The following is a 56,556-nucleotide window of genomic DNA, read 5'->3' as shown; positions in this document are numbered from 1 at the left end:
GTAGATGCCGCGGCGGTCGGTCGGGCACAGGTACCTCGACAGCAGGCCGCGGTCCTCCAGGCGGGTGACCAGGCGCGTCGTGGCGCTCTGACTGAGGACGACCGCGTCGGCGACCTGCTTCATCTGCAGGTGGCCGCCTTCGCCGTCGTGCTGCCTGCTGAGCACGTCGAGCAGGGAGTACTCCCGGACGCTCAGGCCGTGGCCCGACTGCAGGGCCCGCTCGACGTGCGACTCGATCCGGCCGTGCAGCAGGGCGAGGTGCCGAAAGGGAGGAATCAGGAAGAATTGTCGTCGACGCCCTCGCGGGAGGGCGGAAAAGAGGAGGGCTCATGGTCGTCGCCGACACTCCGATGCACCTCACCCGGAGTGCCCACGTCGGGATCTCCGTCTCCGACCTGGACGCCTCGGTCGCGTTCTACACCGCGCTCACCGGTCGCGGGCCCGTCGCGGAGGGGGCCATGCACAGCGTGCCGTTCGGTCGGTCGCAGGGGCTCCCGGTCGCGAAGCTGCGCTACGCGACGATCAACCTCGACGGGCTCGGCATCGACCTGATCCAGTTCCAGGACCCGGTGGGCGAGCGGACGAACGGCAAGGCGAACCGCCCCGGCTCCATGCACCTGTGCTTCAAGGCCGACGACTTCGACGCCGTGTACCGGCGGATGAAGGAGGCCGGGTACGACTTCCTCGGCGACGACTACACCTTCGCCGCCGGAGAAGTCACCCCGGACGCGGCGCTCGGCACCAGGGTCGCCTACTTCAACGACCCGGACGGCACCAACCTGGAGATCATCGAACCCCAGGGCGGGTTCGCGAACTGACCTCCTCCGCGCGGGCGAGGGCGTCGCGGGCCGCCTCCTCCGCGAGGGCGCGGTCCTCCGGGACGACGCCGACGCGGGTGCGGCGGTCGAGGAGGTCGGAGGTGTCGAGGGCGCCCTCGTGGCGGGCCGCCCACACGAGTTCGGCGCCGGTGACGGGGTGGCCGGGCACGACCGGCTCGGCCAGGGCCGGGTCCTCGGTCCCGAGGGCGTGGACGGCCGGGGCCTCGGAGCCGTACCGCTGGACGAGGCGGGGCGGCACGTCGAGTCCGGCGAGGACCGCCGGGCGGGCCGCGCCGACGAGCGGGACCGAGGCGGTGCGGCAGGGACCGGCGGCCAGGCCGCGGACGGCGACGGCCGCGTCGACGGCGTCCTCGGCCATGCGGCGGTAAGTGGTCAGCTTGCCGCCGACGACGGTGACGACGCCGTCGGGCGAGGTCAGCACGGCGTGCTTGCGCGAGATGTCGGCGGTGCGGCCGTCCGGGCCCCGGGAGTCGAGCAGCGGCCGCAGTCCGGCGAACGCCCCGACCACGTCGGAACGGCCGACGGTGACGTCGAGGGCGGAGCCGAGGACGTCGAGGAGGAAGCCGATGTCGGTCTCCGGGACCTCCGGCACGTCGGGGACGTCGCCGTCGACGGGCTCGTCGGTGAGGCCGACGTACACCCGCCCGTCGCCCTGCGGCAGCACCAGGACGAAGCGGTTCGTCTCGCCGGGGATCGGGATGTGCAGTCCCGCGGAGAGCCGGCCCAGGGTCTCGGAGCGGAGGACGAGGTGGGTGCCGCGCGAGGGCCGGAGCCGTACGTCGTCCACGAGGCCGCCCGCCCAGACGCCGGTCGCGTTGACGATGGCGCGGGCACGGATCCGCAGCTCCTGGCCGGTGGTCTCGTCCCGTACCGGCGCGCCGTCGCCGTGCAGCTCCAGGGCCCGGACGCGGGTGAGGATCCGGGCGCCGTGGGCGGCGGCGGTGCGGGCGATCGCGGTCACGAGGCGGGCGTCGTCGGAGAGCTTGCCGTCCCAGGAGAGCAGTCCGCCGCGCAGGCCGACCGGGCGCAGCGCGGGGGCGAGGTGGCGGGTCTCGACGGCGGACAGCGTCCGCGGCCTCGGCAGGGTGAGCCGCGAGGTGCGGGCGCCGACCCGCAGCAGGTCGCCCGCGGCGAACCCGGCGCGGGCGAGGGCCGCCTGGCCGCGGCTCACGAGCGGGGTGAGGGGGAGCACGAAGGGCTGGGCGCGGACGAGGTGCGGGGCGGTGCGTTCCATCAGGACGCCGCGCTCGACGGCGCTCTCGTGGGCGACGTCGAGCTGCCCGGTGGCGAGGTAGCGCAGTCCGCCGTGGATCAGCTTGGAGCTCCAGCGGGAGGTGCCGAACGCCAGGTCGTGGGCGTCGATCGCGGCGACGCTCAGCCCCCGGGTGGCGGCGTCGAGCGCGGCCCCGGCGCCGGTGGCGCCGAGCCCGACGACGAGGACGTCGACGGTCTCGCCGTCGGCGAGCCGGTCCAGTTCGCGCCGGCGCCGCCCGGCGTCGAGCGAGGAGCCGGGCAGGGCGGTGCCGTTCGGGGGAGTGCTCGTGGGGTTCACGGGGCGAGGGTCCTCTCCAGCAGGGTGCGCAGCTCTTCGAGGAAGGCCGCTTCGCTCAGTTCGGGATCGCTCGCGTCGGCCATGGTGCCGAGCGAGAGCGTGAAGGACTGGACGACGAGCAGCACGGAACGGGCCTGCAGATCGGCGGGGGCGCGACGGACGGAACCGTCCTCGTGCCCCTCCTCCAGTGCCGTGACCAGCAGCCCGAGCAGGGCGTCCTGGCTGGCGCCCCGCCGGTCGAGCACGTAGGGCAGCAGCAGCTCGGGGTCGACGTCGAGGATCTTCCGGAACAGCGGGTGGGACCGGAAGGCGGCGACGCCGGCCACGAGCCCTTCGACGATCCGGTGCCGCTCCGGGCGGTCCTCGTCGACGGGCGGCATGGCGTCGGCGGCGACGGCGATCCACTCGCGGGTCATCAGGTCGCCGACGAGGGTCCGGACGTCGGGCCAGCGCCGGTAGATGGTCATCCGGGAGACGCCGGCCCGCCGGGCGACGTCGGTGAGGGTGGTCCGCCGTACGCCGACGGCGAGCACGCAGTCCCGTGCCGCGTCGAGGACGGGATCTGCGTCCGCATGGTTGTGACGAATGGGCGTCATCTGTCACAGTGTAATGCCAGTGCGGGCCGAGCGGCAGCGCCGTCCCTGAAACAGACCGTGAGGAACCTCTCGAAGTGGACATGTTGTGGAGCGGCTGGGGCGACCCGGCCAAGGCGGCGCCCCTGCCCGAATCGGTGACCGGACTGCTGCGGGACCTGCTCGGCGTCACGCCCCGCGAGAGCGGCCCCTCCGCCCTCGCCGACATCGACGTGCCCGCCCCGGCGCTCACCGAGGAGGCGAGCGGAGCCCTGCGCGCCGCCGTCGCCGCCCCCGACGGCGTACGGCACGACGCCGAGAGCCGCGTCCGGCACACCCGCGGCAAGTCCACCCCCGACCTCCTGCGCATCCGCGCCGGCGAGGTCGACGACCTCCCCGCCGCCGTCGTCCTCCCCGGCAGCCACGACGAGGTCCTCGCCGTCCTGCGCGCCTGCGCGGACCACGGCCTCTCCGCCGTCCCCTTCGGCGGCGGCACCTCCGTGGTCGGCGGCCTCGCCCCCACCACGAAGCGCCCCTTCGTCGCCCTCGACCTGCGGCGCCTCGACCAGTTGCTCGCCCTCGACGAGGTCTCCCGCACCGCCACCCTCCACCCCGGCCTGCGCGGTCCGCGGGCCGAGGCGCTGCTCAACGAGCGGGGCTGGACCCTCGGCCACTTCCCCCAGTCCTTCGAATGGGCCACCCTCGGCGGATTCGCCGCGGCCCGCTCCAGCGGCCAGGCCTCGGCCGGCTACGGCCGCTTCGACGAGATGGTCCTCGGCCTGGAGGTCGCCACCCCCGAGGGCACCCTGTCCACCGGCCGCGCCCCCCGCTCCGCCGCCGGCCCCGACCTGCGCCAGCTGATCCTCGGCTCCGAGGGCGCCCTCGGCGTCATCACCTCGGTGACCGTGCGCGTCCGCCCGCTCCCGGAGAAGCGGATCTACGAAGGCTGGCGCTTCGCCTCCTTCGAGGCCGGCACGGCCGCCCTGCGCCGGCTCGCCCAGGACGGCCCCCGGCCCACGGTCCTGCGGCTCTCCGACGAGTCCGAGACCTTCGTCGGCCTGGCCCAGCCCGACGCCATCGGCACCACCGCACTCCCCGAGAACCCCGGCTGCATGGCCATCGTCGGCTTCGAGGGCACCGAGGCCGACACTGCCGCCCGCCGCGCCGCCGCGCGCGAGGTCCTCCTCGCCTGCGACGGCGAGTTCACCGGCGAGGAGGCGGGCGACAGGTGGGAGCACGGCCGCTACGACGCCCCGTACCTGCGCGACGCGCTCCTCGACGCCGGAGCGTTCGCCGAGACGCTGGAGACGGCCGCCTTCTGGTCCGCGATCCCCGGCCTGTACACCGCCGTGCGCGACGCGCTCACCGGCACCCTCACCGAGGCCGGCACCCCGCCCCTCGTCATGTGCCACATCTCGCACACGTACGAGAACGGCGCCTCGCTGTACTTCACGGTCGTCTCCGCGCAGGGCGAGGACGCCGTCGCGCACTGGGCGCCGGCGAAGCGGGCGGCGAACGACGCCATCCTGGCGGCGGGCGGCACCATCAGCCACCACCACGGCGTCGGCACCGACCACCGCGACTGGTACGCCCGCGAGATCGGCCCGCTCGGCATCCGCATGCTCCAGGCGGTCAAGGCCGAGGTCGACCCGACCGGCGTGCTCAGCCCCGGGGTCCTGATCCCCGTCCGCTGAGCCCCGCCCCGTCCCTTCCCGCCCCACTCACCGCGCCGCCCGGAGGCCAGTTCCATGCGACAGTTCACCGCCGTCGTCAACCCCACCGCAGGGGGATCCAGCGGCACGGCGAGCCTGCTCCCGGTGGCCCGGCTGCTGCGGGGGGCGGGCGCGCGGCTCGACACCGTCTACAGCCGCAGCCTGGAGCACGCGCGGGACGTCGCCCGGGAGGCGGGGGAGAAGGGCCACGTCGTGCTCGCCGTCGGCGGAGACGGCATGGCCGGCACCGTCGGCGGCGCGCTCAGCGGCACGGACACGGTCTTCGGCCTGGTCCCCGCCGGCCGCGGCAACGACTTCGCCCGCGCCCTGGGCCTCCCCACCGACGCCCCGGGCCTCGCCGAGGTCCTCCTCCACGGCGAACCGCGGGCCGTCGACACCATCGAGGTGGAGTCGGCCCGGCACCCCGGCGTCCGCGTCCTCGGCAGCGTGTACGCGGGCGTCGACGCGGTGGCCAACCACCACGCCAACGCCTCCCGCCTCCTGCGCGGCGCCGCCTCCTACTACGCGGGCGGCCTCCGGGCCGTCCTCACCTGGAAGCCCGCCGCCTACCGCATCACCATCGACGGGACCCGGCACGAGCGCACCGGCTACACCGTGGTCGCCGCCAACTCCGGCTTCTACGGATTCGGCCGGAACATCGCGCCCGGCGCCCGCGTCGACGACGGCCTCCTCGACGTCGTCGTCATCAAGGAGGCTCCCAAGCGCCTCTTCTTCGCCATGATGAACGAACTCAAGACAGGCGCCCACGTGAACCGCCCCCAGATCGAGATCCTCCGCGGCGAGGAGGTCCGCATCGAGGCCGACCGCCCCCTCCCGTACGGCGCCGACGGGGAGGTCGACGCCACCCTGCCGGTCACCCTCAGGGCGATGCCCGCCGCCCTCCGGGTCCTGGCCTGACCCGGACGCGGGACCCGGGGTCCTCTATGCTTCTGGGCGGCACCCGCGCAGCGGCTTGTGAGGCCCGGGCGGGGACCGCGTGACACCGATCGTGAAGACCCTGGGAACCGAGTACCGCCGCGGCGTGTCCGGGCGGTGGGGGGCACCCGGCTCTCGCCGTGAACAGGAATCCCAGGGAGAAGTGAGGTATGTCGGTGATCTGCGTCGGAGGCATGATCGGGATCGGCAAGACGAGCGTGGCCGAGCTTCTGGCGAAGGAGCTGGGCAGCGAGGTCTTCTACGAGAGCGTCGACGACAACCCGATCCTGCCGCTCTTCTACACGGCGAGCCCCGAGGAGATCCAGGCCAAGCGGTACCCCTTCCTGCTCCAGCTCTACTTCCTCCAGACGCGCTTCGCGTCGATCAAGGAGGCGTACAAGCAGGGCGACAACGTCCTCGACCGGTCCATCTACGAGGACTGGTACTTCGCCAAGGTCAACCACGAGCTCGGCCGCATCAGCTCCCTGGAGATGCGGGTGTACGAGGGCCTGCTGGACGAGATGATGCGCGAGATCGACGGCCTGCCGTACCGCAAGGCACCCGACCTCATGGTCTACCTGAAGGCGGACTTCGAGACGGTGCTCAAGCGCATCGGGCTCCGCGGCCGCGACTTCGAGCAGGACGAGGCCCTCGTGGAGTACTACCGCACGCTCTGGTCCGGCTACGACGACTGGGTGCACGAGCACTACTCGGCCAGCGAGGTCCTCGTCATCGACATGAACCGCACCGACGTCGTCCACGACCCCGACGACGCGGCCCGCGTGGTGCGGCAGGTCAAGGACGCCCTGGCCGCCGCCAGGTCCCGCGCCTGACCCGCGGGCACGCCCGGCGGGCGCGTGCGCGGGACGGGACCGGGTAGGCGCAGGCCCCCGGGCCGTCACACGGCCCCGGACCCCGGGGCCGTCACGGCCCCCTGACGCCCCACGGCGAAGGGAGTCGGACCATGCGCCTGTCCCACCCCGACGGCTCGGACCCCGCGAACGAAGCGGTGCGCTCCGGCATCGACCGGACGGTCCCCCTGCTGCTGAAGGGGTACGCGTGGCTGCCAGGGCTCCGACGGGACCGGCTGGGCGACGGCCCGGTGGCCACCCGGCTGCTCGGGCGCCCGACGCGGGTGCTGCGCGGCCCCGACGCGGTCGCCTTCTTCTACGACGAACACCACGCGCGGCGGTCCGGCGCACTGCCCGGCCCCGTCCTCGACACGCTCTTCGGCCGGGGCGCGGTGCACACCCTCGACGGCCCGGAGCACCAGGTCCGCAAGGCGATGTTCCTGTCCCTGCTGACCGGCCCCGAAGCGGTCGGCGAGCTGGCCGGGCGCGTCGCCGAGGGACTGCGCGAGCGGCTCGCCGGACGGGACGGCCGGGAAGAGGTCACCCTCTTCGACGAGGGGGCGCTCGTCCTGGCCCGTGCCGTGTCCGACTGGGTGGGGCTCCCCGGCCACGACGACGCGGCCACCGCCCGCCTGGGCCGGGACTGCGTGGCGATGGTCGACGGCTTCGCCACCCCCGGCCCGCGCCACCTGCGGGCCCGCAGGGCCCGCAGGCGGCAGGAGGAGGCGCTGGCCGCCGAGGTCGTACGCGCCCGGGCGACACCGCCGGCCGCACCCCCGCGCACGCCCTTCGAAGCGGTGGTGGCCCACCGCGACGCCGACGGGACGCCGCTCGCCCCGAAGACCGCCGCCGTGGAGCTGCTGAACATCCTGCGGCCCACGGTGGCGATCACCTGGTTCCTGACCTTCGCCGCCCACGCCATGAGCCCCCGCCCCCGGCTGCGGCAGCGGCTCGCGCAGGAGGAACCCGCCGGGCTCGCCAGGTCCTTCGCGCACGAGGTGCGCCGCTTCTATCCGTTCGTCCCGTTCCTCGGCGCCCTCGCGCCCGACGGGCTCGTCCTGGACGGGGAACGGGTGCCGCACGGCACGCTGCTGCTGCTCGACGTGTACGGGCGCGCTCACGACCCCGCGCTGTGGGAGGAGCCGTACCGCTTCGTACCGGACCGGTTCCTGACCGCCTCGCCGCACACCCACGCCCTGATCCCCCAGGGCGGCGGCCCCCGCGACGGGCACCGCTGCCCGGGCGAGGACATCACCGTCGCGGTGCTCGCCGCGGCGGCCCCGGTGCTCGCCCGGCTCGACTTCACCGTGCCGGAGCAGGACCTGCGCATCCCGCTCCACCGGGTCCCGACCCGACCGCGGGACGGCTTCCGGATCGTCGTCGGGAACGGCGCCGGGACGGAGGCGGCCGGATCCGGGACAGGGGCCGCGCCGCCCCGGTCCCTCGCGGGAGGCGGGCGACCGTGACGGCGGCGGTTCCCGGGCCACGGCCGCCCGGGACCCCCACGACGACGACAAGCGGTACGACGCGACGCCGTTCCTGCCGGAGCGCGGGGGCCTCCCCGCGCACCGCAGGGCCGCCGCCGTCCGCCGCGGCTGCCCGCTGCACCGCCACGCGACCGGCACGGTCTTCGGCCGCGGCCCCGCCCACGCACGGCTGATGCCGGTGGGCGAACAGCCCGCCGACCGCGAGGACCAGGAGGGGAAGGCCTTCGTCGGCCCCGCGGGCCGGCTGCCGGCGAAGGCGCTGAGCGAGGCCGGGACCGACGAGGAGGAGGCGTACCTCACGAACGCGGTCCAGCACTTCGAGTTCACCGAGGAGGCGACCCGCACGCGCCGGATCCACGAGACGCCGAGCCCGCGCGAGACGCTCGCCCGCCACCCCTGGCTGCTCGCCGAGCTCCGGCCGGTCTCCCCCGCGGTGGTCGTCACCCTCGGCGCCACCACCGGCCGGGCGCTGCCCGGCCCGTCCTTCCGGGTCGGGCAGCGCCCGGCCGGGGCGTGCCGCGTCCGCTGCCCGCCCAGGAGCCCGACGGCCGCCCGGCGGGCGGGGCCCGGGTGCTCCCGACCGCGCACCCCTCGGCGGTGCTCCGCGCACGGGACCGGAAGGAGAGGTACGAGGGCCTCGTCGCCGACCTGCGGACCGCGGCCGGCGTCCTGGAGGACGCCGCCGGACAGTGACCGCCGGATGAGGCGCGCGGCCCCCGGCGGTCACCCCGGAGGCCGGGACAGGGGGCTGGTGTCGAGCGTCCGCAGCAGGGTCATGGCGTCCTCGCGGACGAGGACCGCGCCCGCCTCCTCCAGCTCGGCGCGCGTCGTGCCGCCCGTCAGCAGGCCGACGCACGGCACCCCGGCCCGCCCGGCCGCCTCGACGTCCCAGACGGTGTCGCCGACGAAGACGGCGTCCCCGGGCTCGGCTCCCACCGCCGCCAGGGCCGCTTCCACGAGGTCGGGCGCCGGTTTGGTGGTGTCCACGTCCCCGCCCGAGGTGACAGCGTCGATCACGTCGTCGGCGTCGAGCAGCCCGCGGACGGCGGCGACCTCCTCCTCGGAGGCCGAGCTGGCGAGCACGACCCGCCATCCGCGCGCGGCCACCGCGCGCAGCAGCTCCGTCGCCCCCTCGAAGGGGCGGAGGTTCTCGTACCAGGCGGAGTAGAGGGCCCCGTGCGCGTCGGAGATCGCACCGTCCTCACCGCGTCGGCGCCGCTCTCCGAGGACCGCGTCGAGCAGCCGGTCGGAGCCCATGCCGACGGCGTGGTGGATGCGGGACATCGGAACGTCGTGGCCGTGCCGTCGCAGGGCCTGCCACCAGGTGACGGTGTGCAGGTAGTTGGTGTCCACCAGGGTCCCGTCGACGTCGAACAGGGCGGCGCCCCGGGACGCTCGTGCCGTACGCGCGGTCATCGTGTCCTCCTCACACCGAGCCCGTCGCCTCGGTCCGGTCACGCGACTACCCGACCGCGTCCCTTCCATCCGTCCCCGTATCCGTTCCGCACGTGCACGCGCACCCGTACCCGCGCATCGGGCGTGCTCCGCCCGCGGCCGCCTCGCCGGCGCTCCCCTGCCCGCCGGGAGCGCTCCCGGACCATCGGGACTCCGGTTCACGCTCCCGGCGGCTTCAGGCGGCTTCGCGGGCGGGGACGGGCAACTCGTAGAGCGCGAACGCGCGGTCGATGACCGGCTGGGCGACGTTGCGGACGCGGACCCCGCCCGCCGTCGTGCCGTGCTCCGTCCCGAGGTGGGCATGGCCGTGGACGGCGAGGTCCGCGCCCACGGAGTCGATCGCCTCGGCCAGCAGGTAGCTGCCGAGGAACGGATAGATCTCGACGGGTTCACCGGCCAGGGTGTCGGGGACCGGCGAGAAGTGGGTCAGCGCCACGCGGACGTCGCAGCGCTCCGAGGCCAACTCCTCAAGCGCGGAGCCCAGGCGCTCGGCGCCGACGTGCGCCACGCGCACCCAGGCCCTCATCTCGGGCTCGCCGAAGGCGCCCGCGCTCCGGCCCGCGAACCCTCCGCAGAACCCCTTCGCGCCGGCCACGCCGACCCGGTGGTCCCCGACGGAGAAGACGGCCGACTGCCCCTCCAGGACGTTGACGCCCGCGGAGCCGAGCGTCCGCGTGACCTCGTCGGCCTGGTCCGAGTGGTAGTCGTGGTTGCCGAGCACGGCGACGACCGGCACGCCGATGTCCCGGACCTCCTCCGCGACCACCCTGGCCTCGTCGACGGTGCCGTGCCGCGTCAGGTCACCGGCGAGCAGGAGCACGTCCGCGCACTCGGGGAGTTTCGTGAACGCGGGGCGGAGCAGTCCCTCGCAGCCCGGAGCGAGGTGGATGTCACCGACCGCCGCCACCCTGACCACGTGGTCCCCGCCGCCCGGGGACATCGGTGTCGACGGCCTCATGACAGCTGCTCCCCGTGGTCGGGCGCGTCGGCGGAGGGCGTGGTGAGATCGGCCCGTACGACGATCCCGTCCAGCTCCTCCCGCGCCAGCCGCAGGATCTCGTCCCGCCGGTCGGCCGTGGCCAGCGAACCGGTCAGCAGGACCGTGGCGCCGCGGAGCTCGATCCGGACACCGAGTTCGGCGACGTCGTCGCCGGCCAGGCGTTCCCGCAGCCGGGCGATCCGGTACTCCACCTCTGGGGAGGCGTGTTCGGTCATGCGGCCGGCTCCTCTCCGCCGCCGGGGCGGGGCTCGATGACGTCGAGCCGTTCCAGCAGGTACAGGAAGGCCGCGGCCATCGGCTTGTCCTCGGTCTCCTCGCGCACCCGGTCCCAGTCGACGCGCTCCCGCAGTCCGCGGGCGACGGGAAGCAGACGCCCGAAGTCGCAGTGGTGCTCGGAGAACGCGGCCAGCCGCCCGATCATGAGGTCGGTCGGGTGGAGCACCGGCATGTGCACCGAGTCGACGGGCAGGGTCTCGGCGCGGTCGAGCAGTTCGGTGGTGACGGGGCGGCCCGCGAGGGAGAAGATCAGATCGATGTGCTCCCCGCTCCTGCGGCCCTTGATCAGCCAGTCCTCGGGCGGTTCGACGATCTCGATGCCCTGCTCGGCGAGCAGGGGCGTCACCTGGTCGGCGTCCTCCCGGCGCACGGCGAAGTCCACGTCGTGCTGGAGGCGCACGGGGATGCCGTGGGCGTAGGCGGCGACGCTGCCGACCAGGGCGAACGCGCACCCCGAGGACTTGAGGACGGCCGCGACCTCCTTCGTGACCTCCAGGATCGCCTGGGTGTGGTCCGGCGGGAGATCCTGCCCCCGCGGATCGCCGGCCGTGCGCGCCGCGGACCCTCCGGAGGCGAGGCCGGGGTCCGCGGGCCGTCGGCCGTCGGCGGCGGTGCCACCGGGCGCGGGGGCTCCTTCGACGAGGTTCATCTCGATCCCTCCTGCCGAACGCACCGCTGTGGACTCCGATCCCCGAGGGTCTGCCAGTACCCCGTCCGCCCCGAAGAATGCACCGGCCGGCCCTGACGGTTCCGGCCCGTGTCCCGGCCCCCTCACGAGTCCGCGCTGGGGACGTCGAGGGGGCTGCCGGGCGCGTTCCCGCGCTCCTCGGCCATCCGCTCCCCGAGCTCGACCAGGCGCTTGCGGCCCATGGCCTTGCGCACGTCGGGGAACCAGTCGCTCTCCTCCTCCTCGACGTGGTGCCGGACGTTCTCCATGAGCACCGTCATCTTGGCGTCGAAGCGCTCGTCCTCCGGGTCGAGTCCGTCCAGCTCCGACAGCATCCACAACACGGCGTGGTGCTCCTCGACGCTCTCCAGGACGTGGTCCGTGGTGTCGGGCGCGGCCTCCCGCGCCGCCGGGTAGAACACCCGCTCCTCGATCCAGGCGTGGGCGGTGAGCTCCCGGATCACCTCGTCGGCGATCTCCCGCTTGCGCCCGTGGGCGTCGTCTCCCGCCCGCTCGAACTCCTTGAACAGCTTCTCCACCTTCTTGTGGTCTTCGCGGAGCAGCACGATGCCGTCCATGGGTACTCCTCTTCGCAGGGGTCGGGCGACGGCCGTACGGCCGCCGCCGCGGTGGGGGTGACGGACCGGGCGGCGGAGCCCGGTCGTCCCGGCGGGCCTCAGTGGGCCCCCGCGCCGAACTCGGCGTGCTGCGTGCGCAGCGCGAAGTCGGCCTCCGCCGCCGGTGGTCCGCCGAGCGACCGACGTCGGGCCTCCGCGCGGGCCTCCTGCATCAGCGCCCGGAACTCGGCGTCCGTCAGCCGCCGGCGATGCGGGCGACGGCCGTCGCCGGGCCCTCGGTTCTCCGCGTGCGTCCGCATGGTGCCCCCTCCGCCTTTCTCGTTCTGGCCCCGCGTCTACCCGGCCCGCGCCGGAGCAGTACTCGGATCGCCGTCGGGATCCGGAGCGGGGGATCGCCCCCTGCTCCACGCGGTCCAGGGCCTTGGCCCCGCCGCCGCACGCTCGCCGGGGTCGTCCACGCGCCCTCCGCATGCGCGACGGCCGCGTCGTCCCGGACGCGGCGGGGCGACCGGGCGCATCCGCGTGCCCCCTCACGAGGAAAGAACCGTACGGAGCGTGTACGCCACCGCCGACGGTGAAACGGATCAGCCCATGGACACTCCCACCCCGGCCGACGGAGCCCTCTGCCTGGTCACCGGCGCGAGCGGCTACATCGGAGGCCGCCTCGTACCGGAGCTGCTCGACAGGGGGTACCGGGTGCGCTGCCTCGCCCGGCACCCGGACAAGCTGCGCGACTTCCCCTGGTCCGACCGGGTGGAGACCGTGCGCGGCGACGTCACCGTCGCCGAGAGCCTCCGCGAGGCGTTCGCCGGCGCCGACGTCGCCTACTACCTCGTCCACTCCATGAGCTCGACGGCCCGCTTCGAGGACGCCGACCGCCGCGCCGCCCGCGCCTTCGCCGCCGAGGCCCGGTCCGCCGGCGTGCGGCGCATCGTCTACCTCGGCGGTCTCGTCCCGGCCGGCGTGCCGGAGAACGAGCTCTCGCCGCACCTGCGCTCCCGCACCGAGGTGGGCCGCATCCTCCTCGACTCCGGCGTCCCCACCGCCGTCCTGCGCGCCGCCGTCGTCATCGGCTCCGGATCGGCCTCCTTCGAGATGCTCCGGTACCTCACCGAACGGCTCCCCGTCATGGTCACCCCCACGTGGGTCGACACCCGCGTCCAGCCCATCGCGGTCCGCGACGTGCTGAGGTACCTGGCGGAGAGCGCCGCCCTGCCCGCCGACGTGAACCGGGCCTTCGACGTCGGCGGACCCGACGTGCTCACCTACCGGCAGATGATGGAGCGGTACGCCGAGGTCGCCGGGCTCCGCAAGCGCCTCATCGTCCCCGTACCGGTCCTCACCCCCCGGCTGTCCAGCGAGTGGATCGGCCTCGTCACACCGGTCCCGTCCTCGCTGGCCCGCCCCCTCACCGAGTCGCTGCGGCACGAGGTGGTCTGCGCGGAACACGACATCGCCCGCCACGTCCCCGACCTTCCCGGCAGGCCCCTCCCCTTCACGGAGGCCCTCCGGCTGGCCCTCAGCCGCGTGCGGGAGGCGCGGGTCACCACCCGCTGGTCCTCCGCCTCGCCGCCCGGGGCGCCCAGCGACCCGCTGCCGACCGACCCCGACTGGGCGGGCGGCAGCCTCTACACGGACGAACGCTCCCGCGCCGTCGACGCGAGCCCGGAGGCGCTGTGGCGGGTCGTCGAAGGCGTGGGGGGCGAGAACGGCTGGTACTCCTTCCCGCTGGCCTGGGCCGTCCGGGGCTGGGCCGACCGGCTCGTCGGCGGAGTGGGGCTGCGCCGGGGCCGCAGGGACGCCGACCGCCTCCGCGTCGGCGACGCACTCGACTTCTGGCGCGTGGAGGCGATCGAGCGCGGCCGCCTGCTGCGCCTCCGCGCCGAGATGCGCCTGCCCGGCCTCGCCTGGCTGGAGATGGCCGTGGAACGGGACGAGGAGGGCCGGACCTCGTACCGGCAGCGGGCGCTCTTCCACCCCCGGGGCCTCGCCGGCCAGGCGTACTGGTGGGGCGTGTCCCCGTTCCACGCCGTGGTCTTCGGCGGCATGGCCAGGAACATCGCCCGGACGGCCGAGAAGACCGGCGGCGGGGGGACGGGAGCGTCACCCGGCCGCGGGTGACCGCCGACGTCCGGGCGGACCCCGCCGTGCGGGGGTGCGCCGCCGGGGCGACGCCGCCGGGACCGCGTGCATCCGGCGCCCCGGGGCCGGGGGAACCGCCTGTGCAGAAGTGCCACACCAGTACCCCGGCGCGGCGCCGCGCGCCCGCGACCGGCGGCCGAGCAGGGAGAGCGCGATGACCGTCTCCGTCGTCCTGTACACCTCGGACCTCCGGGTGCACGACCATCCGCCGCTGAGGGCGGCGGCCCAGGGGGCCGACGAGGTGGTGCCGGTCTTCGTCCGCGATCCGGCCGTGGACCGCGCGGGCTTCGCGGCCCCCAACCGGCTGGCCTTCCTCGCCGACTGCCTGGCGGACCTCGACCGGTCCCTGCGCGACCGGGGCGGCCGGCTGGTGGTGCGGGAGGGCGACACGGCCGCCGAGGTACGGGCCCTGGCGCGGCGGACCGGCGCCGACGAGGTCCACATGGCCGCCGGGATCACGGCCTTCGCCCGGCGGCGGGAGGACCGTCTGCGCAAGGCGCTGGAGGAGGACGGCTGCCGGCTGTACGCGCACGACGGCGTGGTCACCGTCGTCCCGCCCGGCGACGTCGCCCCGCAGGGGTCGGACCACTACGCCGTCTTCACCCCGTACCACCGGCGCTGGGCCGCCGCGCCGCGCCGCACCCCCTTCACCGCCCCGAGGGGGCTGCGGGTGCCGTCGGACGTGCGCTCCGAGCCGGTGCCGCGCCGCTCCGCCGTCGCGGACGTGTCGCCGGCCCTCCCCGCCGGAGGTGAGAGCGCGGGCCGCAGGCGGCTCGCCTCCTGGCTGTCCGCGCGCCTCGACGCGTACCAGGACGGTCACGACGACCTCGCGGGCGACGCCACCTCCCGCCTCTCGCCCTACCTGCACTTCGGCGCGCTGTCCGCCACCGAGGCGGTGCACCGGGCGGCGAAGCGGGGCGGGGCGGGCGCCGAGGCGTTCGTACGGCAGCTGTGCTGGCGGGACTTCCACCACCAGGTGCTGGCCGCGCGCCCCGCGGCGGCCGGGGCCGACTACCGGCCCCGGCCGGGCGGCTGGCGGGTGGGCGCGGACGCGGAGGCGGACCTCGCGGCGTGGAAGGAGGGGCGCACGGGCTATCCCCTCGTCGACGCCGCCATGCGGCAGCTCGCCCACGAGGGGTGGATGCACAACCGGGGCAGGCTGATCACGGCCTCCTTCCTGTCCAAGACGCTCTGCGTCGACTGGCGGGAGGGCGCGCGGCACTTCCTCGGCCTGCTGGTGGACGGCGACCTCGCGAACAACCAGCTCAACTGGCAGTGGGTGGCCGGCACCGGCACGGACACCCGGCCCCACCGCGTCCTCAACCCCGTCGCCCAGGCCAGGCGGTACGACCCCGAGGGCCGGTACGTACGCCGCTGGGTGCCGGAGCTCGCGGGCCTCGAAGGCCCGGCCGTCCACGAGCCGTGGCGGCTCAGCGGACCCGACCGGGCGGCCGTCGACTACCCGGACCCGCTGATCGGGCTCTCCGAGGGGCTGGAGCGGTTCCGGCGGCTGCGCGGCCTCTCCTGAAACGATGCGTGCACCTCTTCTTCGATGCGTAAACGATGCAAGTTGAGGTGAGGAGCGCTCAGGGCGGACGGTGAGGGGGCACGGCCTCTCCGGGGCCCCGGCGCCGCCGTTCCGCGGTGACGGCGGGCCGCACCCCGGAGGGAGCGCGTGCGCCACCCGAGGAGGAACCGCCATGACCGCATACCGTGCCACCGGAGTCCTCGCGAAGGACGTCGCCGACACGACGCACGCCGACCCCGAAGCCGACGAGCAGCGGATCGCGCGCGGGCTGGCCGACGGCGACGAGACGTGCCTGGCCGCCGCGTACCAGCGCTGGGGCCGCCTGGTCCAGGCGCTGGCCGCACGGGCCCTCGGTGACCCCCGCGAGGCGGAGGACATCACCCAGCAGGTGTTCGCCGCCGCCTGGCGCGGGCGGGCGAACTTCCGTCCCGAGCGGGGTTCCCTCCCCGCCTGGCTCGTCGGCATCACCCGGCGCAAGATCGCCGACACCCTGGCCGCCCGCACCAGGCGCACCCAACTCATGGCCGCCCTCGGCACCCTCCTGGAGCACGAGGGCCGGAGGGACGAGGAGCACGACCGCGTCCTGGAGCGGCTGGTCGTCACCGAGGAGCTGTCCCGGCTGCCCCGCGTCCAGCGCGACGTCCTGGAGCTCGCCTACTTCGCCGACCTGTCCCAGACCCAGATCGCCGACCGTACCGGCATGCCGCTCGGCACGGTCAAGAGCCACACCCGCCGCGGCCTCCAGCGGATGCGGCACAGCCTCGAACTCGCCGGCGTCCACGCCGCCCGCTGAGGTACCCGCGCCACGCACGCGCCCCTGACGCACGTGCCCCTGACGCACGCGCTCCTCCGGTCCGTGCCGGGCCGGCACGGACCGCCCGCGTCAGACGCCGGTGCCTCCGGCCCGCTCCCCGTCGTTCCCGGCCGACGGCTCCCCGTACAGCCCGGAGATCAGGCCGATCGCCTCCCGCAGGCCGCCCGGACGGGCCGTGCCGGGGGCGAGGGCGCGGCCGCGCCAGCCGGGGCCCGCCAGGAGGACCACCGGGCCCGTGCGCGCTCCTCGCATCCCGAACGTGGTCCCCGCGATGTGCCGGGCCAGGGCGTGGTCGGCGGTGGAGCGGGCCTGGGACCAGAGGACGACGGCGGCCGGCCCGGACCGCCGCACCGCCGCGTCGAGGGCCTCGGCGGGGACGGCGGCGCCGAACATGCTCGTCGGCAACGCCTGTTCGGCGAGGCCGGCGGCGAGCGCCTCCAGGGGCAGCGTGTGCTGCTCCGAGGGGACGCAGGCCAGCAGGGTCGGAGGACCCTGCGAGGCGACGGAGGGTCCGGTGACGGCGGCCCGCCGCAGGGCGGTGGAGACGTGCCAGGAGAGCAGGTGCTCGACCTCGACGTAGCGGTCGCCCGACGACTCCCACTTCCGCCCGACCGCGTGCAGCGTGGGCGTCATGATCTCCTCCCAGGTGGTGACCAGCCCGTACGTCGCCAGCGCCGCCCCGAGCATCGCCTCCATCAGGGCACCGTCGAGGCGCACGGCGGCACGGGCGAGCCCTCGGCACTCCTGGCGCACGTCGCCCAGCGGCAGGCCGCTGCCGGCCCTCGCGGACCGGGCCGGCCCGGGAGCCGGTTCCGCGGCGGGCTCGGCGACTGCTCCGCCGGCGGGCGGCCGGACGGCCGCGGCGCGGCCGTCCGGCACCGCGGGGGTCCGCGTCTCCGCCGCCTTCCGCACCTTCCCGGCGGCCCGTGCGGCCTCGGCGGGCGGGACGCCCGACGCGGTGAGGCGGCACATCTCCTCCAGCATCGCGACGTCCGCGGGGCTCCAGCGCCGGTGCCGTCCGTCCGCCCGGACGGCGGGCCCGATCCCGTACCGCCGCTCCCAGGAGCGGACGGTGGTGGGGGAGACCCCGAGGCGTCGGGCCACGGCGCCCGTGGTGATGCCGTGTGCGGTGTCGTCCATGCCTTCACCCTACGATGCGAAAACGCTGCGAGTTCATCCGTGCTGGCTCCTGTCCGGCGGCGGCGGGAAGAACCCGCCGGTGCGCGCGGAGTACGCGGCGTGGCCCGGACGCCCGGACACGTGCTTCTCCGGCAGGAGCTTGCCGCTGCCGACGGTGAGGAGCAGGGGCATGAGGACCGGGGAGACGAGGACGGCGAGGGCCGGCTGCCACGCGGTGCGGGCGAGCAGGCGCGGGGACCTCGTACGAGGACGCCGGGACGTGCGCGGCCGTCAGGTCCGCCACCCCCGCGCCGACGACCGCCGCCCTCCGCCGTTCCACCGCGACCGCTCCCGCCCTTCGACACGCCGCTCGACCGCGGCGCTTCACCACTCCTTCGGAACGGCCGGGCCTTCGGATGCGCCCGCGTGCTCCGCCGGCGCGGTCTCACTCGTTCGGGGGACGGACCCATCCGCCGGGCGGGGGCCGCCGAATAGCGGGTGTGAGCGGCTTCCGCCGCGACCCCGTCCGTCTCGTCCGTGCCGACGAGCGAGCGGACGGCACGGCCTGTTCGTCACCCTCGCCCGGACCGCCGGGCGGCCGAAGGGCCGCACCGCGCGGCCGCCTCCACAGACATCCGACAGAAGCCTTTCGAGGAGCAACTGACCATGAACCAGACGAAGTTCCGCCGCACCGCCGTCGCCGTCGCGGTGGCCGCCCTGCTGCCCGTCTCCCTGGCCGCGTGCTCGGACTCCGGCAGTGACACCAAGGCCGCGCCGACGAGCGCGGCGGGCGACCAGGCGCAGACGAGTGCGACGCCCTCCGAGGAGGCGATGACGGACGACCAGCCCTTCGGTCCGGCCTGCGCGGGCGTGCCGAAGGAGGGCGCGGGGTCGTTCGACGGCATGGCGAAGGACCCGGTCGCCACCGCCGCGTCGAACAACCCGGCCCTGTCCACCCTGGTCACGGCGGTCAAGACGGCCGGACTCGTCGACACGCTCAACAACGCGGAGGACATCACGGTCTTCGCGCCGACGAACGACGCCTTCGCGAAGATCCCGAAGGCGGACCTCGACAAGGTCCTCGCCGACAAGGCGACCCTGACCAAGATCCTCACGTACCACGTCGTCGGTCAGAAGCTGACGCCCGCGCAGCTGGAGAACGGCAGCTTCGAGACTCTCCAGAAGGGCGTGATCACCACCAAGGGCTCCGGTCAGGACTACACCGTCAACGACAGCTCCGAGGTCGTCTGCGGCAACGTCAAGACGGCCAACGCCCACGTCTACATCGTCGACACCGTCCTCATGCCCAAGTGACGCCGAGGCCGCCTCCCGCACCGGGAGGCGGCCCGCTTCCCTCCGGCCCCGCCCGACGGCCCGCCGACCTCCGGCCTTCCTCGGAATCGCTTTCGCGATCGAGTGGATCCGGCCATTCCTCCGCGCTTTTGAGGCTCTGTGCAGACGGAAACCTCGCGTTAACCCCGAGGGCAACTCCGCTGGATTAGCATGCGTCTTGACCTTCCCTTGACCAATTATTGGTCCGGTCTATACGTGTGATCTCGCCGAAAAGGAAGCAGAAGCCGCATGTCACGAGTCGCGACGACCCGGTGCGTGGTGACGCTCCTCGCCGTCGCGCTGCTCGCGTCGTCGCTGCTCGCCTCCACCACGCCCTTCGCACACGCGCACACCGAGCGCCACGCCGCCCTCGGTGGGCAGGGAGCGGTCATCCCGCTCGTCGCCGGGCCGCCCTGCGACGTTTCGGTCCCCGCCGTCCACCCCTCCTGGGGTGACCCGGTCGGACCGCCCCAGGCCCGTGAACGGCACCGCGCGGTCGTCCCGCGCGCGTCCGCCCGGCCCGACCGGCCGGCGGTGGCCCCGCAGCGCGAACCGGCGGCCGGAGACGCCGCGTCGGTGACCGGCACCCCGCACACGCCCTGGCAGAGAGGCTCCAGAGCGCCCTCCCGCGCCACCCTCCAGGTGTTCCGCTGCTGACAGGGGCGGAGCGGTACCCCCCCCACACCCCGTCACGCACCCGACGCGCACCCTCGCGCGCCAGGAGGAATCACCACGCCATGCAACCCCTCATCGACAACGCGCGGGCGTTCGGACAGCGCCCGGAGGAGTTCACCGGCCTTGCCGCAGGCCAGTCCCCCGCGGTTCTGTTCATCACCTGCTCCGACTCCCGGGTCGTCCCGGCCCTGATCACCGGCGCCCGTCCCGGCGAGCTCTTCGAGCTCCGCACCGCCGGCAACATCGTTCCCCCCTACGCCTCCGGCACCCCCACCGGCGAGGCGGCCACCATCGAATACGCCGTGGAGGTCCTCGGCGTCGGCGACGTCGTGGTCTGCGGACACTCCCACTGCGGCGCCGTCGGCGCGCTGGTCCGCGGCGACGACCTGAGCGCCGTGCCCGCCGTCCGGGACTGGCTCGCGCACGCGGCGGACGAGCCCCGCTCCTCCGATCCGGCCGACCCGGCGGTGGCCGAGGCCGTGCAGAACCACGTCCTGACCCAGTTGCTGCGGCTGCGCTCCTACCCGTGCGTGGAGAAGCGGCTGGCGGAGGGCCGCCTCCGGCTGCACGGCTGGTACTACGAGGTCGGCACCGGCGCCGTGCGCGAGCACCGCCCGGACACCGACGCGTTCGAGGCGCTGTGAGCGGCGTGACCGCCGGCGCGCGCCGCCGCTTCCCGCACCTGCGCCAGGACTTCCTCGCGTCCGTCGTGGTCTTCCTCGTCGCCGTCCCGCTGTGCGTCGGCGTGGCGGTCGCCTCCGGCGTCCCGGCCGAACTCGGCCTCGTCACCGGCATCGTGGGCGGCCTCGTCACCGGTTCCATGGCCGGCAGCAGCCTCCAGGTCTCCGGACCCGCGGCGGGCCTGACCGTGATCGTCTTCGAGGCGGTCAGCACGTACGGAGTGGGCACGCTCGGCGTGATCGTGCTGGCCGCCGGCCTGCTCCAGCTCGCCATGGGCTTCCTCAAGGTGGGTCGCTGGTTCCGGGCCATCTCCGTCTCCGTCGTCGAGGGCATGCTCTGCGGCATCGGCCTGGTGATCATCGCCGGCCAGCTCTACGCCGCGGCGGGCCTCAAGGCCCCGGAGACCGGCATAGGCAAGATCGTGGGCCTGCCCCGGGCCTTCGCCGACGTGCTCGGGAACACGGAGGCCCTGGCCTCCCTCGCGATCGGTGCCGGCACCATCGCCGTCATCGTGCTGTGGAAGAAGCTGCCGAAGCGGGTGCGGTCCGTGCCCGGCGCCCTCGCCGCGGTCGTGCTGGCGACGGCCGCCTCGCTCGGATTCGGCCTGCCCGTCGCCACGGTCGAGGTGGAGGGACTGCTGGGCGTCATCGAACCGCCCGGCGCCCAGGCCTTCGCCGAGCTCGCCACCCCGGCCCTCTGGGGCACGATCATCGCGTTCGCCCTGATCGCGTCCGCGGAGAGCCTGTTCAGCGCGGCGGCCGTGGACCGGCTGCACGACGGTCCACGGACCGAGTACGACAAGGAGATGCTCGCCCAGGGCACGGGCAACACCGTGTGCGGCCTGCTCGGCGCGCTGCCGATGACCGCGGTGATCGTACGCAGCTCCGCCAACGTCGAGGCCGGTGCCAGGACCAAGGCCTCGCGGGTCCTGCACGGCGTGTGGCTGCTGCTGTTCGCCGCCGTGCTGCCGTTCGCCCTCGCCCTGATCCCGCTGGCGGCCCTCGCCGGAATCCTGGTGCACGCGGGCTGGAAGCTGATCCCGTTCCGCCAGCTCGCGGGGCTGTGGCGCGGGCACAAGGGAGAGGCCGTCGTCCTGGTGGTCACGGCCGTGTCCATCGTCGTCGTGAACATGTTCGAGGGCGTCCTGATCGGTCTCGCCCTGGCGGTCGCCAAGACCGCGTGGGAGGCCTCGCACGTCAAGATGGAGGTCGTCGACAAGGGAGCCGGCCCGATCCGGGCGTACCTCGCCGGCAACGCCACCTTCCTCCGCCTGCCGAAGATCCTCGACAGCCTGGAGTCGCTTCCCCAGGACCGCCCGGTCGAACTGGACCTGTCACGGCTCCACCACCTCGACCACGCCTGCCGTACGGCGCTGGAGAACTGGGCCGAGCGGCACAGCGCCGCCGGCACCGAACCCGTGAAGCTCACCATCGCCGCCTGAACGGACGGCACCCGTCGACCGCCGGTCGACGGGTGCCGCAGCCCGCGCCCCTCAGCGGTGGCGCGCCACCACGCGGAAGGTCTCCAGGGACGGATCGGCCGCGTCGGGGATCAGCATCCCGTGCTCCACGCCGCTGCGGAGGTACTCCACCACCTCGGCGTTGATCACCTCGCCCGGCGCCACCACGGGCACCCCCGGCGGGTACGGGCTGATCGTCTCCGCCGCGATCCGGCCCACCGCGTCCTTCGCGGCCACGTGCTCGGCCTCCCCGAAGAAGGCGTCCCGCGGCAGCCGGGCCTGCTCCAGCTCCAGTGCCGGCGGCTCCGGCAGCCGCACCCGGGGACGCCGTTCCATCCCCTCGGCCCCGTCGACCAGCGCGCGCAGGGCGTCGACCAGCACCCGCTCCGTCTCGTCGTCGTCCGCGTGCGTGATCGAGGCGCTGATCCGGCAGGTGTCGGAGCCCCCGACGTCGACCCGGCGCTCCGTCCTCAGCCACTCCGCCGCCTGCATGCCGCTGACGCCGAGCCCCCGGACGTCCATGACGACCTTCAGCGGGTCCAGATCCGCCGCGAGACCCGCCCCGACGATCTCGTCGTGCCCCATCACGGCGATCCCGGGCAGTTCGGACACGGTCTTCCGGATCCGGGCCGCCCGGTGCATCGCGCCGTCCAGCAGCTCCCGGCCCCGCTCGACCATCTGCCGCCGCCAGCCGTCCAGCGTCGCGTACACCAGCGACGACGCGCTCGTCGTCCCGAGCAGGTCCTCGCGCTGCTTCAGCACCTCGGGGGAGACCCGGTCGTACTGGAGGTGGAAGACCGAACTCTGCTCGATCGCCCCGCCCATCTTGTGCACGCTGGTGACCACCAGATCGGCCCCCGCGTCGATGCCCCACACCGGCAGGTCCGGATGGAAGGGCAGGTGCGCGCCCCACGCCTCGTCCACGATCAGCGGCACGCCGTACGCGTGGCACACCTCGGCCACGCCTGCGACGTCGGCGCAGGTGCCCCCCTCGGTGGGGGTGATGAGAAGCATCCCCTTGGCGTCGGGGTGCTCCTCCAGCTTCCGGCGCACGTCGTCCGGCTCCGGGGGATGGGCCATGTGCCGCTCGGCGTCGAACTTCGGGTGCACCCAGACCGGTTCCACCCCGTTCACCACCACGCCGGCGATCACGGACTTGTGCGCGTTGCGCGACAGCAGCAGCTTCTCGCCCGGCCCGGCGACCGCCAGCATCGCCGTCTTCACCGAGAGCGAGCTGCCGCAGGTCGAGAAGAACGCCCGGTCCGCGCCGACCGCGTCGGCCATCAGCTCCTGCGCCCGGTCGAGCACGCCCTGCGACTCCCGCCGGTCGTCGAGACCGTTGAGGGTGAGCACGTCGGACCGGAAGACGTCGAGGCCGACGACCTCGGCCACGCGGGGGTCGACGCCCCTGCCCTGCTTGTGCCCCGGCGGTCCGAAGACGACGTCCCCGCGGCGCCGGAAATCCTGAAGCGCTTCGAGTACGGGTGCGCGCGAGTGATCCATTGCTCCTCCGGGTTCTCCGACTTCCAGGCTTCTCAGTCCCGCTCCGTGCGCCGCCGGTCACCGGCGGCGCCGGGGCCACCGCTCTCCTCGCGGTCCCCGTCCTTGTCGGTGTGCGCCGCCCGGCGCGGACCGAGCATCGCCTCCTCCGCCTCCCGGCGGGCCTGCGCGTCCCCGCTCTCGCCGACCGCCTCGGACGGCGTGGTGCGCGGCTCTTCCTCGCGGCCTCGACCACTCATGACGTGCTCCTTCCACTCTCCGTGACGGCGGCGCCCGGTCCCGGACGCCACGCGGTGTGCGCCTGCCCCCGCCAGGGCGGCCGAAACGGTCGCGCGGACGCCGCGGGGACCCCGTCGGCGGGCGCTACGGCGCCTCGGTCGTGATGCGGGCGCAGGCCCGTACGACCTCCGCGAGGTCGAGGCCGTCCTCGTGCAGCCGCCGCTGGCGCCGGGCACCGCCCCCGTGGGCGAGCAGGTCCGCGATCCCCTTCCGCACCAGCTCGAGGTCCCCGGTGTCCCGCAGGGCGTCCTCCGTGTGCGCGACGAGCGCTTCGAGCACCGCCTCCGCCGGCCGCTCCCGCATCGTGACGGGATCGACGAGCGGCCCGTCGAGCCCCGAGCGCGCCGCCCGCCAGGACGCGAGCCGCAGCAGACCGACCGGCATGCGGGCCGGCGGCTCGCCCGCCCGCCAGGACCGGGCCGCCGTCTCGACCAGGCCCCGGACGAGCGCGGCCACCAGCACGGTCGTGCGGGGCTCCAGACAGACGTCGGCGACCCGGATCTCCACGGTCGGGTAGTTGTGGGACAGCCGGGCGTCGAAGTAGATCATCCCCTGGTCGCGCAGCACACCGGTGGCGAGCATCTCCCGCACCACCTCGTGGTACCGGTCGGCGCCGCCGAACAGTTCGACGGGCCCGGCGGACGGCCACCGGTTCCAGACCCGGCTGCGGTAACTGCTGTAGCCGCTGTCCCGGCCCTGCCAGAACGGCGAGTTCCCGCTGATCGCGTTCAAGGGGTACAGCCACGGCCGGATCCGGTCGAGGACGGCGACCCCCTCCTCGTCGGACTCCACCGACACGTGCACATGACAGCCGCAGGTCAGCTGCTCCTGCACGGTGAGCCCGTACTGCTCGGCGAGCCAGTGGTACCGGCTCCCCAGGTTCCGCGAGGGTTCCACCGGCAGGGGAGAGGTCGCCAGGGCCGCCACCCGGGCACCGGCCCGCTCGGCATGCCGCCCCGCCTCCGCCCGGCACCGGACGATCATCTCCTCCAGCTCGTCCATGGCGCTCACCGGCCGGGTCGCGAACTCCACCTGCTCCTGGTGGAGCTCCTTCTCGAAGACCTCCTCCTCCTGTTCCTCCGCGCCCAAGGCCGCCGACGCCAGGACCGCCGAGGAAACCGCGAGCGGCTCCCCGGTTCGCTCACTGACGAGCAGCAACTCCTCTTCCACTCCCACGGTGCGCAACGGTGGCTCCTGTCGTTCCGCGGGCCGCCTTCGGGCCCGCCGGTCACACGTATGCCCCGCGATCGGCCCCCGACGCACCACGCCGCGCCGTGTAAGGAGCCCCGGACCGGGCAGGCGTACCGCGCGGGAAGGCAGCGGCGGCCCGCGGGCCGCCGCTCGCCCACCGGAGGGGTCGTGCTCGCGCGAGGGCGGGCCTCCGGTGGCGGCATGGGCCGAACGGGCTCAGGCCGAGACCTGTGGCGAGCGGAGGGGCGCCGCCGTGCCTCCCGCATGCCAGCCCGCCCTGTGGGGTGCCCCGCCGACGGGACCTCCGGCCGACGGCGCCCGGCCCCTGAGGCCGGGCCGACCGGGGGCGGGCCCCTGTCCGACACGAGGAAAGGCAGCGTGACCGAATGACCGACAGCCGCCCCGTCACCACGACCGATTCCGGTGCCCCGGTGGAGAGCGACGAGCATTCGCTCACCGTGGGCCCCGGTGGGCCGGTCCTGCTGCAGGACGCCTACCTGATCGAGCAGATGGCGCAGTTCAACCGCGAACGGATCCCGGAACGCCAGCCGCACGCGAAGGGCAGTGGTGCGTTCGGCCACTTCGAGGTCACCCACGACGTCAGCCGTTTCACGAAGGCGGCACTGTTCCAGCCGGGTGCGCGCACGGAACTGGTCGCCCGCTTCTCCACCGTGGCCGGCGAGCGGGGCAGCCCGGACACCTGGCGCGACCCGCGCGGCTTCGCGCTGAAGTTCTACACCTCCGAGGGCAACTACGACATGGTCGGCAACAACACGCCGGTCTTCTTCGTGAAGGACCCGATGAAGTTCCAGCACTTCATCCGGTCCCAGAAGCGCCGCGCGGACAACAACCTGCGCGACCACGACATGCAGTGGGACTTCTGGACCCTCTCCCCGGAGTCCGCCCACCAGGTGACCTGGCTGATGGGCGACCGTGGCATCCCGCGCACCTGGCGCCACATGAACGGCTACACCTCCCACACCTACATGTGGATCAACGCCTCCGGCGAACGCTTCTGGGTGAAGTACCACTTCAAGACCGACCAGGGCATCGAGTACTTCACGCAACACGAGGCCGACCAGATGGCGGCCGCCGACACCGACTACCACACGCGCGACCTCTTCGAGCACATCCGCGACGGAGACTTCCCCTCCTGGACGCTGTACGTGCAGGTCATGCCGTACGAGGAAGCGGCCGCGTACCGCTTCAACCCGTTCGACCTCACCAAGGTGTGGCCGCACGGCGACTACCCGCTCATCCCCGTCGGTCGCATGACCCTGGACCGCAACCCCACCGACAACCACGCGGAGATCGAACAGGCCGCCTTCCAGCCGAACAACCTCGTCCCCGGCATCGGGCCGAGCCCCGACCGGATGCTGCTGGCGCGCCTGTTCTCGTACGCGGACGCCCACCGCCACCGCATCGGCGGCAACTACCAGCAGCTGCCCGTGAACGCGCCCGTCGTCGACGTCCACACGTACTCGAAGGACGGGGCGATGGCCTACCGGAAGACGACCGACCCGGTCTACGCCCCCAACTCCAAGGGCGGGCCGGCCGCCGACACCGACCGCTACGGGACGCCGCCCAGCTGGACGGCGGACGGCGAGATCACCCGGGCGGCGTACGTCGACCACCCGGAGGACGACGACTGGGGCCAGCCCGGCACCCTCGTCCGCGACGTCATGGACGACGCGGCCCGCGACCGCCTGGTCGACAACGTGGTGGGCCACCTCCTCAACGGCGTCACCGAACCCGTCCTGGAGCGCGCCTTCGCCTACTGGAAGAACATCGACAAGACCGTCGGCGAGCGCATCGAGCAGGGCGTGCGCGCCAAGGCCGACGAGAAGGACCCCAAGGCCGCCGAGCAGGGCAACCCCGCACGCAGCTCCATGCAGCACAAGGCCTGACGGCACCTCTCGGCCCGCCCGCGCGACCTCCTCGAACGGGCGGGCCGAGCCACGCCCCGCCCCGCCGCGGTCGGTCAGGACGGCTGGAAGGGTGCCCGCGTGGGGAGGAGACGGTGGGGCCCGCCCGCGTACGGGTCCCACGTCACGACGAGGGAGGACCCACCCATGGCACAGTCCCATCGGCCGAACGGCACCGACTCCGGCGCCCGATCCACGGCGACGACCACGGCAAGCCGCGGCGGCGGGCTGCTGCGACTGGGCGCGCCGCCCGTCGCCGCGACCGCGCTGACGGCGACCGTCGCGCTCTACATGACCCTGGTCGCCTTCGGGAACATCACGGACTTCGGGACCAACCAGCAGTTCGTCCAGCACGTCCTGAGCATGGACACCACGTTCAAGGACCCCGACCTGATGTGGCGGGCCGTCGAATCCCCGGCCCTCCAGAACGCCGCCTACGTCGCCGTCATCGTCTGGGGGACCCTGGCCGCGCTGGTCCTCCTCGCCGCCACCTGGTTCTGGATCACGGGGCTGCGCCGCGACGCGTACGACCGTGCCCGAGCGGCGAGCACGGTGGGCCTGGTGATGGTGCTGCTGCTCTTCGGCCTCGGTTTCCTCGCGATCGGCGGCGAGTGGTTCGCCATGTGGCAGTCGTCCGACTGGAACGGCCTGGACGCCGCGGCCCGCAACGTCGCGCTGGCCGCCTTCACCCTTCTCGTCGTGCACCTGCCCGGTGTACGCCGGCCGGCGGCCGAACAGGTCTGACGCCCCCGAGCGGCCCGCCGGCCCGCCGGCCCGCCGGTATGGAAACAGTGCCGGCGAGCGCGTGCCTGCGCGGAGTGCCGTGCCGCTTCGAGGGACGGCACAAGGCGCCCCCGGCGATCGAGGCCGCGCTCGCGGGCCGCGGGCCGGTCCCGTTCTGCCCGGAGACGGCGGGGGCCTCACGACCCCGAGGCGCCCCGCCGAGCCGGTCGGCGGCGACGGGGGCGCCGTGCTCGACGGCACGGCACGCGTGGTCGACGACACGGGCCGCGACGTGACGGCGGAATGCGTCACCGGGGCCCGTCTCGCGCTCCGGGCGGCCCGGAGCGCCGGCTGCCGGGAGGCCCTGCTGATGCCGCGCAGCCCTTCGTGCGACGGGGGCGCGGTGCATGACGGTTCGTCCACCGGCCGGCTGACGGCCGGCGACGGCGTCACCGCGGCCCTCCTCGAACGGAACGGCGTCACGGTCCGCCCGGCGCCGGAGCGTGATCCCGCCTCCCGCGCCGCCTTCTCCTTTCTCCGGCCGCCCCTTTCTCCGGCCGCCCTCCCCGTGTCCCCCGTGGGTTCGGGCGGGCGCCGGCCATGACGTGACTCAACCGGGTCCGTTCCGACTAGACAACGTTGTCATCATCTCGCAGAGTGGTGTCTCGCACGAACGCGAGACGGTTCTGGAGAGGTTGGGCGGATGGTGTACGGAGCGCTGGACATCGGTGGTACGAAGATCGCCGGGGCGCTGGTCGACGGCGAGGGGCGCGTGGTGGCGGCGGCGCGACGGCCCACTCCCGCGCGCGAGTCCGCCGAGGCGATGATGGCCGCGGTGGCCTCGGTCGTGGACGAGCTGGCGACCCGGCCCGAGTGGGCCTCGCTGTCCCGCATGGGGATCGGGAGCGCCGGACCCGTGGACACCTCCGCGGGCACGGTGAGCCCGGTGAACATCCCCGCCTGGCGCGGCTTCCCCCTCGTGGAGCGGGTGCGGAACCATCCCGCCGTACCGGACGGCGTCGAGCCCGTGCTGGTCGGCGACGCGGTCGCCATGGCGGCGGCGGAGCACTGGATCGGAGCGGCGAAGGGCGTGGCGAACGCCCTGTGCATGGTCGTCTCGACCGGGGTCGGCGGCGGTCTGGTCCTGGGAGGTTCCCTCCACGCGGGAACGACGGGGAACGCCGGCCACATCGGCCACATCACCGTCGACCAGAACGGCCCGGTGTGCCCCTGCGGCGCCCGGGGATGCGTCGAGCGCTACGCCAGCGGCACGGCGATCGCTGCCCACGCGCTGGAATCGGGCTGGACGCCCCCGGGCGGCCTCCCCGCCACGGCCCGCGAGGTGGCGGTCTCGGCCCGTGCGGGCGACGCGCGGGCGCTCGCCGCCTTCGACCGGGCCGGCCGCGCCCTGGCCGCCGCCATCGCGGCCACGGCCGCGCTCGTCGAACTCGACCTGGTGGTCGTCGGGGGAGGGGTCTCGCAAGCGGGCGAGGTGCTGTTCGCGCCGCTGCGGCGCCACCTGAGGTCGTACGCCGTCCTCGACTTCACGCGGGACGTCCCGGTCGTGCCCGCCGGCCTGGCTCTCGACGCCGGACTGATCGGCGCCGCGGCCGCGGGCGCCGCCGCCCCCCGGCTCTCCCGCTCCCGGGCGGGCACCGGCGGGCGGACGCCCGTCTGACGGCCGGACCCGTCGGGCGGGACGCGGGCGGGACCGGCCCGTCGCGCCCGACGGACGGCACCGCGCACCCCTTTCAGGGCACCGCGCACCCCCTTCAGGGCGCCGGGGAGTCCGTTTCGGGGCGCCGCGGAGTCCCCGCCGCCGTTCCGCCCTCCCTCGATCCCACCGCACGCACTCCAGGAAACGACCATGGATCTCCTCCACAACACCGTCCAGCCCTACGACTGGGGCTCCCGCACCCTGCTGCCGGACCTCATGGGCGTGCCGCCCACCGGGGCTCCCCAGGCCGAACTGTGGATGGGCGCCCATCCGGCGGCGCCCTCCCGGGTGTCCAGAGGCGGCGTCCTCGCCCCCCTGGACCGGGTCGTCGCCGCGCACCCCGAGGAGGAACTCGGAGCGGTCACCGTGCGCCGGTTCGGGCCCCGGCTCCCGTTCCTGCTCAAGCTCCTGGCCGCCGAGGCGCCACTCTCCGTGCAGGTGCACCCGGACCTCGCCCAGGCCCGGGCCGGATTCGCCCGGGAGGACGCGCTCGGCGTTCCCCTGGACGCCCCGCACCGCAACTACCGCGACGACCAGCACAAGCCCGAGATGATCGTCGCCCTCACCCCGTTCCGGGGACTGTGCGGCTTCCGGAGCGCGGCGGACGCCGCCCGCCTGCTCGACTCGCTCGCGGTGCCCGCCCTGCGGCCGTACGCCGAGACCCTGCGGGGCGTCTCCGAGCCCCTGGCGCTCGCGGAGGTGTTCCGCGCCTTCCTCCGTCCGCCGGCCGGCCTGCTCGACGCGGTGGCCCGAGCGCTGGCGGACGCGGCGGCGGGTCCGGACGAGGCCCGCCTCGCCGCCTACGACGCCGTCGCCCGGGCTCACCCGGGCGACGCGGGGCTCCTGTCCGCGCTGATGCTGAGGCAGGTCGAACTGAGCCCGGGGGAGGCGCTGTTCCTCGGGGCGGGAGTCCCGCACGCGTACCTCTCCGGACTCGGAGTGGAGATCATGGCGAGCTCCGACAACGTCCTGCGGTGCGGACTGACCTCCAAGCACGTCGACGCGGAGGAACTGGCCCGGGTCGTCCGCTTCGGGGCACCCCCGGCTCGCGTCCTGACCCCCCGGGAGGAGAAGGGCGAGGAGGTGTACCCCGCGCCGGTGGACGACTTCCGCCTGTCGCGGTACCTCCTCCGGGCCGGCGGGCCCCGGCGGCGCGTGACGGTGGACGCTCCGCAGATCCTCCTCTGCACCGCCGGGACGGTGACCGTCTCCTCCGGCTCCGGGGAGCGGCTGGCCATCGGTCCGGGACGGGCCGTGTACGTGCCTGCGGGCGCCGAGACCGGACTGGAGGGCGCCGGCACGGCCTTCCGCGCCACGACCGGCGCGGCGGAACACAGCGGGTGAACGGGCGGGGCGCGGAGGGGACGGGTGAGCGGGCGCGGCGCGGAAGGAAGGGGCGCCGCTAAACCGACAACCTGAACTTAACCGGTTATGTCAAAGCTCTTGTTTCTCGGCCGTGACGACTTCTACTCTCGGCTCGGCCGCCGGGAATCGGCAGAAAACCGCGATCGACGAATGCGGTGACCGAACCGTCCCCGCGGCCACCCCCCACTGCCCGGAACCGAGCCGCGCATTCTCCGGGCAGTGGGACCGGACCGGCGGCGTCGAATACCTCGGCCTCGGCCTCGCCACCGGCTTCGACGCCGACCGGCCCACCCCCCTGGGCGAGCGCCTCTTCCACGGCCCCGACGGCATCCGCCGGACCGCCGAGGAGACCGGCGTCCACCGGCGCGGCCGTTCCCCGCCGACCGGCCCGACGGTGCTTCCCGCGCCGAGGGCCGGCCTCCGTACCACCGCGGCGCACCGGGTGCGCGAGGAGCGGGTCCCGCCGACACGTCGCCGCGGAACCCGCTCCTCGCGCGTGTACCGCCTACGTACGCCGTGGCGGGCCCGTCGACCCCCGCGGCGTCAGGGACGGCGTGGGCACCTGCCGGGCGCCCCGGTGGGTCCCCTCGATGATCCCGAACAGGGTCCGGGCGACCTCCTCCCCGAAGTGGTGCACGTCGTGGCTCATCGCGGACAGCGGCGGGTGGGTCAGCCGGCACAACTGCGAGTCGTCCCAGGCCAGCAGGGAGACGTCGTCGGGGACCGAGAGTCCCATCTCCGAGGCGACCGCGGCCCCGGCGACGGCCATGATGTCGTTGTCGTACACGATGGCCGTCGGCCGGTCCGGGGACATCAGGAGACCGCGGGTGGCCCGGGCCCCTTCCTCTCCCACGAAGCCGGTCGCCACCTGGCGCCCCCCGTTCAGCCCCAGCTCGGCCATGGTCGCCTCGAAGGCGGCGGCGCGGATGCCGCTGTGGCCGAGCCCGGCGGGGCCGCCGACGCGGGCGATCCGCCGGTGCCCGAGCGCCGCCAGGTACCGCACCGCCTCCGCCGCCGCCGAGGCGTCGTCCGTCCAGACCGACGGGAACCCGCCGGTCAGCGACGGATGTCCGACGGCCACCACGGGCATGCCGAGGGCCCGCAGGGGCGGGATCCGCGGGTCGTCCCGGTGGAAGTCGACCAGGATCGCCCCGCCGACGGTCCTGCCGCGCCACCACTCCTGGTAGAGGGCGGTCTCCTCGTCCAGGTCGCGCACGAGCCGGAGCAGGAGCGAACAGGAGCGCTCGGCGAGGACGTCCTCCAGGCCGGAGATGAACTCCATGTAGAACGGCTCCAGGCCGAGGAGCCGCGCCGGCCGGCAGATCGCCAGGCCGACGATGCCCGCCCGCCGGCCGGAGAGGTTGCGCGCGGTCTGGTTCGGGCTCCAGCCGAGCTCCCGGGCCGCCGCGAAGATGCGGTCCCGGGTCGTCGGGGACACCCCCGGGCGGTTGTTGAAGGCCATGGAGACCGCGCCCTTGGACACCCCGGCCACGGCGGCCACGTCGTTGATCGTGACCCGCCGGCCGGGAACGTGAGGGGCCGGGGTGCTCACACCGCTCCCACGCTGAACAGCGCCGCCCGTACGGCCTCCGGGTCGTCGCCGGCCCAGCCGCGCACCGCGAACCGTGCCCGCTCGCCCGGCAGCAGGGTGACCAGGCCCCGGTCGGCGCGGGCCGTCGGGGCCAGCCGGTCCGCCTGGAGCAGGAGGTCCCGTACGAGGGTGCGGGCGGTGACCGTCACGACCGAGTCGCCGTCCCCGGCCGGCTCGACCAGGACGTCGTACACGGGCGCCGGATAGGCGAACTCCTTCTCGAACACCGGGAGATGGACCGCGCGCAGGCCGTCCGCGTCGGCGACCAGCAGTTCCTTGCCGGAGTCGGCCGCCGGCAGGAGGGACACCGGGACGACCACCCGTACCACCGTCCGGGCCGCGGCCTCCAGGTCGAGGGCGGCCTCCTTCAGCACGGTGCCGTCGGCGGCGACGCGGCGCAGGGTGACGGTGGTGCGCCAGGTGGTGCCGGACTGGTTGTCGAGGGCGAGGACCGGACCGCCGTCGGCGGGGACCAGGCTGAGGAGCCGGTCGGCGTAGACGCGGCGCAGCTCGTGGTAGAGCGGCTTGAGGCGCCCGTCGCCGTCGACGGCGGCCCAGCTGCTCACCGGCCAGCAGTCGTTGAGCTGCCACACGACCGTGCCCGCGCAGACCGGCCAGTGGGAGCGCCAGTGCTCGATGCCGGCGGCGACGGCGCGGGCCTGGACGACCTGGGCGAGGTAGTGCCAGCGGTCGAAGTCGCCGTCGGGGAGGCCGAAGTGGCGCTCGATGCCGCGGTTCAGCTTGCCGTTGCCGTCCTCGGCCTTCTGGTGGTGCAGCATCCCGGGGGAGTCGGGAGCCAGGTCCTCGCCGGGCAGGGCGCGCCGCAGGGTGCTGATCGCGGGCGGGGCCTGCCAGCCGAACTCGGCGCAGAAGCGGGGCACGTCGGCGCGGTACTCGGCGTAGTCCTGCCGGTTCCAGACCTCCCACGAGTGGTGGGTGCCGTGCCGGGGGTCGTTGGGGTGGTGGTCCCAGGAGCCGGACCAGGGGCTGCCGGCGGTGTAGGGGCGGGTCGGGTCGAGCTCGGCGACGATCCGGGGCAGGACCCCGAGGTAGTAGCCCTCGCCCCAGGAGTCGCCGGCGAGCGGCTCCTCCCAGTCCCAGTCGCGGAAGCCCCACAGGTTCTCGTTGTTGCCGTTCCACAGCACGAGACTGGGGTGCGGCATCAGTCGGACAACGTTGTCGCGCGCCTCGGCCTCCACCTCTCCCCGCAGCGGCTGCTCCTCGGGGTAGGCGGCGCAGGCGAAGAGGAAGTCCTGCCAGACCATCAGGCCCAGCTCGTCGCAGACGTCGTAGAAGGCGTCGTCCTCGTAGATGCCGCCGCCCCAGATCCGCACGAGGTCGATGTTGGCCTCGGCGGCCTGGGCGAGGCGCGTGCGGTAGCGCTCGGGCGTGACCCGGGACGGCAGGACGTCGTCGGGGATCCAGTTGACGCCGCGCGCGAAGATCCGCACGCCGTTGACGACGAAGGTGAAGCCGGTGCCGTGCTCGTCCGCCGAACGGTCGACGGTCACCGTACGGAAGCCGATCCGCCGCGACCACGAGTCGAGCGGCGACCCGTCCTCGTCCAGGAGCTCCACGTCGAGCCCGTACAGCGGCTGGGAGCCGTACCCGCGCGGCCACCACAACTCCGGCTCGGGCACCTCCAGTCGGAGCACCGCCTCCGCCCCCTCGAAGGAGGTCTCGGCGACCGACCCGGCGACCGTGGCCCGCAGGGTGAGCGGACGGCCCGTCCCGCTTTCGGTGCGCACGGCCCCGACCCGCAGTTCGACGCGGCCGGTGGTGCCGTCCACGGTGACCAGCGGGCGGACCTCGGAAAGCCGCGCGGTCGACCAGTGCTCGATCCGCACGGGCCGCCAGATGCCGGCGGTCACCACGGTCGGGCCCCAGTCCCACCCGAAGGAGCAGGCCATCTTGCGGATGTACTGGAACGGCTCGGGGTAGACGTTGGGCCGGTCGCCGGTGAGCGCGCGGACCCGCTCCGCCTCGTCGTACGCCGAGTCGAAGCGGACCTCCAGGCGGCCGCTCCGCCCCGTGACGTCGAAGCGGTGGACGCGGTGCATGTTCCGGGTCGAGCCGAGGGACGCGCCGTCGAGCAGGACCTCGGCGGCGGTGTCGAGGCCTTCGAAGACCAGCTCGGAGCGCTCGTGCCCGCTGTCGTGGGCCAGATCCGTCCCGTACGACCACGACCGGCGCCCGACCCAGGCGACGTCGGTCTCGTCGAGCCCGAGGAACGGGTCCGGGATCACCCCGGCGGCGAGCAGATCGGTGTGGACACAACCGGGCACCTGCGCCGGGAGCGCTGCGCCCTCGTGGCGCAGGGTCCACCCCTCGTGCAGCTGGGTGAGGTCCTTCATGGTGTGCGGCTCCAATCGCCTGGCAGTGGGCGGGATGCGTGTACGGGCCGACAAGTTAGCCGGACATTTACTTAACTGTCCATGAACCGGTGAAGCAGAGTCGCTGTGAAGCGTTGTGCAAGGGGTACGAGGCTTCATCGGCCCTCAGCGGACCAAGGGTCCGGGTAACGATTGGGCATCACGCTGGAAATCGACACTTTACCGGTTCACGACTGGCTGACATAGTGCCGTCATCCCACCGATGACCTGAGCCGTGACTTTGAAGGAGTTGGGCCATGGGGAACAAGAAGACGACCGCGCTCTCGGGCGCCGCGCTGGCCGCCGTGATGCTCGCGCTGTCGGCGTGCGGCGGCGGAGGCGGCGGAGCGACCGGAGAGGTCGCCGCTCCGCCCTCGGACCCGAAGGAGGTCTCCGGCGAGATCAAGGTCCTCACGCAGCGCACCGACCTGGTCCAGAACGGAACGCTCCAGAAGTACGCGGCCGAGTTCAACAAGGTCTACCCGAACGTCAAGGTCGAGTTCGACGGCATCACCGACTACGAGGGCGAGGTGAAGATCCGCATGAACACCGACAACTACGGTGACGTGCTCCTCATCCCCGGAGCGGTGGCCAAGAACGACTACCCGAAGTTCTTCGCCCCCCTCGGCACGGCCGAGGAGCTGTCGAAGTACCGCTTTGGCGACAAGACCGAGGTGGACGGCAAGGTCTACGGCATCGCCCAGTTCGGCACCGCCAACGGCTTCGTCTACAACAAGAAGCTCTGGAGGCAGGCCGGCGTCACCTCCTGGCCGAAGACCCCGGACGAGTTCCTGGCGGGCCTGAAGGCGGTGAAGGAGAAGACCGGCGCCACGCCCTACTACACCAACTTCAAGGACGGCTGGCCGATGGTCCAGTGGACCGCCAACCTCGGGGTCGTGGGCTGCGACGCCCGGGCGAGCGACGCCCTCGCCGGGCCGGTGTCCCCCTGGAAGGCCGGGAGCGAGCTGCGCGCCATCGACGGCCTCCTCCACGACATCGTGAAGCGGGGCCTGTCGGAGAAGGACCCGACCACCACCAACTGGGAGACCTCCAAGGCGCTCCTCGGCGAGGGCGAGATCGCCACGATGATGCTCGGCTCCTGGTCGATCACGCAGATGCGGGACGCGGCGAAGAAGGCCGGCGGCTCGCCGGACGACATCGGCTTCATGCCCTTCCCGGCCCAGAAGGACGGCAAGCACTGCGCCGCCCTGGTCTCCGACTACCAGCAGGCCGTGAGCGTCCACTCGCACAACAAGCCCGCGGCGCGCGCCTGGGTGGACTGGTTCACCGAGAAGTCCGGCTTCGCGGAGAAGGAGGGCGTGGTCTCCGCGGTCAAGTCGGCTCCCATGCCCGCCACCCTGAAGGACTTCGTTGACAACGATGTCAGGTTCTTCGACCGTTCCGAGGCGAAGACCGCGGCCGTCAACGACATCGACGAGGCGGCCGAGATCGGCCTCAACAAGCAGGACTATCGCCAGAAGCTGATCGACACGGCCCGCGGGGCCGCGAAGGGCAGCATCGAGGACTTCTTCGCCGACCTGAACAAGAGGTGGGACGAGGCGGCGAAGACCGTCGGCAGCTGACACCGACGGAGCGGGCCCCGGCCGTACGACACCGGCCGGGGCCCCTGGACCTTCCGCAGCCGCGGACACGAAAGGCCGACATGACCCACACCACCGACACCGCACCAGAGGGCGCCGCCATGACAGGGCGATCCAGCACGGACAAGGGCAGGGACGAGACGGGAAGGGACCGACGGCGCCCGGCGGGCGGCCGGCGCGGTCCCGCCGCCGGAAGGACGAGGTCCTGGCGGGACTCGCCGCTCCGGCGGATCACGCCCTGGCTCTTCCTGGCGGCCCCGCTCGCCCTGCTGATCACGTTCACGTACGTCCCCGTCGCGAGCATGATCGCGTACAGCTTCACCGACTGGGACGGCGTGAGCCCGGACCGGGAGAACGTGGGCTTCGACAACTACGTCCGGATCTTCACCCGGCCCGAGCTCTTCCGCGTCTTCTTCGTCAGCGGCTACTACCTCGCGGCGTCCGCGGTCCAGATCGTGGTCGCGCTCTACTTCGCGGTGATCCTCAGCTTCGACCTGCGGTTCCGGAACCTCTTCAAGGGGATCCTGTTCTTCCCCTACCTGATCAACGGCGTCGCGATCGGCTTCGTCTTCCTGTACTTCTTCCAGGACGGCGGCACCCTCGACTCGGTCCTTGCCTGGCTCGGCGTGAGCACCGACCACGCGTGGCTGGGCGACCCGACGTCCGCGAACGTCTCCCTCGCCGGCGTCTCCGTCTGGCGCTTCACCGGACTGAACTTCGTCCTCTTCCTGGGTGCGATCCAGTCCATCCCCGGTGAGCTGTACGAGGCGGCCGAGCTGGACGGGGCCGGGAAGTGGCAGCAGTTCCGGCACATCATCGCCCCGAGCATCAAGCCCGTCATCAGCCTCAGCGCCATCCTGGCGATCTCCGGATCCCTCTCGGTCTTCGAGATCCCCTACATCATGACCGGCGGCGCGACCGGCACCCAGACCTTCGTCATCCAGACGATCAAGCTCGCCTTCCAGTTCAACAAGACCGGCCTGGCCTCGGCCGCGGCCGTGGTGCTGCTCCTGATCATCCTGCTGATCACCTGGATCCAGCGCCGGCTCGTGCCCGACGACAAGGTGGACCTCGTATGACCTCCCCCGACCTCACCGCCGCCTCCGTGAAGGAGCCCCGCACGCCCCGCCGCCGGCCGCCCGTGGGCGGCCTGCTGACCTACCTGTCGCTCCTCGTGGCCTCCGCGGTCGTCCTGATCCCGCTGGTGGTCGTCTTCCTGACCTCGCTCAAGACCTCGCAGGAGGTCGGCGACGGCAGCGCGCTCTCCCTGCCGGGGAACTGGTTCAACTTCGACAACTACGTCACCGCGTTCCACGACGGCAAGATGCTGATGGCGTTCGGGAACACCGCCTTCATCCTGCTGTTCTCGATCGGCGGCACGGTGATCATCGGCTCCATGACCGCGTACGCCGTCGACCGCTTCGACTTCCGCGGCAAGAAGCTCGTCATGGCCGGCTTCCTGATCGCCACCCTCGTGCCCGGCGTCACCACCCAGGTCGCGACCTTCCAGGTGATCAACGGCTTCGGCCTCGTCGACACCCGCTGGGCGCCCATCCTCCTCTACATGGGCACCGACATCGTCTCGGTCTACATCTTCCTGCAGTTCATCCGCGGCATCCCCGTCTCGCTCGACGAGGCCGCCCGGCTCGACGGCGCCCACGCCTTCACCATCTACCGGAAGATCATCTTCCCGCTGCTCAAGCCCGCGATCGCCACCGTCGTCATCATCAAGGGGATCACCACCTACAACGACTTCTACATCCCCTTCCTCTACCTGCACTCCGAGGACCTGGGCACGATCTCCACCGCGCTCTTCCGCTTCAAGGGACCCTTCGGAGCGCACTGGGAGGCCATCTCCGCCGGAGCGATCCTCGTCATCGTCCCGACGCTGGTCGTCTTCCTGCTCCTCCAGCGCTGGATCTACAACGGCTTCGCCCGGGGAGCCACCAAGTAGGGGAGCGCCGCGACGCGGGGGCCGGGCCGTACGAGGGACGGCCCGACCCCCGCGCACTCCTCCGGGGGACGGGCGGTCAGCGGGGGCCGGGCCCCCGCGACGGCGGGGCGGTGCTGCCCCGGGGCACGAAGTGCGCGTATCCGTCGCGGACGCTGTCGACGTCCTCCCCGTCGATCAGCGCGAGGAGCGCGGTCGCGGAACGGGCCCCGTACGCGGCGATGTCGCGGGTGACGGCCGACAGCGTCGGGCGCACCACCTGCGTCAGCGGCGACTCGTCCCAGGCGACGACCGACACGTCGGCGGGGATCGACAGCCCCAGCTCCTGTGCCACCGACAGCGCGGCCACCGCCATGATGTCGTTGTCGAAGACGAGCGCCGTCGGCCGTTCGGGGGCGATCAGCAGAGCCCGCGCGGCCCGCGCGCCCGCGTCGCCGGTGTAGTCGGTGTGCACCACCGCCGCCACCGGAAGGCCGGCCTCCCGACAGGCCTCCGCGAGGGCGGCGTCGCGGACCGCCGTGTGCGCGAGCCCGGCGGGGCCCGCCACCCGCGCGATCCGCCGGTGCCCGAGCGCCGCCAGGTACCGCACGATCTCGTGCACGCTCTCGCCGTCGTCCGACCAGACGGCCGGCAGCCCCCCGGCGACCTCCGGAGGCCCGATGGCCACCGCGGGCAGCCCGATCTCCCGGACCGCTCCGACCCGTTCGTCCTCGGTCCGCAGGTCCATCAGGAAGACGCCGTCGACACGCCGCTCGCCCCACCAGCGCCGGCAGACCTCGATCTCCTGCTCCTGGTCCCCGGCCATCTGGAGCATCAACGCGTACGAACGCTCGGCGAGCACGGTCTCCACGCCGCTGATGAACTCCATGAAGAACGGCTCCACCCCGAGGGTGCGCGCGGGCCGTCGCACGGTCAGCCCGACCGCCTGGGCCCGTCCGCCGGTCAGCGCGCGGGCGGCGCTGTTCGGCTGCCAGCCGAGCTCCTCGGCGATCGCCTTGATCGCGGCCCGGGTCGTCTCGGACACCCCCGGCTGGTCGTTGAGCGCGTACGAGACCGCCACCTTCGACACGCCCGCCCGCCGGGCGATGTCCGCCATCGTCGGCCGCTTCACCTGCACCCCAGCTCCATCCTGAACCTCGATACGCCGACCCTACCGCCCGGTGCCCGCCCCGGCGGCGGCCCGCGCGGCCGGGGCGCCGCCCGGGGCGGCCGCCCACACCCGGTGCGGCGGAGCGGGTCCGCGAGCGCGTCGGCGAGGGCCGGGGCGTGTCTTTCGGATCAGGCCGGATCAGCTCGCGGCGTCCGGTGCCGTGCGTCGCGAGGCGGAGGAGGGAGTCCCTGCGGTGGGGCACCTCCCGGGCGAAGCCCGGGGGACATCGGCGACCGACGACAACGCGGCTGGGGGTGCCCCCTCTGGGGGAGCGCGTGCGGACGGGGGCACCTCCCAGCGGTAGCCGGGGGAGTCGCGAGCCCGGCATGATCCGAAAGACACGCCCCGGGTCCGTGGTGACGCGGGCGGTGCCGAGGAGTTCGGCCGACGCGAGACCGACGAGGGCCACCGCCCGTTCCGCGCGTTCCGCGGGCCCCTCCAGGGGGTGACCCCGGTCCGGACGTCCGTCCGGACCGGGACGCCGGGCATTCCGGCGACGGACCGGTGACCGGAGCGGTTCCGTGGCCGACAGTGGGTGGCATGACGACGATCCGCTTCCTCGCCCGCCGTTGGCCGACCCTGCTGGCGCTCGTCCTCGCCGTGGCGACCTTCGCCGACGGGTTGCCGCCCGCCTCCTTCCTCGCCGCCCTGCTCGTGGTCATGCCGCTGTGCTACCTGGCCTTCGGGGCCGTACGCGGCGAACTCGGCGACCGGCGGGCGCTCACCGTCCAGACGGCCGGCCTCGTCGTCTTCTGCGCGTGGGCGGCGGCGGTCCTCCTCGTGGACGGCAGGGCCGCGCTGTACGTCGTGGCCGCCGGCTGGTTCGCCCACGCCCTCTGGGACCTCGCGCACCACCGGACCGGCCGGGTCGTCCCCCGCGCCTGGTCGGAGTGGTGCGGCGTCGTCGACGCGTCGGGCGCGCTGGCGATCGTCCTGCCGGTCTGACCCGCGGACCGATGGACCTGGTGGCCGGGTCCGGACGGAGGTGTCCGTCCGGACCCGGCCACCGGGTCAGGCGCAGGCGCTCGCGTTGAGCGTGAAGGCCGTGGGGGAGGGCGTCGAGCCGGTGTGGGTCCCCTGGACTCCGAAGCTCACGGTCGCGCCGGGGGCGATCGTCCGGTTCCAGCCGGTGTCGCGGGCGCTGACGGCGGTGCCGTTCTGGGTGACGGTGGCGTTCCACGCGCTCGTGACGCTCTGGCCGCCCGCGTAGGACCAGGCCAGCTGCCAGCCGTCCACGGCCGTCGGACCGGTGTTCCTGACGGTGACGGTCGCGGTGAAGCCGGTGCTCCAGACGTTGTCCACCGCGTACGTCACCGCGCAGGCGGCGGCGGGCGGTTCGCCGCCGGTGGAGGTCCGCTCGGCGGCGTAGGCGGCGAGCCAGGCCAGCGGGGCGTTCCAGTTGACCGCCACCTCGTTGGTCGAGTACGAGTCGATGTGGTCGACGTAGCAGGCCGCGGGGGCGCAGCCGCGCAGCCGCTCCTGCGCCACCGGGTCCTGGAGCCCGCTGTTGGGGCCGCCCGCGAGCGAGCCGGCCGGCGGGTGGGGCAGCGAGGCGTCCAACTGGTGTGCCCAGAAGCGGTGGTGCTGGTTCTGCGCGGACGTCTCGCCGTAACCGGTCACGTACGACATGCCGAGGGCGTTGCGGCCCAGCAGGTAGTCCATGGTCTCCAGGGCGCCGGCACGGTAGCGCGCGTCGCCCGTCAGCTCTCCGGCGACGGCCATGACGACGGCGTCGTTGGCGACCTCGCCGTTCGATCCCCAGAAGTAGCCGTCCGCGGGGACGGGCACGGCGTACCCCTGGGCGGCCATCCTGGACAGGTAGCCGTCGGCCGCGGCGGTCACCGAGGAGCGGATCCGGGCGGTGTCGGCGGCGGGCAGCCCGGTCGGGACGGTGGCCAGGACGAGCCGGCCGAGCGCGGCGGTGTCCGCCCAGCCGAAGCCGTACGGGCTGAACGCGTCGGCGGAGGTGTGCCAGGACGAGGAGGTGACGGCGTCCCGGTAGGCGCTCTCGCCGGTCGCCGCGTACAGCTCGGCGGCGGCCCAGTAGAACTCGTCGGTCACCCGCGTGTCCCCGTAGGCGCCGCCGCCCGTGCTGTCGGAATCCGGGGCGTACAGCGCCGGGTTGGCCTGCGCGGCGGTCCACGCCCGGCGGGCGGCCGACAGACAGCGGTCGGCGTAGGCGGAGTCGTACGGCCGGAAGACCCGGGCGCACTGCGCGGCGGCGGCCGCGAGGTTGAGGGTGGCCGCCGTGGAGGGGCGGTGCAGTTCGCGCGGCTGGGGATCCTGCTCGGGCCGCGTCGGCATGCCGGTCCAGGCCGCGTCGTGGATCTTGTGGAACGCCATGCCCGCGTACGGCTTGCCGTCGGGCACCTGCATCCGCATCAGGAAGTCGAGCTCCCACCGCGCCTCGTCGAGGACGTCCGGCACGCCGTTGCCGCGCTCGGGGACGCGCAGGGTGGAGTCGCCCAGCGCGGCTTCCTTGCCCGCCCGTGCGGCCCGCTCGAAGGAGTTGACGACCAGCCAGGTGGAGAGGCCGCCGTTGACCACGTACTTGCCGTGGTCCCCGGCGTCGTACCAGCCGCCCCGGACGTCGCGGGTGTAGTCGCACACGCCCGCCTGGCAGGGGACGGCGGTGTCGCCCTTGTTGGGTGCGACGCCGAGGTGTCCGGCCGGGCGGGCGTGGGCGGAACCCACCAGGGAGGCGTCGATGGTGATGCCGCTGCGCTGGTGGTGGAAGAACGCCATCGAGTCGGAGCGCAGCGTGTCGTAGAGGTCCGCGCGGATGTCGAACGGCGCGCTGCTGCTGCCGTCCACGGTCAGGACGTACCCGGTGCCCGTCGCCCGGTGCGAGGAGAAGTCCGCCACCTGGGTGGACTGCCCGGAGGGGGCGTCCGCGCCGCGCGGGACGGTCGAACCGGAGGCGACGACCGTCCCGGAGGCGTTCCGCAGCTGCCAGCCGAGCGCCTGGGTCGCCGTGGTGACGACGGTGGCGCGCTTCGGACCGTCGGGCAGGTAGCCGACCTGGTTGACGCGTACGGCCGAGGTCGCCGCCGTGGCGGACGTACCGGCGGCGGCCGGGACGGTCGTGAGACCGCCGAGGAGGAGAGCGCCCGCCAGGAGCGCGCCGGAGAGGCGCGCGGCGCGGCGCGGTAAGGACGTTGTGGTGGGGGGCATGTGCGGCTCCTACGGGAAGTCGTGGGGCGTCGGCGGGACGAGCGGACGGGCGCGAGCCGGTGGAGAGCCAGGGGTTTTCGGACGGGCCGGCACGGGTCATGCCCGGCGGCGTCCGGTGGAACGATCGTATGGGAGCGCTCCCAAGGAGTGCCGCGTCGCACCGCGGTCGGCAGGACGGGGATCTGGAGCGGAGATTAGTGACCGCCCGCCGCCACCGTCAACGGTTTCGACGGCGGCGGGAACCCGGTCGTCCGGCCGGCCCGGGGAAGGCGGAGCCGCGAGGGCTGAGCGCGGCGCACCCGACCCGGGCGAGGGCGGCGGCCGCGCGGCGTCGTGGGCCGCGCGGCTTCATGGGGCCGGCTTTCCTGGCCGGAGGGCGAAGGCGAGGGCGCGGAGGGCGGACGCGTGCCTGTGGCCCGGTCGCGCTGCGGCGGAGTCCGGGCCGCAGGAGCCGGAGGGTCAGTAGCCGTAGATCATCTTGTAGGCGACCTCGGGGAGGAACTGGCCGGCCGTGGAGCCGGTCCCGACGCCGCAGTTGCCGTCGGACTCGCCCGGGGCCTTGATCCACAGCAGCATCTCGGCGCCGCCGCCCAGCCGGGTGGGCGTGCCGATGCGGCGGCCGGCCGCGTTGCACCACTCGCCGTTGGCGCCGTTGCCGTTGCGGCTGGTGTCGACGACGAACGGCTTGGTGTAGCCGTAGCGGGCGGCCAGTTCGCCGTTGACGGCGTTGCCGTAGGCGGTGTTCTGGGCGGTGGTGTAGTGGTTCGAGACGTTGAGGGAGAAGCCGTGCGCCTGGCGGAGGCCGGCTTCGTGGAGGCGCTGGGCCATCGTTCCGGCGCTCACCCAGCCGGGGTTGCCGGCGTCGAGGTAGACCCAGGTGTGGGGGGCCTGACGGTTGAACTCGGCGACGGCGCCGCTGATCATGCCCTGGCGTTCGCGGATCTGGGTCGGGTTCAGACAGCCGTAGTCCGCGAGGGAGTCGGGTTCGAGGACGACGACGGCCGGGCGCTGGGCGATCCCGCCGGCGAACTGGGCGATCCAGGTCGCGTACGCGGAGGGCGAGGAGGCGCCGCCCCCGGAGTGACCGCCGCACGAGTCGCGGAGGTGGATGTTGTACGCGACCAGGACGGGCAGCTTGTCCTGGTGGTCGGCGGCCCCCACGTACGCGCCGGTCGCGGTGCCGATGGTGCCGCTCCAGGCGCCGAACCAGCGGGCCGTGGGGGTCTCGGCGAGGGACGCGCCGATCGCGGCGGCCCGGCCGTCGCCGGGGTTGGCGGCGACCCACTTCTTCGCGCTGGAATCGGGGTCCACGTAGAACCCGCTGGTCATGGTGGTGGGATCCGCCGCGTGGGCGGGCGGGGCGACGGCGAGCGCCAACGGCAGCGCGGAGAGTGCTGCGACGAGCGTGCGGATCCTGTGGCGCATGGCTGTACCTCGGTTTCCTGACGGCGGAAGCGTCGTGTGCTCTCGTCCCGAGCGGGCGACGCGCGAAGGAAGTGCGGTGGTACGAGGTCCCCGTGCGGCGGCGGCTCCGACCGCTGGGGACACCGGCACGCCGAGGGCGTACCGAGAACGTTGGGAGCGCTCCCAATGGAAGCGTTTCCAGCAGCGGTTCGGTAGGTCCGGGGCGTCGCCGTATCGTGGGTTGCGCTTCTTTCGGCTGTCAAGTGGCCTCACGTGAACACCACTTCACGCGGCGGTGATCACGCTCTCCGTCCCTGCGACCGGAAGCGCTTCCGGTCTTCCAGGCGTTCAGGCCGCGACGGGAAGGCGGATCATGGCCGACGGCGTGCCGCGACGGCGGTCGGCCCTCGACGAGGTGGTCGAGACCGCGGCGCACCAGCCCATGGAGGGTCTCGGCCGAGAGACGGCGCGCATGCTCGTCGCCCTCGTCGACGGACAGGTGCCCCCCGCTGATCCTCCCCGTGCGCCCGGTCGTCGGCGCCGGCGCCCGACGGGCCGCCTCGCGGCGGGCCTCCCGGCCCGCAGGTTCAACCCCGGTGCCTCCCGGCCGCCTTGGCGGAAGGTCGAAGGAGCGGCAGGGTTTCGACGCCGCCTTGGGGAGCGCTCCCGGTCCGGGAAGAAGCACCCGCCTCGGGAGCCGGGTCCCGGCGAAGCCCGGCTGCGCGTCTGCGCCGGGCACGTCGGGGACGACGGCCCGCCTCCGGCGGCTCACCCCGGAGGCGGCCTCGGGGAGGGCCGGGGGGCGCGGAGAACGACTCCTGATGTCCGGGATCCTGGATGCCGTTCGAAATCGTGTCGCGACGATACGAAGCGCGGTGGGGTGTCGGCGGGCGCCGTTCCGTGGGGTTCGGTGCGGGCTGCTCCTCAGCCGCCACTGTTAACGCTCACAACTTCCTGGCTCTGGTTCACGGCGGGCTGCTCCACTTCGCCGTATCAAAAACGGGTAACGGCCGTACGAACCCTTGAGTTGCATGACTGTTAGCGCTCACAATGACACGCGTTCGCCGACCCACCGGTCGCCGGGAGCCGACGACTCGTTCTGCCTCCGCCCGGTTCGACCACCGCTGCGCAGCCCTCCCTTCGCCGGGCCCGTCCCCTTGAGGGCCCGCCTCGTACGACGCACGTCCCGAGAGGAACCACGACATGGCCCACAGAGCCCTCCGCGTCATCGCCGCCGCCGCCCTGGCCGCTGGTGCGCTGACCGCCTGCACCACCGAGCCCGCACCCACCGGCACCGCCGGCGGCACCGGCAAGGGCTCCTCCGACGGCACGCTGGTGCTCGGGTTCGCCCAGGTGGGAGCCGAGAGCGGCTGGCGCACCGCCAACACCAAGTCCGTACGCGAGGCGGCCGAGAAGGCCGGCATCACGCTGAAGTTCTCCGACGCGCAGCAGAAGCAGGAGAACCAGATCAAGGCGATCCGCACCTTCATCCAGCAGAAGGTGGACGTCATCGCCTTCTCGCCGGTGGTCGAATCCGGCTGGGACACCGTCCTGAAGGAGGCCAAGAACGCCGGCATCCCCGTGATCCTCACCGACCGCGCGGTCGACTCGCAGGACACCTCGCTCTACCAGACCTTCCTCGGCTCCGACTTCGTCAAGGAGGGCCAGGAGGCCGGCAAGTGGCTCGTGAAGGAGTACGAGGGGACCTCCGACCCCGTCAACGTCGTCGAGCTCCAGGGCACCACCGGCTCCGCCCCCGCCAACGACCGCAAGGCGGGCTTCGCCGAAGTCGTCAAGGGCGACCCCAAGTTCAAGGTCGTCGCCTCCCAGACCGGGGACTTCACCCGCGCCAAGGGCAAGGAGGTCATGCAGGCCTTCCTCAAGTCCCACGAGGACATCGACGTCCTGTACGCCCACAACGACGACATGGCCCTGGGCGCCATCCAGGCCATCGAGGAGGCGGGCAAGAAGCCGGGCACCGACATCAAGGTGATCTCCGTCGACGGCATCAAGGACGCCTTCGTCGCCATGCAGGAGAAGAAGATCAACGTGGTGGTCGAGTGCAACCCGCTCCTCGGCGACCAGCTCATGGAACTCGCCAAGAAGGTCGCGGCCGGGGAGAGCGTCCCGCGACGGGTCGAGGTCAAGGAGGGCGTCTTCACCCAGGACCAGGCCGCGGCCGCCCTGCCCGGCCGCCAGTACTGACCCACCGCCCGCACCGGACCGGGGGCGGCCCTCGCGCCGCCCCCGGCCCCCCAGAACGAGGAGGGCGGATGACAGCCCCACCCACCCCCCGCACACCCACCCCCGCCGGCCGGCCGGTCCTGGAGGCCCGCGGCATCCGCAAGGCGTTCCCCGGCGTCCTCGCCCTCGACGGCGTGGACCTGCGCCTCTTCCCCGGCGAGGTCCACGCGCTGATGGGAGAGAACGGCGCCGGCAAGTCCACCCTCATCAAGGTGCTCACCGGCGTCCACCCGCCCGACGCGGGAACGGTCTCCGTCGACGGCGGCCCCCGGCGGTTCGCCCAGCCCCTGGAAGCGCAGCACGCCGGAATCAGCACGGTCTACCAGGAGGTGAACCTCTGCCCCAACCTCTCGGTCGCCGAGAACATCCTCGTCGGCCGGGAACCCCGGCGCTTCGGTCTCGTCCACTGGAAGGCCCTCCACCGGCGCGCGGCACGGCTCATCACCGAGCTGGAACTCGACCTCGACGTCCGCATGCCGCTGAGCGCCCACTCCCTCGCCGTCCAGCAACTCGTCGCGATCGTCCGCGCCGTGGACGTCCAGGCGAAGGTCCTCGTCCTCGACGAGCCCACCTCCAGCCTCGACCGCGACGAGGTCGCCCAGCTCTTCGCCCTGGTGCGCCGCCTCCGGGACCGGGGGGTCGCGATCCTCTTCGTCACCCACTTCCTCGACCAGGTCTTCGACCTGTGCGACCGGGTGACCGTCCTGCGCAACGGACGCCTCGAAGGCGAGTACCGTATCGACGAGCTGACCCCCGTCACCCTGGTCCACCACATGGTCGGCAGCGAACTGAGCACCCTCGACGAACTCGCCGAGACCTCCCGCCCGGGCACCGCCGCCGCCCCCGAGACCGCCGGAACGCCCTTCCTCAGCGCCCGCGGGCTCACCCGGGCCGGCTCCATCGAGCCGTACGACCTGGACATCCACCGCGGCGAGGTCATCGGTCTCGCCGGTCTCCTCGGATCCGGACGGACCGAGGCCGCCCGGCTGCTCTTCGGAGCCGACCACGCCGACGGCGGCGAGCTGCGGATCCACGGCGAACGCGCCGTCCTGCGCTCGCCGCGCACCGCGATCGCCCACAAGATCGCCTTCTGTTCGGAGAACCGCAAGGCAGAGGGCCTGATCGGCGAACTCACGGTCCGCGAGAACATCGTCCTGGCCCTCCAGGCCGCACGCGGATGGACCAGGCCCCTCTCCCGCGCCCGGCAGGACGAGATCGCCGCCCGGTGGACCGAGGTCCTCGACATCCGCCCGGCCGACCCCGAGGCCCAGGTCCGCAACCTCAGCGGCGGCAACCAGCAGAAGGTGCTGCTCGCCCGGTGGCTGCTCACCGACCCCGAGCTGCTGATCCTGGACGAACCCACCCGGGGCATCGACATCGGCGCCAAGACGGAGATCCAGCGGCTCGTCGGCCGCCTGGCCGCGGAGGGCACGGCGGTCCTCTTCATCTCCGCCGAACTCGAGGAAGTGCTGCGGCTGAGCCACCGGGTCGGCGTCCTGCGCGACCACCGGCTCGTCGCCACCCTCCCCAACGACACGACCCTGACGCCCGACCGGATCCTGGGCGCCATCGCCACCGGAGCCACCTCATGACACCACCTGACGACACCGGCGCCGGGGCGCGCCCGGGCCGGGCGCCCGGAGCCCGGCGGCTGACCGGGCACCGCCTGTTCTGGCCCGCCGCCGTCCTGGCCACCCTGTTGCTGGGGAACGTCGCGCTCACCCACGACTTCTTCGCCGTCCGCGTCCAGAACGGACACCTGTACGGCAGCCTGATCGACATCCTCCAGTTCGGCGCCCCGCTGATCCTGGTCTCCCTCGGCATGACGCTCGTCATCGCCACCCGGGGCATCGACCTCTCGGTCGGCTCGACGGTCGCCATCGCCGGCGCCCTCGCGTGCGAGCACATCGCCACCGCCGAGGACCCCGGAAGCCTGTCCACGCTGACGACGGCGATCGCGCTGGCGGTCGGCGTGGCCGCCGCGATCGGCCTCCTCAACGGCCTCCTCGTCGCCCGCCTCGGCGTCCAGCCCATCGTCGCCACGCTGGTCCTCATGGTCGCCGGGCGCGGCGTGGCCCAGCTGATCACCGACGGCCAGATCATCAGCGTCTCCAGCGCCGCCTACAAGATGATCGGCGGCGGCTACTGGCTCACCCTCCCCTTCGCCGTCCTGCTCGCCGCGGCCCTCGTCGCCGTCACCTCCCTCGTCACCCGTCGGACCGCACTCGGCATGCTCATCGAATCGGTGGGCGGCAACCCGGTCGCGAGCCGGCTCGTCGGCATCCGGGCGGCCGGCCTCCTCGTCACGGTCTACGTCCTCAGCGCCGTCTGCGCCGCGGTCGCCGGCCTCATGATCAGCTCCAACGTGTCCAGCGCCGACGGCAACAACGCGGGCCTGTGGATCGAGCTGGACGCGATCCTGGCCGTGGTCATCGGCGGGACCGCCCTCACGGGCGGCCGCTTCTCCCTCGGCGGGACGGTCCTCGGCGCGCTCGTCATCCAGACCCTCTCGACCACCATCTACACCCTCGGCGTGCCGCCGGAGACCACCCTCGTCTTCAAGGCCCTCGTCGTCATCGTCGTGTGCCTCGTCCAGTCGCCCGTGTTCCGCGCGCGACTCTCACGCCGTCGCCGGACGGCCGCCCCGGAACCCGCCGCCGGCGCGGGCGACCTGACGGCCCGTCGGCAGGAGGTCCACCCGTGAGCACCCTCCTCACCAAGCCGCTCCACCGCTTCTCGGCACGGCACGCCGCCCGCCTGCCGCTCATGGTGACGGCCACCCTGCTGGTCGCGATGTTCTCGATCGGCTCCGTACAGTACGAAGGCTTCTTCTCCGCGCAGGTCCTGCTCAACGTCCTGATCGACAACGGCTTCCTGCTCGTCGTCGCGATCGGCATGACCTTCGTCCTCCTCACCGGCGGAATCGACCTGTCGGTCGGCTCCATGGTGGCCCTGTCGACCATGCTGACGGCCTGGCTGGTCGAACAGAACGGCCTGCCGCTCGCCCTGGCGGTACCGCTGGTGCTGCTGGTGGGAGCGGGCGGCGGCGCCCTCATGGGCTGGGTGATCCACACCTTCGAGATCCAGCCCTTCATCGTCACCCTCGCGGGCATGTTCCTCGCCCGCGGCCTCTGCTACATGATCAGCACCGAGTCCATCTCGATCACCGACCCGACGACCACCCGGATCGCCCAGACCCGGGTGCTCCTGCCCGGCGGACTGTTCGTCTCGCCCGCCGTGGTCATCGCCCTGGTCGTGCTGGCGGCCGCCTTCGTCGTCCTCCACCACACCCGCTTCGGCCGCACCGTCTACGCCCTGGGCGGCAGCGAGTCCTCCGCCCGCCTCATGGGCCTGCCCGTCGGGCGCACCAAGGTCGCGGTGTACGCCGTGAGCGGCCTGTGCTCCGCCCTCGGCGGTCTGCTGCTGACCTTCTACATGCTCTCCGGCTACGCCCTGCACGCCGTCGGCATGGAACTCGACGCCATCGCCGCCGCCGTGATCGGCGGGACGCTGCTGACCGGTGGCTCCGGATTCGTCCTGGGCACCGCGCTCGGCGTGACCGTCCTCGGCCTGATCCAGACCGTCATCAGCTTCCAGGGCACGCTCAGTTCCTGGTGGACCCGCATCGTCATCGGCGGCCTGCTGTTCGTCTTCATCCTCCTCCAGCGCCTCTTCGGCGGATCCCGCCAGGCCGAATAGGTCCGGGCCACGCGGGGGCGGGGTCCTCCCCGCCCCCTTTCCGGCCGCGCCCTCCCGCGAACAAGGAACCTCCATGAACCCAGCCCCGCCGCCCCCGATCACCGGTGCCCCTCCGGTCCGCCGACCCGACCCGTACGCCGGCCACCGATGGACCTTCGGCTTCCCCGGCGGACTCACGGCGGAGGTGCACACCCTCGGCGCCTGCCTCCACGGGCTGTGGGCGCCGGACCGGCACGGCACTCCGGCCGACGTCGTCCTCGCACCCCTCGACCCGCGCCACACGGCCACCACCGCCCGGTACTTCGGCGCCACCGTCGGCCGCTACGCCAACCGCATCGCCCACGGCCGCTTCTCCCTGGACGGGACGCCCCACCGGCTGACCACGCAGGAGAACGGCCACTGTCTGCACGGCGGCACCGACGGTTTCGACACCCGCCTGTGGGAAGCCGAGAGCGTCCACACCCCGGAGTGGACCGGCGTGCTCCTGCGCCTCCGCAGCCCGGACGGCGACCAGGGCTTCCCGGGGAACCTGGAGGCCACCGTCAGCTGTCTCGTCGGCCGCGACGGCGAACTCGCCTTCTCCTACACGGCCGTCACCGACGCCCCCACCCCGGTCAACCTGACCAACCACGCCTACTTCAACCTCGACGGCGAGGGCGCCGGCGACGTCCTCGGCCACGAACTGACCGTCGACGCCTCCCACTACACCCCGGTCGACGGGGACCTCATCCCCCGCGGGGACCACCTTCCCGTCACCGGCACCGCGTTCGACCTGCGCCGGCCGCTCCGGATCGCCGACGCCCTGGCCCGCCCCGGCGCGGACGGCGGGTACGACCACAACTTCGTCCTGAGCCCGCCCGGCGACACGACGCCGCGCCGCGCCGCCGTCCTGTACGCGCCGGCCACCGGCCGCCGCATGGAGGTGCTGACCACGGAGCCGGGCCTCCAGGTCTACACCGCGGGGCAGTTCGACGGCTCGGTCCTCGGCAAGAGCGGTACGCCCTACCGGGCGGGGGCCGGCATCGCGCTGGAGACCCAGCACTTCCCCGACTCCCCGAACCGCCCCGGTGACCCGTCCACGGTGCTGCGGCCGGGCGAGCGGTACACGTCGAGGACGGTCCTGCGGTTCACCACCCGCGACTGACCGCGCACGGACACGGCTGTGCCCGCCGGCACCCCGCCGGCGGGCACAGCCGTGTCAGGAGCGACGTCAGGCGCCCGCCCTCCGCTTGTTCCACACGTCGAAGCCGACCGCCGCGAGCAGCACCAGGCCCTTGATGACCTGCTGCCAGTCGGTGCCCACACCGACGAGGTTCATGCCGTTGTTCAGCACGCCGAGGACCAGGCCGCCGATGATGGCCCCGAGGACGGTCCCGACGCCCCCGCTCATCGACGCCCCGCCGATGAACGCGGCGGCGATGGCCTCCAGTTCGAAGTTCACGCCCGCCTTCGGCGAGGCCGCGTTGAAGCGCGCCGCGAAGACGAGGCCGGCGAGCGCCGCGAGCATCCCCATGTTGAGGAAGACCGCGAAGGTCACCTTCCTGTCCTTGACCCCGGACAGCTTCGCGGCGGGCAGGTTCCCGCCGATCGCGTACACGTGGCGGCCGATCACCGCGTTGCGCATCACGTACCCGAAGCCGACCAGCAGGACGGCCAGGACGAGGAGGACGACGGGCGCGCCCTTGTAGCTGGCCAGGAGCAGGGTGGTGACCAGGACCGCGGCGACCAGCGCCGTCACCTTCAGCGCGAACAGGCCCGCCGGGAGCGTCTCCAGGGCGAACTCCCGCCGGCGGCGACGGTCCCGCACCTCCTGGAAGACCACGTAGGAGATCAGCCCCAGGCCGAGGAGCAGCGTCAGGTTGTGGTAGTCGGTCCGCGGCCCGACCTCCGGCAGGAAGCCGTTGGCGACCTTCTGCAGTCCGTCCGGGAACGGGCCGAGCGTCTGCCCCTTGAGGAAGATCTCGGTGAGCCCGCGGAACAGCAGCATGCCGGCGAGGGTGACGATGAACGACGGTATGCCGACGTACGCGATGAAGAAGCCCTGCAACGCGCCGGCGACCGCCCCGAGGAGCAGGGTGAGGAGCACCGCGACCGGCCAGGAGACGTGGTGCTCGACCATCAGCACCGCCCCGACGCCTCCCACCAGGGCCATCAGCGAGCCGACCGACAGGTCGATGTGCCCGGAGACGATGACGATCATCATGCCGATGGCCAGGACGAGGATGTAGCTGTTCTGCAGGACGAGGTTGGACACGTTGCGCGGCAGCAGGAGGTCGCCGCCCGTCCAGATCTGGAACAGCAGCACGATCAGGCCGAGCGCGAAGAGCATGCCGTACTGGCGCATGTTCCGCCGGACGCCGTCGAGGAGCACCCGGAGCACCGGTGTCCCGGTGGACGGGGACCCGCTGCCCGGGGGCGCGGGGGAGGTCGTCTTCGTGCCGGCTTCGGTGCTCATGCCTGGTGTCCTTCACTGGGGGCGGGGTCTGCGGTGACCGCCGCCGGTGCGGGGGAGTCCTGCGTCATGTGCCGCATCAGCACTTCCTGGGTGGCGTCCGCGCGGGCGACCTCGCCGGTCAGCCGCCCGGCGGCCATGGTGTAGACGCGGTCGCACATGCCGAGCAGTTCGGGCAGTTCGGAGGAGATGAGGAGGATCGCCTTGCCCTCGGCGGCGAGCCGGTCGATCACGGTGTAGATCTCGTACTTGGCTCCGACGTCGACCCCGCGGGTGGGCTCGTCGAGGATGAGGACGTCCGGTCCGGCGAGGATCCACTTGCTGAGGACGACCTTCTGCTGGTTGCCGCCGGAGAGGCGGCCGACCGGTTCGAGGACGTTCGGGGTCTTGATGTTCATGGTCCGCCGGTAGCGTTCGGCCACCCTGCGCTCCTCGTGCCCGTCGACGACGCCGCGGCGGGCGAGGGCGCCGAGGGACGCGAGGGAGATGTTCCGGCTCACGGAGTCCCCGAGGTCGAGGCCGTAGTGCTTGCGGTCCTCGGTGACGTACGCGATGCCGTGGGTGACCGCCTCGGGCACGGTGCGCGTCCGCACCTCGCGGCCGTCCTTGAGCACGGTGCCCCGCTCGTACCGGCCGTAGGAGCGGCCGAAGACGCTCATGGCGAGTTCGGTCCGGCCGGCCCCCATGAGTCCCGCGACGCCGACGATCTCCCCGCGGCGCACCCGGAGCGAGACGCCGTCGACGACCTTGCGGCCGCGGTCGAGCGGGTGACGCACGGTCCAGTCCCGGATCTCCAGGACGGGGTCCGCGTCGGCCGGGCCCCCGTACGGCGTGCGGTCGGGGAAGCGGCTGTCGAGGTCCCGCCCCACCATGCCGCGGATGATGCGTTCCTCGGTGGTGGCCGGATCCCTGACGTCGAGGGTCTCGATGGAGCGCCCGTCCCGCAGGATCGTGACGGAGTCGGCGATCCTGGCGATCTCGTTCAGCTTGTGCGAGATGAGGATCGAGGTGATGCCCTGGTCCTTCAGTTCCCGCATCAGTCGCAGCAGCTTCGCGCTGTCGTCGTCGTTGAGGGCCGCGGTGGGCTCGTCGAGGATCAGCAGGCGCACGTCCTTCGCCAGCGCCTTGGCGATCTCCACGAGCTGTTGCTTCCCGACCCCGATGTCGCCGACCCGGGTCTCGGGGTGCTCGTCGAGCCCGACCCGCCCGAGCAGTTCGGACGCCCGGCGCAGCACCCGGTGCCAGTCGACGATCCCGCGCCGGGACGGTTCGTTGCCGAGGAAGATGTTCTCGGCGATCGACAGGTGGGGGACGAGCGCGAGCTCCTGGTGGATGATGACGATGCCGCGGCGCTCGCTGGCCCTGATGTCCCTGAAGCGGCACGGCTCGCCGTCGAAGAGGATCTCGCCCTCGTACGTCCCGTGCGGGTGGACGCCGGACAGGACCTTCATGAGGGTCGACTTCCCGGCCCCGTTCTCCCCGCACAGGGCGTGCACCTCGCCGCGCTCCACGGTCAGGGTCACCTCGGAGAGGGCCCGGACGCCGGGGAAGGTCTTGACGATGGACCGCATCTGGAGGAGGGCGGTCACTTCAGCGCCCCGGCGTCGATGTAGCCGGAGTCGACCAGGACCTCCCGGTAGTTCGACTTGTCGACGCTGACCGGGTCGAGCAGGTAGGCCGGGACCACCTTCTTGCCGTTGTCGTAGCTGGTGTCGTCGTTGACCTCGGGCTTCTTGCCGTCGAGGACGGCGGCCACCATGTCCGAGGCGACCTTCGCGAGGGCGCGCGTGTCCTTGTAGACGGTCTGCGTCTGCTCGCCCGCGATGATCGACTTCACGGAGGCGACCTCCGCGTCCTGGCCGGTGACGACCGGCAGCGGCTTGGCGGCGCTCCCGTAGTCGTCGGACTTCAGGGCGGACAGGATCCCGATGGAGATGCCGTCGTACGGGGAGAGGACGGCGTCGACCCGGGCCGAGGAGTACGCGGAGGTCAGCAGGTCGTCCATGCGCTTCTGTGCCGTCCCGCCGTCCCAGCGCAGGGTGGTGACCTGGTTGAGCTGGGTCTGCCCGGAGCGCACGACCAGCTGCTTCTTGTCGAGGTAGGGCTTGAGCACCTTCATGGCGCCGTTGAAGAAGTACTTGGTGTTGTTGTCGTCGTTGGAGCCGGCGAACAGCTCGATGTTGAACGGGCCCTTCTTGGCGCCGGACTTCAGCCCCAGCTTCTCGACGATGTACGTGGCCTGGAGCTCGCCGACCTTCTCGTTGTCGAAGGAGGCGTAGTAGTCGATGTGGGGAGAGCCCAGGATGAGCCGGTCGTAGGAGATCACCGGGATGTCGGCGTCCGCGGCCTGCTGCAGGACGTTGGACAGGGCCTCGCCGTTGATGGCGGCGACGACCAGGGCGTCGACCCCCTGGGTGATCATGTTCTCGATCTGGGCGACCTGCTGGTCTGGGTCGTCCTCGCCGTACTGCAGGGTCGTGGCGAAGCCGGCCTTCTTCAGGCTCTCCGTCATGTTGCGGCCGTCAGCGATCCACCGCTCGGAGGACTTGGTCGGCATGGCGATGCCGATGGTGCGGTCCTTCTCGTCCTTCGCCTCCTGGCTGCCGCCCTCGCCGGACTGCCCGCAGGCGGTCAGCAGCAGGGCGCAGCCGGTGGCCACGGCCAGGAGAGCGGATGCGGATCGGAACTTCTTCATGGGCGTACCCATCCCGTCGTCGAGAGCGGCTCCGACCGGGAACGGCCTCGACGGCAGCGCGGTCCACGCACCACCGGGACGGCACCGTTCCGGCTGGGTGGCCGGGGCGTCGGCGCCCCGGTCGAGCTAGATTGTTAGCGCTCACAAAGGCGTGATACAAGAGGCGCTAAGGTTTTTCCCGTATCGATACACAGCCGTGAGCACCGAGAAGGGAGCGAACGTGGCGCACCCCGCGGAAGACGTCCGCCCGCCGACGATGGCCGACGTCGCACGGGAGGCGGGGGTCTCCCACCAGACCGTCTCCCGGGTGCTGAGCGGCCACCCCAACGTGCGCGCGGCCACCCGGGAACAGGTCACCGTGGCCATCGAGCGGCTCGGCTACCGCCGCAACTCCGCCGCGCGCGCCCTGGTGACGCGCCGCACCAGGACGCTCGGCGTCATCGCCGTCAACACCGCCCTGTACGGCCCCGCCAGCACCCTGACCGGCCTGGAGGAGGCGGCACGGGAGGAGGGCTACCTCGTCTCGGCCGTCAGCCTGCGCAGCGGAGGCGGACAAGGGCTCAGGGACGCCATCGACCACCTCGCGGCCTGGGGCGTCGAAGGCGTCGTCGCCATCACCCCGCAGCGCTCGCACGTGCAGGCCCTCGCCGAACTGGACGCGCCCTTCCCCGTGGTCACCGTGGAGGGCGGCCACCAGCTCGACCTGCCCGGCGTCTCCCTCGACCAGGAACTCGGCGCCCGCATGGTCACCGAGCACCTGCTCGCCGCCGGCCACGCGAACGTCTGGCACGTGGCGGGTCCCGGCGACTGGCTGGAGAGCGAGGCCCGCACCGCGGGCTGGCGTGCCGTCCTGGAGGAGAACGGCATCCGTCCGCCGCGCGTCCTCACGGGCGACTGGAGCCCCCTGTCCGGGTACCGGGCCGGGCAGGAGCTCGCGGGACTCGCCATGGCCCGCCGCGGGGCGACCCCGGTCACCGCCGTCTTCGTCGCCAACGACCAGATGGCGCTCGGCGTCCTGCGGGCACTGCGCGAGGGCGGGATCCGCACCCCCGCCCAGGTCGCCGTCGCCGGCTTCGACGACATCCCCGAGGCCGAGTACTTCCCCCCGCCGCTGACGACGGTCCGGCAGGACTTCGCCGCCATCGGGCGCCGGAGCATCGGACTCCTGGTGGACCACATCGAGGGGCGCGCCACGAAGACCGAGCACCTCCTGGTCGAACCGCAGCTCATCATGCGGGCGAGCACGCGCCCGCCGCACGAGGCCTGACGGCGGCGCCGGTTCACGCCGCCGCGCCCCGGCCCCGGCGGGCCGGCGGGCGTCGGGGCGTGCCCGTCGACCGGTGACGGGTTCGCCGGAAGCCGTACGGCCGGTGACGGGCGCCCGCCCCGACCCGTACGGCCTCCGGAGGCGCGGGCCCGCGGGCCGCCGTACGGAGGTCCGTCCCGTGCCGCGCGCCCCCGGTCGCCGCCCCGCCTCTCACCGCCCCCCGCCCCTCCACGGGCCGGTCCCGGTCCGCCGACCTGCCTCGGGGGACGAGTGAGCGCTCACTTGGAAACCCGCGTTTCCTGCCCGATGTTCGACAGAACCGCACCCAACTCTTGTTCAACTCAATTGTGAGCGTTAACAATTTGGGTGCTCCCCCTGACTCCCGCTCCCGACGAGAGAGACCGCATCGTGAGCTCACACGTTCCTCCCGGCCCCACGGTTCGCCACCACCCCGAGGCGTGCACGGTCGGTGTCGATTTCGGCACTCTTTCCGGCCGCGCCGTCGTGGTGAGGGTGCGGGACGGTGCCGAGCTGGGTTCGGCGGTGCACGAGTACCGTCACGCGGTCATCGAGGACCGTCT

The 56,556-nt window shown here is 73.3% G+C and carries 48 protein-coding genes and 3 pseudogenes (1 of these 51 only partly in view); 29 read left to right on the top strand and 22 right to left on the bottom strand.

All coding sequences use genetic code 11. The features are described 5' to 3' along the window. Nucleotides 1–279: the 5' portion of a MarR family winged helix-turn-helix transcriptional regulator gene (locus IE245_RS27600; RefSeq protein ID WP_189952465.1), read on the bottom strand. Its footprint begins 159 nt before the window's first position; only the first 279 of its 438 coding nucleotides appear in the window; it begins with the start codon at nucleotides 277–279; its stop codon lies beyond the left edge, outside the window. Nucleotides 280–329: 50 nt separating this feature from the next. Between IE245_RS27600 and IE245_RS27595 the strand changes: the two genes are divergently transcribed. Further along, on the top strand, nucleotides 330–818 hold the full coding sequence (locus IE245_RS27595) for a VOC family protein (protein WP_189952331.1): 489 nt from the start codon (nucleotides 330–332) through the stop codon (nucleotides 816–818). Here the strand turns inward: IE245_RS27595 and IE245_RS27590 are convergent. Further along, entirely contained in the window at nucleotides 787–2,391 is a 1,605-nt protein-coding gene (locus tag IE245_RS27590; protein ID WP_189952329.1) for a glycerol-3-phosphate dehydrogenase/oxidase, read from the bottom strand. The two genes, IE245_RS27595 and IE245_RS27590, sit on opposite strands and share 32 nt — an antisense overlap. Further along, nucleotides 2,388–2,987, bottom strand: coding sequence for a TetR/AcrR family transcriptional regulator (locus IE245_RS27585; RefSeq protein WP_189952327.1), 600 nt, complete (start codon nucleotides 2,985–2,987; stop codon nucleotides 2,388–2,390). The genes IE245_RS27590 and IE245_RS27585 overlap by 4 nt, the downstream gene beginning before the upstream one ends. Before the next feature lie 74 nt (nucleotides 2,988–3,061). Here IE245_RS27585 and IE245_RS27580 point away from each other — a divergent pair, with 74 nt between their 5' ends. From IE245_RS27580 to IE245_RS27560, 5 genes and pseudogenes are all read left to right on the top strand, one after another. Continuing rightward, nucleotides 3,062–4,657 (top strand): FAD-binding oxidoreductase, encoded by a 1,596-nt coding sequence (locus IE245_RS27580; protein ID WP_189952325.1) that lies wholly within the window; start codon nucleotides 3,062–3,064, stop codon nucleotides 4,655–4,657. Between the two features lie 54 nt (nucleotides 4,658–4,711). Continuing rightward, nucleotides 4,712–5,593, top strand: coding sequence for a diacylglycerol/lipid kinase family protein (locus tag IE245_RS27575; protein ID WP_189952323.1), 882 nt, complete (start codon nucleotides 4,712–4,714; stop codon nucleotides 5,591–5,593). Between the two features lie 188 nt (nucleotides 5,594–5,781). Then, nucleotides 5,782–6,444, top strand: a complete 663-nt coding sequence (locus IE245_RS27570) for a deoxynucleoside kinase (protein WP_189952321.1) — start codon at nucleotides 5,782–5,784, stop codon at nucleotides 6,442–6,444. Nucleotides 6,445–6,575: 131 nt separating this feature from the next. Then, nucleotides 6,576–7,928 (top strand): cytochrome P450, encoded by a 1,353-nt coding sequence (locus IE245_RS27565; protein ID WP_189952319.1) that lies wholly within the window; start codon nucleotides 6,576–6,578, stop codon nucleotides 7,926–7,928. A gap of 73 nt (nucleotides 7,929–8,001) precedes the next feature. Beyond that, nucleotides 8,002–8,642: pseudogene (locus IE245_RS27560) on the top strand (uracil-DNA glycosylase family protein). Nucleotides 8,643–8,672: 30 nt separating this feature from the next. On the opposite strand, the gene IE245_RS27555 reads toward IE245_RS27560, so the two are convergent. From IE245_RS27555 to IE245_RS27530, 6 genes are all read right to left on the bottom strand, one after another. Further along, nucleotides 8,673–9,365, bottom strand: a complete 693-nt coding sequence (locus tag IE245_RS27555) for an HAD family hydrolase (RefSeq protein ID WP_189952317.1) — start codon at nucleotides 9,363–9,365, stop codon at nucleotides 8,673–8,675. 214 nt (nucleotides 9,366–9,579) lie between these two features. Beyond that, nucleotides 9,580–10,320: a metallophosphoesterase family protein gene (locus IE245_RS27550; protein WP_189952463.1), complete on the bottom strand. Its 741-nt coding sequence runs from the start codon at nucleotides 10,318–10,320 to the stop codon at nucleotides 9,580–9,582. A gap of 38 nt (nucleotides 10,321–10,358) precedes the next feature. Next, nucleotides 10,359–10,619: a hypothetical protein gene (locus IE245_RS27545; RefSeq protein WP_189952315.1), complete on the bottom strand. Its 261-nt coding sequence runs from the start codon at nucleotides 10,617–10,619 to the stop codon at nucleotides 10,359–10,361. Further along, on the bottom strand, nucleotides 10,616–11,329 hold the full coding sequence (locus tag IE245_RS27540) for a nucleotidyltransferase family protein (protein ID WP_189952313.1): 714 nt from the start codon (nucleotides 11,327–11,329) through the stop codon (nucleotides 10,616–10,618). The genes IE245_RS27545 and IE245_RS27540 overlap by 4 nt, the downstream gene beginning before the upstream one ends. Before the next feature lie 122 nt (nucleotides 11,330–11,451). Further along, complete coding sequence (locus tag IE245_RS27535; protein WP_189952311.1) at nucleotides 11,452–11,925, bottom strand: hemerythrin domain-containing protein; 474 nt, start codon at nucleotides 11,923–11,925, stop codon at nucleotides 11,452–11,454. A 98-nt stretch (nucleotides 11,926–12,023) separates the two neighbouring features. Next, nucleotides 12,024–12,224 carry a hypothetical protein gene (locus tag IE245_RS27530; protein ID WP_189952309.1) on the bottom strand — a complete coding sequence of 67 codons (201 nt, stop codon included), beginning with the start codon at nucleotides 12,222–12,224 and terminating at the stop codon, nucleotides 12,024–12,026. A 292-nt stretch (nucleotides 12,225–12,516) separates the two neighbouring features. Between IE245_RS27530 and IE245_RS27525 the strand changes: the two genes are divergently transcribed. The 3 genes from IE245_RS27525 (at nucleotide 12,517) to IE245_RS27515 (ending at nucleotide 16,388) form a co-directional block, all read left to right on the top strand. Further along, nucleotides 12,517–14,046, top strand: a complete 1,530-nt coding sequence (locus IE245_RS27525) for an SDR family oxidoreductase (RefSeq protein WP_189952307.1) — start codon at nucleotides 12,517–12,519, stop codon at nucleotides 14,044–14,046. 175 nt (nucleotides 14,047–14,221) lie between these two features. Further along, nucleotides 14,222–15,595: a cryptochrome/photolyase family protein gene (locus IE245_RS27520; RefSeq protein WP_189952306.1), complete on the top strand. Its 1,374-nt coding sequence runs from the start codon at nucleotides 14,222–14,224 to the stop codon at nucleotides 15,593–15,595. A gap of 172 nt (nucleotides 15,596–15,767) precedes the next feature. After that, nucleotides 15,768–16,388 carry a sigma-70 family RNA polymerase sigma factor gene (locus IE245_RS27515; RefSeq protein ID WP_189952304.1) on the top strand — a complete coding sequence of 207 codons (621 nt, stop codon included), beginning with the start codon at nucleotides 15,768–15,770 and terminating at the stop codon, nucleotides 16,386–16,388. A 90-nt stretch (nucleotides 16,389–16,478) separates the two neighbouring features. On the opposite strand, the gene IE245_RS27510 is transcribed toward IE245_RS27515, so the two are convergent. Beyond that, nucleotides 16,479–17,549 (bottom strand): MerR family transcriptional regulator, encoded by a 1,071-nt coding sequence (locus IE245_RS27510; protein ID WP_189952302.1) that lies wholly within the window; start codon nucleotides 17,547–17,549, stop codon nucleotides 16,479–16,481. Nucleotides 17,550–17,582: 33 nt separating this feature from the next. Next, nucleotides 17,583–17,720: a hypothetical protein gene (locus tag IE245_RS27505; RefSeq protein ID WP_189952300.1), complete on the bottom strand. Its 138-nt coding sequence runs from the start codon at nucleotides 17,718–17,720 to the stop codon at nucleotides 17,583–17,585. 474 nt (nucleotides 17,721–18,194) lie between these two features. On the opposite strand from IE245_RS27505, the gene IE245_RS27500 reads away from it, so the two are divergent. The 4 genes from IE245_RS27500 to IE245_RS27485 all read left to right on the top strand — a co-directional run bounded on the left by IE245_RS27500 (nucleotide 18,195) and on the right by IE245_RS27485 (nucleotide 21,657). Continuing rightward, on the top strand, nucleotides 18,195–18,842 hold the full coding sequence (locus IE245_RS27500) for a fasciclin domain-containing protein (RefSeq protein WP_189952298.1): 648 nt from the start codon (nucleotides 18,195–18,197) through the stop codon (nucleotides 18,840–18,842). A gap of 267 nt (nucleotides 18,843–19,109) precedes the next feature. Next, nucleotides 19,110–19,517 (top strand): hypothetical protein, encoded by a 408-nt coding sequence (locus IE245_RS27495; RefSeq protein WP_189952296.1) that lies wholly within the window; start codon nucleotides 19,110–19,112, stop codon nucleotides 19,515–19,517. 80 nt (nucleotides 19,518–19,597) lie between these two features. Next, a complete protein-coding gene (locus IE245_RS27490) occupies nucleotides 19,598–20,179 on the top strand; it encodes a carbonic anhydrase (RefSeq protein ID WP_189952294.1) in 582 nt (193 codons plus the stop codon). Beyond that, a complete protein-coding gene (locus tag IE245_RS27485; protein ID WP_229851571.1) occupies nucleotides 20,176–21,657 on the top strand; it encodes a SulP family inorganic anion transporter in 1,482 nt (493 codons plus the stop codon). The genes IE245_RS27490 and IE245_RS27485 overlap by 4 nt, the downstream gene beginning before the upstream one ends. A 51-nt stretch (nucleotides 21,658–21,708) precedes the next feature. On the opposite strand, the gene IE245_RS27480 is transcribed toward IE245_RS27485, so the two are convergent. From IE245_RS27480 to IE245_RS27470, 3 genes are all read right to left on the bottom strand, one after another. Continuing rightward, nucleotides 21,709–23,178, bottom strand: coding sequence for an aminotransferase class I/II-fold pyridoxal phosphate-dependent enzyme (locus IE245_RS27480; RefSeq protein WP_189952292.1), 1,470 nt, complete (start codon nucleotides 23,176–23,178; stop codon nucleotides 21,709–21,711). A gap of 32 nt (nucleotides 23,179–23,210) precedes the next feature. After that, entirely contained in the window at nucleotides 23,211–23,414 is a 204-nt protein-coding gene (locus tag IE245_RS27475; RefSeq protein ID WP_189952290.1) for a hypothetical protein, read from the bottom strand. Nucleotides 23,415–23,538: 124 nt separating this feature from the next. Next, nucleotides 23,539–24,639 (bottom strand): glutamate--cysteine ligase 2, encoded by a 1,101-nt coding sequence (locus IE245_RS27470; protein WP_189952288.1) that lies wholly within the window; start codon nucleotides 24,637–24,639, stop codon nucleotides 23,539–23,541. 392 nt (nucleotides 24,640–25,031) lie between these two features. Here IE245_RS27470 and IE245_RS27465 point away from each other — a divergent pair, with 392 nt between their 5' ends. From IE245_RS27465 to manA, 5 genes and pseudogenes are all read left to right on the top strand, one after another. Beyond that, entirely contained in the window at nucleotides 25,032–26,552 is a 1,521-nt protein-coding gene (locus IE245_RS27465; RefSeq protein WP_189952286.1) for a catalase, read from the top strand. 165 nt (nucleotides 26,553–26,717) lie between these two features. Beyond that, entirely contained in the window at nucleotides 26,718–27,314 is a 597-nt protein-coding gene (locus IE245_RS27460; RefSeq protein ID WP_189952284.1) for a DUF2165 domain-containing protein, read from the top strand. Between the two features lie 38 nt (nucleotides 27,315–27,352). Next, nucleotides 27,353–27,792: pseudogene (locus IE245_RS27455) on the top strand (2-thiouracil desulfurase family protein); the annotation flags it as partial. A gap of 204 nt (nucleotides 27,793–27,996) precedes the next feature. Beyond that, nucleotides 27,997–28,971: an ROK family protein gene (locus IE245_RS27450; RefSeq protein ID WP_189952282.1), complete on the top strand. Its 975-nt coding sequence runs from the start codon at nucleotides 27,997–27,999 to the stop codon at nucleotides 28,969–28,971. Between the two features lie 189 nt (nucleotides 28,972–29,160). Continuing rightward, nucleotides 29,161–30,354, top strand: coding sequence for a mannose-6-phosphate isomerase, class I (gene manA, locus IE245_RS27445; protein ID WP_189952280.1), 1,194 nt, complete (start codon nucleotides 29,161–29,163; stop codon nucleotides 30,352–30,354). 526 nt (nucleotides 30,355–30,880) lie between these two features. Here manA and IE245_RS27440 read toward each other — a convergent pair. Continuing rightward, on the bottom strand, nucleotides 30,881–31,927 hold the full coding sequence (locus IE245_RS27440) for a LacI family DNA-binding transcriptional regulator (RefSeq protein WP_189952278.1): 1,047 nt from the start codon (nucleotides 31,925–31,927) through the stop codon (nucleotides 30,881–30,883). Then, nucleotides 31,924–34,320, bottom strand: coding sequence for a glycoside hydrolase family 2 protein (locus tag IE245_RS27435; protein WP_189952276.1), 2,397 nt, complete (start codon nucleotides 34,318–34,320; stop codon nucleotides 31,924–31,926). Before IE245_RS27435 ends, IE245_RS27440 begins: the two co-directional genes overlap by 4 nt. Before the next feature lie 275 nt (nucleotides 34,321–34,595). Here IE245_RS27435 and IE245_RS27430 point away from each other — a divergent pair, with 275 nt between their 5' ends. From IE245_RS27430 to IE245_RS27420, 3 genes are all read left to right on the top strand, one after another. Further along, a complete protein-coding gene (locus IE245_RS27430; RefSeq protein ID WP_189952274.1) occupies nucleotides 34,596–35,921 on the top strand; it encodes an ABC transporter substrate-binding protein in 1,326 nt (441 codons plus the stop codon). A 119-nt stretch (nucleotides 35,922–36,040) separates the two neighbouring features. Continuing rightward, nucleotides 36,041–37,018 carry a carbohydrate ABC transporter permease gene (locus tag IE245_RS27425; protein ID WP_189952456.1) on the top strand — a complete coding sequence of 326 codons (978 nt, stop codon included), beginning with the start codon at nucleotides 36,041–36,043 and terminating at the stop codon, nucleotides 37,016–37,018. Beyond that, complete coding sequence (locus IE245_RS27420) at nucleotides 37,015–37,893, top strand: carbohydrate ABC transporter permease (protein ID WP_229851569.1); 879 nt, start codon at nucleotides 37,015–37,017, stop codon at nucleotides 37,891–37,893. Before IE245_RS27425 ends, IE245_RS27420 begins: the two co-directional genes overlap by 4 nt. Before the next feature lie 76 nt (nucleotides 37,894–37,969). Here IE245_RS27420 and IE245_RS27415 read toward each other — a convergent pair whose 3' ends face one another. Next, a complete protein-coding gene (locus IE245_RS27415) occupies nucleotides 37,970–39,001 on the bottom strand; it encodes a LacI family DNA-binding transcriptional regulator (RefSeq protein ID WP_189952454.1) in 1,032 nt (343 codons plus the stop codon). Nucleotides 39,002–39,580: 579 nt separating this feature from the next. On the opposite strand from IE245_RS27415, the gene IE245_RS27410 reads away from it, so the two are divergent. Further along, nucleotides 39,581–39,985: a hypothetical protein gene (locus tag IE245_RS27410; RefSeq protein WP_189952272.1), complete on the top strand. Its 405-nt coding sequence runs from the start codon at nucleotides 39,581–39,583 to the stop codon at nucleotides 39,983–39,985. Nucleotides 39,986–40,051: 66 nt separating this feature from the next. Here IE245_RS27410 and IE245_RS27405 read toward each other — a convergent pair whose 3' ends face one another. Beyond that, nucleotides 40,052–42,214, bottom strand: a complete 2,163-nt coding sequence (locus IE245_RS27405) for a glycoside hydrolase family 9 protein (RefSeq protein WP_189952270.1) — start codon at nucleotides 42,212–42,214, stop codon at nucleotides 40,052–40,054. 459 nt (nucleotides 42,215–42,673) lie between these two features. Continuing rightward, complete coding sequence (locus IE245_RS27400) at nucleotides 42,674–43,639, bottom strand: glycoside hydrolase family 6 protein (protein WP_189952268.1); 966 nt, start codon at nucleotides 43,637–43,639, stop codon at nucleotides 42,674–42,676. A gap of 1,182 nt (nucleotides 43,640–44,821) precedes the next feature. Between IE245_RS27400 and IE245_RS27395 the strand changes: the two genes are divergently transcribed. The 5 genes from IE245_RS27395 to IE245_RS27375 all read left to right on the top strand — a co-directional run bounded on the left by IE245_RS27395 (nucleotide 44,822) and on the right by IE245_RS27375 (nucleotide 50,705). Beyond that, complete coding sequence (locus IE245_RS27395; RefSeq protein WP_189952266.1) at nucleotides 44,822–45,823, top strand: ABC transporter substrate-binding protein; 1,002 nt, start codon at nucleotides 44,822–44,824, stop codon at nucleotides 45,821–45,823. A 68-nt stretch (nucleotides 45,824–45,891) separates the two neighbouring features. Next, on the top strand, nucleotides 45,892–47,454 hold the full coding sequence (locus IE245_RS27390; protein ID WP_189952265.1) for a sugar ABC transporter ATP-binding protein: 1,563 nt from the start codon (nucleotides 45,892–45,894) through the stop codon (nucleotides 47,452–47,454). Further along, nucleotides 47,451–48,566, top strand: coding sequence for an ABC transporter permease (locus tag IE245_RS27385; protein WP_189952263.1), 1,116 nt, complete (start codon nucleotides 47,451–47,453; stop codon nucleotides 48,564–48,566). The genes IE245_RS27390 and IE245_RS27385 overlap by 4 nt, the downstream gene beginning before the upstream one ends. Beyond that, nucleotides 48,563–49,561 carry a galactofuranose ABC transporter, permease protein YjfF gene (gene yjfF / locus IE245_RS27380; protein WP_189952261.1) on the top strand — a complete coding sequence of 333 codons (999 nt, stop codon included), beginning with the start codon at nucleotides 48,563–48,565 and terminating at the stop codon, nucleotides 49,559–49,561. The genes IE245_RS27385 and yjfF overlap by 4 nt, the downstream gene beginning before the upstream one ends. A gap of 73 nt (nucleotides 49,562–49,634) precedes the next feature. Next, entirely contained in the window at nucleotides 49,635–50,705 is a 1,071-nt protein-coding gene (locus IE245_RS27375) for an aldose epimerase family protein (protein ID WP_189952259.1), read from the top strand. A gap of 66 nt (nucleotides 50,706–50,771) precedes the next feature. Here the strand turns inward: IE245_RS27375 and mmsB are convergent, their stop codons facing one another. Genes mmsB through chvE form a run of 3 tightly spaced genes read right to left on the bottom strand, consistent with a single transcriptional unit; the run spans nucleotide 50,772 to nucleotide 54,708 of the window. After that, nucleotides 50,772–52,016: a multiple monosaccharide ABC transporter permease gene (gene mmsB / locus IE245_RS27370; protein ID WP_189952257.1), complete on the bottom strand. Its 1,245-nt coding sequence runs from the start codon at nucleotides 52,014–52,016 to the stop codon at nucleotides 50,772–50,774. Beyond that, complete coding sequence (gene mmsA / locus IE245_RS27365) at nucleotides 52,013–53,584, bottom strand: multiple monosaccharide ABC transporter ATP-binding protein (RefSeq protein WP_189952452.1); 1,572 nt, start codon at nucleotides 53,582–53,584, stop codon at nucleotides 52,013–52,015. The genes mmsB and mmsA overlap by 4 nt, the downstream gene beginning before the upstream one ends. Nucleotides 53,585–53,598: 14 nt before the next feature. Next, on the bottom strand, nucleotides 53,599–54,708 hold the full coding sequence (chvE, locus tag IE245_RS27360) for a multiple monosaccharide ABC transporter substrate-binding protein (protein ID WP_189952254.1): 1,110 nt from the start codon (nucleotides 54,706–54,708) through the stop codon (nucleotides 53,599–53,601). Nucleotides 54,709–54,928: 220 nt separating this feature from the next. Between chvE and IE245_RS27355 the strand changes: the two genes are divergently transcribed. Then, nucleotides 54,929–55,975 carry a LacI family DNA-binding transcriptional regulator gene (locus IE245_RS27355; protein ID WP_189952451.1) on the top strand — a complete coding sequence of 349 codons (1,047 nt, stop codon included), beginning with the start codon at nucleotides 54,929–54,931 and terminating at the stop codon, nucleotides 55,973–55,975. 408 nt (nucleotides 55,976–56,383) lie between these two features. Further along, nucleotides 56,384–56,556, top strand: a pseudogene (locus IE245_RS37290) (ribulokinase); the annotation flags it as partial.

Source organism: Streptomyces roseolus, from assembly GCF_014649855.1.
In the GTDB taxonomy this organism is placed as follows: domain Bacteria; phylum Actinomycetota; class Actinomycetes; order Streptomycetales; family Streptomycetaceae; genus Streptomyces; species Streptomyces roseolus.
This window is presented reverse-complemented; position numbering and strand designations above follow the sequence as displayed.

Bases quoted from the DNA above. Each gene is read 5' to 3' on its own strand.
- IE245_RS27595 (WP_189952331.1), top strand. From the start codon at position 330: ATGGTCGTCGCCGACACTCCGATGCACCTCACCCGGAGTGCCCACGTC.
- IE245_RS27585 (WP_189952327.1), bottom strand. From the start codon at position 2,987: ATGACGCCCATTCGTCACAACCATGCGGACGCAGATCCCGTCCTCGAC.
- IE245_RS27575 (WP_189952323.1), top strand. From the start codon at position 4,712: ATGCGACAGTTCACCGCCGTCGTCAACCCCACCGCAGGGGGATCCAGC.
- IE245_RS27570 (WP_189952321.1), top strand. From the start codon at position 5,782: ATGTCGGTGATCTGCGTCGGAGGCATGATCGGGATCGGCAAGACGAGC.
- IE245_RS27565 (WP_189952319.1), top strand. From the start codon at position 6,576: ATGCGCCTGTCCCACCCCGACGGCTCGGACCCCGCGAACGAAGCGGTG.
- IE245_RS27555 (WP_189952317.1), bottom strand. From the start codon at position 9,365: ATGACCGCGCGTACGGCACGAGCGTCCCGGGGCGCCGCCCTGTTCGAC.
- IE245_RS27545 (WP_189952315.1), bottom strand. From the start codon at position 10,619: ATGACCGAACACGCCTCCCCAGAGGTGGAGTACCGGATCGCCCGGCTG.
- IE245_RS27540 (WP_189952313.1), bottom strand. From the start codon at position 11,329: ATGAACCTCGTCGAAGGAGCCCCCGCGCCCGGTGGCACCGCCGCCGAC.
- IE245_RS27535 (WP_189952311.1), bottom strand. From the start codon at position 11,925: ATGGACGGCATCGTGCTGCTCCGCGAAGACCACAAGAAGGTGGAGAAG.
- IE245_RS27530 (WP_189952309.1), bottom strand. From the start codon at position 12,224: ATGCGGACGCACGCGGAGAACCGAGGGCCCGGCGACGGCCGTCGCCCG.
- IE245_RS27525 (WP_189952307.1), top strand. From the start codon at position 12,517: ATGGACACTCCCACCCCGGCCGACGGAGCCCTCTGCCTGGTCACCGGC.
- IE245_RS27520 (WP_189952306.1), top strand. From the start codon at position 14,222: ATGACCGTCTCCGTCGTCCTGTACACCTCGGACCTCCGGGTGCACGAC.
- IE245_RS27515 (WP_189952304.1), top strand. From the start codon at position 15,768: ATGACCGCATACCGTGCCACCGGAGTCCTCGCGAAGGACGTCGCCGAC.
- IE245_RS27510 (WP_189952302.1), bottom strand. From the start codon at position 17,549: ATGGACGACACCGCACACGGCATCACCACGGGCGCCGTGGCCCGACGC.
- IE245_RS27505 (WP_189952300.1), bottom strand. From the start codon at position 17,720: ATGCCCCTGCTCCTCACCGTCGGCAGCGGCAAGCTCCTGCCGGAGAAG.
- IE245_RS27500 (WP_189952298.1), top strand. From the start codon at position 18,195: ATGAACCAGACGAAGTTCCGCCGCACCGCCGTCGCCGTCGCGGTGGCC.
- IE245_RS27495 (WP_189952296.1), top strand. From the start codon at position 19,110: ATGTCACGAGTCGCGACGACCCGGTGCGTGGTGACGCTCCTCGCCGTC.
- IE245_RS27490 (WP_189952294.1), top strand. From the start codon at position 19,598: ATGCAACCCCTCATCGACAACGCGCGGGCGTTCGGACAGCGCCCGGAG.
- IE245_RS27480 (WP_189952292.1), bottom strand. From the start codon at position 23,178: ATGGATCACTCGCGCGCACCCGTACTCGAAGCGCTTCAGGATTTCCGG.
- IE245_RS27475 (WP_189952290.1), bottom strand. From the start codon at position 23,414: ATGAGTGGTCGAGGCCGCGAGGAAGAGCCGCGCACCACGCCGTCCGAG.
- IE245_RS27465 (WP_189952286.1), top strand. From the start codon at position 25,032: ATGACCGACAGCCGCCCCGTCACCACGACCGATTCCGGTGCCCCGGTG.
- IE245_RS27460 (WP_189952284.1), top strand. From the start codon at position 26,718: ATGGCACAGTCCCATCGGCCGAACGGCACCGACTCCGGCGCCCGATCC.
- IE245_RS27450 (WP_189952282.1), top strand. From the start codon at position 27,997: ATGGTGTACGGAGCGCTGGACATCGGTGGTACGAAGATCGCCGGGGCG.
- manA (WP_189952280.1), top strand. From the start codon at position 29,161: ATGGATCTCCTCCACAACACCGTCCAGCCCTACGACTGGGGCTCCCGC.
- IE245_RS27435 (WP_189952276.1), bottom strand. From the start codon at position 34,320: ATGAAGGACCTCACCCAGCTGCACGAGGGGTGGACCCTGCGCCACGAG.
- IE245_RS27430 (WP_189952274.1), top strand. From the start codon at position 34,596: ATGGGGAACAAGAAGACGACCGCGCTCTCGGGCGCCGCGCTGGCCGCC.
- IE245_RS27425 (WP_189952456.1), top strand. From the start codon at position 36,041: ATGACAGGGCGATCCAGCACGGACAAGGGCAGGGACGAGACGGGAAGG.
- IE245_RS27420 (WP_229851569.1), top strand. From the start codon at position 37,015: ATGACCTCCCCCGACCTCACCGCCGCCTCCGTGAAGGAGCCCCGCACG.
- IE245_RS27410 (WP_189952272.1), top strand. From the start codon at position 39,581: ATGACGACGATCCGCTTCCTCGCCCGCCGTTGGCCGACCCTGCTGGCG.
- IE245_RS27405 (WP_189952270.1), bottom strand. From the start codon at position 42,214: ATGCCCCCCACCACAACGTCCTTACCGCGCCGCGCCGCGCGCCTCTCC.
- IE245_RS27400 (WP_189952268.1), bottom strand. From the start codon at position 43,639: ATGCGCCACAGGATCCGCACGCTCGTCGCAGCACTCTCCGCGCTGCCG.
- IE245_RS27395 (WP_189952266.1), top strand. From the start codon at position 44,822: ATGGCCCACAGAGCCCTCCGCGTCATCGCCGCCGCCGCCCTGGCCGCT.
- IE245_RS27390 (WP_189952265.1), top strand. From the start codon at position 45,892: ATGACAGCCCCACCCACCCCCCGCACACCCACCCCCGCCGGCCGGCCG.
- IE245_RS27385 (WP_189952263.1), top strand. From the start codon at position 47,451: ATGACACCACCTGACGACACCGGCGCCGGGGCGCGCCCGGGCCGGGCG.
- IE245_RS27375 (WP_189952259.1), top strand. From the start codon at position 49,635: ATGAACCCAGCCCCGCCGCCCCCGATCACCGGTGCCCCTCCGGTCCGC.
- mmsB (WP_189952257.1), bottom strand. From the start codon at position 52,016: ATGAGCACCGAAGCCGGCACGAAGACGACCTCCCCCGCGCCCCCGGGC.
- mmsA (WP_189952452.1), bottom strand. From the start codon at position 53,584: ATGCGGTCCATCGTCAAGACCTTCCCCGGCGTCCGGGCCCTCTCCGAG.
- chvE (WP_189952254.1), bottom strand. From the start codon at position 54,708: ATGAAGAAGTTCCGATCCGCATCCGCTCTCCTGGCCGTGGCCACCGGC.